Raw genomic sequence first — 57,671 nt, forward strand, 5'->3', positions numbered from 1 at the left:
GTGAGCCGCAGATTTGCAGAATTATTCTGCCAGTCTGCGGCTTTTTACGTTACGGATTAGTTTTTTACTTTTTCCTGTAACCTTTCTTAAAAATGGTCGTCATAATAATAACTAAATACCTGAAGCTTTCGTTTCAGGGCTAAGCTTTAAAATATAGTGAATCAGTTCTAAGCTACGGAATAACCGTTCTATGGAATTCTTTTGCCCGATTTTTTAAGAACAAACCAAAAAAAATGAAAAACTTATATCAGATTATACTATTAATAGGAAGCCTTTTTTCAACATTTACGGCGTCTGCTCAAAGTATACCAAAAGCAAATATTACAGGTGTGATTCTGGATGAAAATAAAAAGCCGGCCGATTATGTAACTGTCGTATTATTTAAATCTGCCGATTCAAGCGTGGTTAAAACAGCCTTTACAGATCAAACCGGAACTTTTGGCTTTTCAGTTTCTCAACGTGGAAATTACTTCTACAAAGCCAGCAGCATGGGTTACAAAACCCTGAAAAGTAAAACAATCAGTTTAACCGAACCTGACCAGAAGATCGATTTTGGCTCGAACCAGCTTACTCCAACCAGCCAAAACCTGAAAGAGGTGACTGTAGCAGTTACGAAACCATTAATAGAACGCAAAATGGATAAAGTAGTCATGAATGTATCGAATAGCTCCATTATGACAGGATCAACTGCGCTCGAGGTTTTACAGAAAGCACCAGGTGTATCGGTTGATCAGAATGACAATATTTCGATGCAGGGCAAACAGGGAGTATTGATTCAGCTTGATGGAAAGCAAACCTATATGAGCAGTGCCGACGTGGCGAACCTACTCCGCAATATGCAAAGTTCTGAAATCGAAACCATTGAATTAATCACCAATCCTTCTTCCAAATATGATGCCGCCGGAAACTCCGGGATTATCAATATCAAAACCAAAAAGAGCAAGAGCGGCGGAATCAACGGCAGCCTGAGTGCAACAGCGGGATATGGAAAGAATTTTCGCGGTAACACGGGCATAAATCTGAACCACCGCACTGAAAAACTAAATCTGTTTGGTAACTACAACTACGGAACAACAGAAAGGGAAAACCTCATCACGATTGACCGCGTTTCTAACGGAACACCCGACACTTATTTTATGCAAGCCGGTGATAGCCGCCGTAAACAGCAAAACAATAATTTTAAAGCCGGACTGGATTATTTCATTGATAAGAAAAATACCATCGGGCTGTTGGTAAATGGCTACTTTAATCACGGAAATGAAAAATCAGCCAATAATACTTTAATCGGTCCCTCTTTTAATCAGGTTGATTCTTCACTGGTTTCTAAAACTTTACAAACCAACAAATACAACAATCTTTCCTATAACCTCAATTATAAGTCGGTATTAGATACTGCTGGCTCTGAACTTTCTGCCGATTTAGATTACTCAAGGTACAGCGGCAATGATGGCTCTGATTATGAAAACGATTACCTCTTTGCAAACGGAACCAGAATGCGCCCTGTAAATTATATTAGAAACAATACGCCATCTAAAATTGATATCAAGGCTTTTAAAATAGATTATAATGTATCCTTAAGCAAAACAGTTAAGCTCGAAGCAGGCTTAAAAAGCAGCTGGGTAAAAACCGACAATGATTTACAGGCAGAAGAACTGGTTAATAATAACTGGCAAAACGATGTTCGCAGAAGCAACCGCTTTGTGTACGATGAAAATGTAAATGCCGCATATACCAATATCAACAAACAATTCAAAAACACCAGTATACAGCTCGGTTTAAGGATGGAACAAACCAATTCAAAAGGAAATCTGATCACAACTAATACAGTTGTTGATAGAAGCTATTGGGATTTTTTCCCTACCCTGTTTGTTCAACAAACACTTTCCAAAAACAATCAGCTTGGCTTTTCATACAGCAGGAGAATCGACAGGCCAAGTTACGATGCGCTTAACCCCTTTGTTTATTATTTAGACCAGTACACTTACAATAAGGGAAATCCGTTTTTGAAACCGCAATACACCAACAACCTCGAGCTGAGCTACACTTTTAAACAAAAATACATGCTTACCCTGGGCTACAGCAGAACAACCGACGTAATTACTGAAGTACTTTTACCTGATGCAGCACAAAAAGCATTGTTTCAAACCAATGAAAACTTAGCAAAGAATATCAGCTATAATGCAAATTTGAATGTACCGGTACAAGTAGCAAAATGGTGGCAGATGAATAATAATCTAAATGTGTTTTATCTGAGTTTCGAAGCACCTGATCTGGCAGGGAGTGCGCTAAAAACCGGAAAAATATCCTTCCAGTTTAAATCACAACAAACCTTTACTATTGTTAGCGGCTTTACCGCCGAACTAAACGGAAGCTATGAATCTCCTATTGATTATGGCACACTTAGCTTAAAGTCGCGCTACTATGTTGATGCGGGTTTAAGTAAATCGCTACTCATGAAAAAAGCCAGCTTAAAATTTGCCCTTTCAGATATCTTCAATATATCTGAAAACAATTTATCAAGCACCTACCCGGGCTTAAACTACTATGTGCATCAAAAAAACGAATCACGTATTGCACGTTTAAGCTTTACCTATCGTTTTGGGAAAAATGAGATTAAACCCGCCCGCCGACGTGCTACAGGTACAGAATCAGAGCAGGGAAGAATGAAAAATTAGTCAGTTTTGAAATTTATATTCCATCACATAGTCATCCATAATGAATCCCCCACCGATATCTATTTTTACCGATTCCTTTATGGTAAATCCGCCTTTTAAATAAAATTCCCTGGCTTTATTATGCTTATTTACATTGAGTTCCAGAGCCGATCCCCCGGCATCTTTAATCTGGTTAAAAACCTCATTGATCAGAATTTTACCCACCCCTTTGCCGTGGGCTGATGGCAGTACATAAAGCTTGTGGAGTTTATAAATTCTTGCGTCATGGTCAATGATCGAATAACCTGCAAATCCCAGTTCATTGGAACCCGCTTCAGCGATCAAAAAAGTGTGCCCGTCCATCAGCTGTTTCAGCAGTTCGCCTTTATTGTACATTTTCTCCAGCATGTAATCAATCTGCTGTTGACCAATGATATCCAGATAGGTCGATGGCCACGTTTCCGCAGCAATCGCCCTGATCAGTTCAACATCATCTTCTTTTGCTTTCCGAAGGGTAATCATAACGGCTCGCTGATATAAATGGGTTGACCAGAAAAAGTAAATTCTACAAAACCATCGTTCACCACTTCAAACACCTCATCTTCATTTTGCGTGAGGTTGGTAACTTCCAGATATCGGTTGCCATGAATCAAGAACTGACTGCCCGCCGGCTTCCATACTGAAAAACCCGTTTTTATCGGATAGTGTTTTGCCTTTTCAGTGAAAATAACCAGATTAATTTCTTCTTCGAAACCGGCATATTTTTCAAGGTCGAATTTTTTAGTGATGACATTTACTGCCGGATATTTCTCTCCAACCAAATGGTTCAGCGTAACCATAAAAGCGTCGGCAGGGCCTTGAATAATTTTAGTATCTTCCTGTACCTGCTGGTCAGATCCGTTGACCAGAACATCAACTTTTAATCCCAGGGAAAGAATTTTATCATAGTTTTCTCCGTTCACCAGAAGCGTCGGGCTCCACTCTAAAAGCTGCCCCAAAAACTCTTCATTAAAATTACCAAGCTCGTCGATGTATAAAGCCGGCTCCTGTTTTTCCTTTACAATGTGATGTGATGACATATTGCGAAGATAGAAATTAAAGTTTCAAGATGTATCGCCTGATCAGGATTTACACCCGGGAACTATAATTTCACTGCTTCATAAAATTCCTGGTAGGCACCAACAAAATCATCTGCACAATTGATCGCACCGGAAACCGCTATCCCAAATATTCCAGTTTGCAGCAATCCATCAACATCCGAAAGTTTAATCCCTCCTGCTGCCAGTACCGGAATCTGTAAATTTAGATCCTCCAGGTTATCCATCAGATTGGCATAACCTTCAAAGCCGATGAGCGGATCGTTGTTAGGTTTGCTTCCTGTGGTGGAAAAGGGACCATAAATAATATAATCAACCCCTTCATTTACCAGTCTCATCAAACCTTCAACAGTGCTGGCCGAGCCACCGAGGGTGATATCGCCCCCAACTAACCTGCGCAAGGCGATAAAATCAGCATCTAAATCCTCCATATGAAAACCCTGAATATCAGCTTTGCCATGGAGATGAACATGATCCGTGACGATTAATGTTGTTCCCCAGTCATCGCAAATTTCAGCAATGGCGTTGATGTCCTGCAATAATGCATCATCTGTTTTACTTAAACACCGGTATTGAATCCATTTGGCACCCGCTTCGCAGGCAAGCTGAACCTGTTCAACAGCTGTAAATTCTGGTAGATCATGAGTGATATACTGAAGCTTTTCGATGTATTTCATATCCTTTTAAAACAAAATCGTCATTACCACACACCGTTTGCACTGATGTATCAGAGTATGCTGTGTCGGGTAATGACGAAAGTAATCAAATTAAGCTTCCGGTTTTTTAAAACTTCACGTTTAAGCTAAGTAAAAAGTTACGCGTGGCTTGCGGATAATAATAGTTAAACCGTTCTAAAGTTCCACTGTATAAATAGGGGTAAGTGCCGCCATTGCTTTCATAAAGCGTGCTGAAAACATTATTGATCAGTAAACTCAAACCAACGTTTTTCATTCCTGCCAAAGGTGTATTGTAGCTTAACCTGATATCGTTTACGAAGAAACTCGAAAGTGTACGCGTCTCTGCCGAGGTATTATCAAGATATTGTTTACCGACATATTTACTTAAAAAAGCAACACTCGCTTTTGGCAAAACATTATAGTTGATTTCACTTGAAGCAATAATGGATGGAGAAAAAGCAATAGTAGTATTATGATAGTTGTTTACAACAGTTGCAGTGAATGCCGCCGGATCTTCATCATAAATATATTCTGCAAAATCTTTTATTTTATTCCTGCTCAGGGTTGCGGTAGCTGCCCATGAAAGGTTTTTAACAATCTGCCATTTCCCGTCAAACTCAATTCCCAGTCTGTAACTGTCGGGCACATTCTGGCGGGTTTGCCCGCCAACATCATTTAATTTCCCGGTGTTAATCAGCTGATCTTTATAAATCATAGCAAAACCATTGATTCCAAAACTTAATGTAGAAAACTGAGTGCGGTAACCTGCTTCAAAATCTGTCAGGTGTTCTGCCTTTGGCCTGCTGTTAATATTTGAATCTGTAAAATCCCTCCGGTTAGGCTCCTTGTTACCAAGAGCAACCGAAGCATACACATTACTGGTATTGCTGAAACTATAGGTCAAACCGGCTTTAGGGTTGAAAAAATTCAAAGTGGCATTCTGCTGTGCAGGCGTACCATTTGGATCGATTCCGAAATAGGAATAGTATACCCTCCTGTACTGTAAATCTGCAAAAAGGCTAAGCTGATCAATCTGATAGTTCGCCCGGCCAAAAATATTGAAATCGGTTTTGAAGGCATCATTGTCATCATAACGGTGACGAATTGAACCGCTGCCATCATAATTAGCATATTGCGCCCAAACAACCTCATCGAAGTGGCGCCCTTTATACTCGTTATATGCCCCACCCAAAACAAAGTTGAGGTTGCTTTTTGGCGTATAGTTCAGGGAATAAGTCACGCCATAAAAATCATTGTCCAACCAGAGTCTTCTTACCAGGTCAGATGTATTTTGCGTAACCCCACCAATTACCACTGCCGGGATGCCATATTTTGATAAGGCCTGATCCTCCTTGTATTCTTCATAATAACCCCGGCCGTAAGTATAATGTAAAGCGGCATTGGCTATCAGATTACTGGAAAGATTCCGGGTATAAAATAACTGGTAATGATCCTGCTGATAATTATCAGTTTGATTGTCATAAGTAAAGTCGTTGTGCGTGCGGTCAGTCTTTAAAGTCTCTTCACTTACCCCGTTCCATGCCTGATAGGTTTTCTCTGAACCGCTGAAAACGTTGGCACGAAGAATATCTTTTTTTCCATAGTAGGCACCTGAAACAAAGAATGATTTGAGATTGGAAGAGGCACGGTCTACATAGCCATCTGATTTAATCCTCGATAAACGCCCGTCGAAAGTAAATTTCTTGTCGATCAAACCTGTTCCCACGCTAACCGTGTTCTTCCAGGTATCGTATGAACCGTAAGTGTTATTTAGCTCAGCATAGGCTGAATCTCTCCTTGTGGTGGTTTGAATATTTAAACTTCCACCAAAAGCACCGGCGCCATTCGTTGATGTACCGACTCCCCGTTGAATCTGAATATTATCGACCGACGATGCAAGGTCAGGCAGGTTGATAAAAAAACTACCCTGACTTTCAGCATCATTAAGCGGGATACCATTAAGGGTAACATTGATTCGTGTAGCGTCGCTCCCGCGGATTCGCATTCCGGTATAGCCCACGCCTGCTCCGGCGTCTGATGTTACGACCACGGAAGGCGTCTGATTTAGTAAGTAGGGCAAATCCTGACCTAAATTATTCTTGGCCAGCTCTGCTTTGTCTAAATTACGAAAGGTAGTCGCCGAGTTTTTAGATGCCCTTGTTGCATTTACAACGACTTCATCTGCCAGGAAATTCTGAGCAACCAGACTAAAGTTCAGGCTTAAACTTTCATTTAGATTGATAGACTTTTCCTGACTTTTATAGCCAACATAGCTCACCACAACGGTATAACTCCCACTTTTCAGATTGCCGAGGGTATACTCACCATTAACATCACTCACCACGGCAGTTTTTTGATTTTTCAGCTTGATCGTTGCGCCAGGCAAAGCATGCTGGTTAACATCTGTGATTTTCCCGGTAACAGAATTTTGTGCCAATGCAATGAAAGGCAACATTGCAACTAGCGCTGCAAAAAGTAAATTTTTCAATGTTTTTGTTTTTAGTTAAACCCATCGGAAATAGGGGTACTCCCGATTTCAGTTAAACTTCCATAACTCCAATCCCTACGCCGGCATTACCCGGATCAGGTGCATCCAAAATAGAAACTTTCGCCTTCTACCTAAGAATGGGTATGATCTCAGCCCGTTTTTGTGTTATTTAAAACAAGGCACCCCTAATGATGAGGCAAATGTAGAGAAATATGTTAATGATTGTTAAAATATTATTTTTTTTGTGCCTTAGCGTTTAGCTTTCGGATAAAAACGCATCTACTGCCCTAACCGCGTGCTCAAAACGTAAATCCCCCAAACCACCGATCACTTCATAACGCGCATTCAATGCCTTTAACTCAGTATGCCAAACGCCCATAAAATATTCCCGCTTATCCGGAAAATCCCGCAAGGGGTCATCCTGCCAGGGCAAATCAATATCCATTAAAAGATAAAGATCGTATGGCCTTGCCGGCAGTGCATCCAGAACAAGCTGTGGTGTTTCACCCAGCATTTCATCACTCCAGATTTTTACGGTTACAAAAGTAGTATCGCAAATGATAAAGTCTTTCTCGCTAACCGTTAAAATGGCATCTTCCAGAGCTACCTGACCGTAATACATATTCACCTCATCCTGTAAAGTATACGGGCCAGTTAGGTTTTCGCAATAATAGCGGGCATACTCCGGTACCCATGAAACACGGTAATGATTGGCCAGCAACTGAGACATGGTAGATTTTCCGGTACTTTCCGGACCTACAATAGCAATTTTTTTAATTAACTTGTTCACAATGGATGTTTCGGCGATTTAGCCAAATGTAGAAGAAACCTTTTAAAAGAAAAAATCCGGTTGAGGAGGGCTCCTCTAACCGGATAATAAACCAAACAAACTATTTATGAAGAAATCCTCATGGCGGTTAACTACTCCGCAGAGGAAGCTTTAGATCGTTTTCTAAAGTATATACTAAACGCGTATATGTTCTCCTTATTACAACATTATTGCCAATATTTCCTCCATCACAACTTCGTGACTTAAATCTGACGGGCTGTGGCACATTTTCAATTTCTTTTTAACAGTTATTAACGTTTCTAATGGCTTTTTAATGCGGTGAGGTAAAACGATGTACCAATTTAAGTACGATTAGTAATTTTAGTGTTCATTTTTTAAAACTATTCATACAGGATTGCGTTATAGGATGTACATCCTAATAAAATAATCTAATGAAAAAGATATGTGCAATATTATCGATCCTGATTGTGATGGCACTCGGCGCTATAGCATTCACTAACGCAAAGCTCGGTGGCATTACCGGTAAAATAAGCCCTGTTGATGGTGCTGCAACTGTTACACTTGTAGGAGGAACAGATACCTTAAAAGCTGATCTGCTACAAGGTGCCTTTGGTTTTTCAAATCTAAAAGAAGGTGTTTATACCATCACCATTAAAGCAAATGCGCCTTACAAAGATACCACAATAGAAAAAGTGGCCGTTAAAGATAGTGCGACAACCGATATGGGCGAAATCAAATTACAACAATAAGCCTTTCTACACAAAATAATTTCACTTAGAGGGTCTTTCAGGCCCTCTTTTTTATTTTAAAAAAATAGTCCCTAAATACCTTTTAAAGGTGTATCTTTGCATCCCGACAGAACAGTTGGGATTTTCTTATTTTCAAGGCAAAAAACCTCCTTGCTTCTTCACCTATAACAGGTCAAAACTTTAGAATTTTAATTTTTGTATTAAGCTATCATGCCTAAAGACACTTCCATTCGCTCAGTATTAATTATCGGATCAGGACCAATTATTATTGGACAAGCCTGCGAATTTGATTACTCGGGTTCTCAAGCGGCCCTTTCTTTAAAAGAAGAAGGAATCACCGTTTCTATCATCAACTCAAATCCGGCCACCATCATGACGGATAAGGTCATCGGCGATCATGTTTATCTTCGCCCGCTAACCGTTGATTCGATTGAGACTATTTTACAGGAGCACATTGCCTCTTCAGATTTACCAAGAATTGATGCTGTATTGCCTACCATGGGTGGACAAACTGCGTTAAACCTTTGTGTAGAAGCTTCCGAGCGTGGTGTTTGGGAAAAATATGGTGTTAAGGTAGTTGGTGTAGATGTTGCTGCGATCGAAAAAACTGAAAACCGCGAGGCTTTCCGCCAGTTAATGGTTGATATCGGTGTAGGAGTAGCGCCATCTAAAATTGCGAACTCCTTTTTAGAAGGTAAAGAAGCCGCTCAGGAAATCGGTTTTCCATTAGTAATCCGTCCATCATACACATTAGGTGGTTCTGGTGGTGGTTTTGTCCATAGAAAGGAAGAATTTGATGCCGCACTTAAACGCGGTTTAGAGGCATCTCCAACTCACGAGGTTTTGGTAGAACAGGCTGTTTTGGGTTGGAAAGAATATGAATTGGAATTATTAAGAGATAGCAATGATAACGTGATTATAATTTGCTCGATCGAAAACTTTGATCCAATGGGTATTCATACCGGAGATTCAATTACGGTTGCCCCGGCAATGACATTATCTGATCGTTGTTATCAGGAAATGCGAAATCAAGCCATCAAAATGATGCGTGCCATTGGAACTTTTGCAGGCGGTTGTAATGTACAGTTTTCAGTAAATCCTGTAAACGATGATATTATCGCAATCGAAATTAACCCACGTGTTTCACGTTCATCTGCACTTGCAAGTAAAGCAACAGGTTACCCGATTGCCAAAATCGCTGCTAAGCTAGCCATCGGCTACAACCTGGATGAAATTGAAAACCAGATTACCAAAACTACATCAGCTTACTTCGAACCTACTTTAGATTACGTTATCGTAAAAGTTCCCCGCTGGAACTTCGACAAATTTAAAGGTGCAAACAAAGAACTTGGTTTGCAGATGAAATCTGTAGGTGAGGTAATGGCAATTGGCCGCACATTCATCGAAGCTTTACAGAAAGCCTGTCAGAGTCTTGAAATTGGCCGTGCAGGTCTGGGTGCAGATGGTCGTCAGGTGCGTAACATCGAAGAAATTATGGACGGTTTGGAGCATGCTTCATGGAATCGCCTGTTTTTAATCAAAGATGCGATGGCAATGGGTGTTCCATTAGAGTCGATCCGCAAAGTAACCAAAATAGATAAATGGTTCTTAAACCAGATTCAGGAGCTTGTTGCTTTAGAAACTGAGTTAAAAAGATATTCATTAAATAATATTCCGCGTGATTTCTTCTTCACGCTAAAACAAAAAGGCTTCTCCGACGTGCAGATTGCCTGGCTGTTAGGTAACGTAACAGAAGATGATGTATACGACCGCAGAAAAGAATTAGGCATCCGCAGGGTTTACAAAATGGTTGATACCTGTGCGGCTGAATTCCCTGCACAAACGCCATACTATTATTCAACCTTCGAAGAAGAAAATGAATCCATCGCGTCTGACCGTAAAAAGGTAATCGTGCTAGGTTCTGGCCCGAACCGTATTGGTCAGGGTATCGAGTTCGATTACTCTTGTGTACACGGCCTGCTGGCTGCCAAAGAAACAGGGTTTGAAGCCATCATGGTTAACTGTAACCCTGAAACGGTTTCTACCGATTTCAATATGGCAGATAAGCTTTACTTTGAGCCGGTATTCTGGGAGCATGTTCGCGAAATTATCGACCTGGAAAAACCTGAAGGTGTTATCGTTCAGTTAGGTGGACAAACCGCCCTTAAAATGGCTGAAAAGTTAACCGAAAAAGGGATCAAAATCATTGGTACATCTTTCGAAAACATGGATATCGCTGAAGATCGTGGCCGTTTCTCAGACTTGTTAAAAGAGCTGAACATTCCATATCCAAAATATGGCGTAGCAGAAAATGCCGAAGAAGCAATTGTGGTTGCGAACGAAGTGGGTTATCCGGTATTGGTTCGTCCGAGTTATGTATTGGGTGGCCAGGGCATGAGTATTGTCATCAACGATGAAGACCTTGAAAAAGCGGTAGTGAAGTTATTAGGTGATTTACCTGGAAACCGCGTATTAATTGATCACTTTTTAGACAGGGCTGAAGAAGCTGAGTCTGATTCCATCTCTGATGGTGATGATGTTCACATTGTAGGGATGATGGAACACATCGAGCCCGCAGGGATCCACTCAGGAGACTCCTTCGCAGTACTGCCAACCTTTAGCTTACCTGAAACGGTAACCAAAGCAATGGAAGAATATTCGATCAAAATCGCAAAAGCTTTAAATGTAAGAGGTTTATTGAACATTCAGTTCGCCATTAAAGATGAGAAGGTTTATGTAATCGAAGCCAATCCAAGGGCATCCCGTACAGTTCCTTTTATTGCAAAAGCTTACGATGTTCCTTATATCAATATCGCAGCTAAAATTATGTTAGGGGTGGCAAAATTGAAAGATTTCACCATCGAACGTAAATTGCAGGGATATGCAATTAAAGAACCTGTATTCTCTTATGAGAAATTCCCTGAGGTGACAAAGGAATTAGGCCCTGAGATGAAATCAACTGGTGAAGCGATCCGTTTCATCAAAGATCTTGAAGACCCTTACTTCCGTAAGCTTTATAAAGACAAATCGATGTATTTAAGCAAGTAATCTGCTTAAAGATAATCTACAAATAGTAAAGGCCGGTGCAAATGCACCGGCCTTCTTTGTGTAATATACTTTCTGATATTAAATCCGTTTAGCCTAATCTGCTAGGGCTTTAACTTAGGGATTCTTGTTGGCGTATCGGTGCCGTTCACAATAGTAGTTGCACTCTTGGCAATAGCCTTTATGGTTGACAAAATATTCTCTACATCTAAAGAACTGTATTCATCCTTAACTGTATGGTATAATTTGTCAATATCAATTTTATCGGTGCTGATGGTGTGGGCAGGAACACCTAAGGCAGCTAATGTCGCATTATCGCTTCTGTAAAATAAGTTTTGCTCAGGATAAGGATCCGGATGGAAAGTGAATTCTGTTCCGGCAAGATTCTTTTGTAATATTTGTCCGAAGTCAGATCTTTCATACCCTGTTATAAAGGCTGTATTCTTGCCAAATTTCGAATCTTTACCAATCATTTCGATGTTGAACATCGCTACAACTTCATCGGGATTCAATTTTTCTGAAAAATACTTGGCACCAAAGCCACCAATCTCCTCTGCAGTGAAAGCAACAAAAATCAGTGTACGTTCATTATTTTTTTGTGCCTTATAATATCTGGCAAGGGCAATCATCGCCGTAGTACCCGATGCATCATCGTCGGCGCCATTTGCAATGCTATCTCCCTCTACGCTTTTCAATACACCCAGGTGATCATAGTGACCGGAGAAAACCACCAGCTCTTTTGCTTTCGACTTACCGGGAATCATTCCGGCAACATTAAAAAGCGGCATTTTTTTGATGCCCGCAGTAAACTCTGCATTGAAAGCAGTGGCAGACGGTGTTCCTAAAACGAAAACCTGAACAGCCTGCTTGCCAGGCTCCATATCTTTTGCATCAACCGTTCCGGCCCTGTTAAAACGTCCCTTATACCGGTTAAAATATTCAGTAAACTTTTCATCTACCAGAATCAATTGGTTTTTAGTCGAGCCCATTACCGCCCGGAGCTGTTCAACAAAAGGCTTTTCCGGATCAAACCTGATCACAGCAGTATTTGACTGGTTTAACGTTACTTTCTCTGCATTTACACCGATAGCAAAAATCTTTTCGGCCGGTATTGCCTGACCATCAATTTTTACACTGCTGCTTTGTGGCGTAATCTGATACTTGTAAAAGGTCTGACGGAAAGTCTTCTCGCCCGTTAAAGGTTTTAAACCGATCTGCTGAAATTCCGATTCGATGAAAGTTGCAGCCTTATCTATGCCGGGTGTAAACGTAGCGCGTCCCTGCATGTCATCAGCACTTAAAGTTTTAATCAGGTGATCCGTATATGCTCTAGTGATGATTTTATCAATATTTTGCGCCCTCAGCTGCAAACCCGCCATCCCGACAAGCGTAAATAGGAATAATTTTTTCATTGTTGTATGTTATTTTGATTTTATTTGCGAGTTTAACCAATTATCCCTGAAACTTTGCATAGCCGGTGTTAATGTTCCTCCGGTTTTCTCTATCGGTACGATTTCCAGCCCCGGGTCTTCGGCAAAAGTTAGCCTGGTTGATTTTGATTCACCACGATAAAGATAAGTAACATCAACAATGTCGCCGGGTTTGGAGTCTGCTGAAGCAGCGTTCAGGCTTGCCAGATCTTTAATTTCTTTGCCTCCTATTGTTAGGATCACATCATCAGCATCCAGTCCTGCCTGGTAAGCAGGAGAGCCCACTAAACTTTGCGGCAAACTTACTTTCCCACCTTCAACGCTTACCCGACCAAAGCCCGTATAGGCTTTACCCGGATTTGCTTTGCGCAAAACGAAACCCGCATTTAACAATAATTTTGCATAGTCGTTTTTTTCCGTACCGTAAATGTACCTGCCGAAAAAGTCTTTCGCAAAAGCGGAACTTTTTGTTAATTCACCAAGCGTTTTTTCCAGGTCGGGTACCGTATAAGCGATTTCAGGTTTGCCGTATGCTTTCCAAAGCGCCCTCATGTAATCATCGAGCGTAAGTTTGAATTCCGAGCGCAACCGAAGATCAAGCGCTAAAGCAGTGGCAGCACCATAAGTATAATAAGAAAGAAATATGTTATTTTTATTGGTCTGGTCTATTGCAACTCCTGCGTCGGCGAAAACAGCATACCGGCTTGCCTGGATCGGAGAATAGCCGTTGGCGCCGGGTGAATTGAGCACTGCATTTACCATTCCGTTGAAAGCCTGAACCGCATTGTCTACCGTCTTTAAGCCCGATCGCGTTAATAACAAACCACCATAATACTGTGTAAAACCTTCAGCCAGCCAAAGCTCATCACTGATATTGGAGTGTTCAAAGTTGAAGGGCTCCAAAGTTTTCGGCCGCAAACGTTCTACATTCCAGCTATGGAAATATTCGTGAGAAAAGGTGCCCAGCAAATTGCTTTCGTAGCCTGCTATTTTAGGTGTTCGCTGAACAATTGATGTCGAATTGCGATGTTCCATACCGTCTCCGGCATTTGCCGGATACACGTCATCAAGAAAGTAATAATGGCCATAATCGTAAACAGGAAATTCACCCCATACCGCGTAATGTTCTGCAACCATTTTCTTCAGCATTTCTGCATATTGGTTAATGGTTTCCTGACTATCATCGGAATGAGTAATCAAATGAATGGTCTGCACTTTTCCATCCTTATTTTTAACGTCCCAGATCGCAGTCTTATAATCAGCAATTTCTGTGGGGCTATCCATAAAATACTGGAGGTTGGCCGCATAAAAAGTATTGTTGCCCATTGGTTTAAGCTGTGTGGCTACCTTCCAGTTTTGTTTTTCATCATAATTGAACTTGACCAGGCGCGCACGTGCATCCAAACCAAGCGGAAAGGCAAATGTGGCAGGGATATTCATATGTGCATGGGTTTCATCGAAACCGGCATAGGTGCCATCAATCCAATTGCCAAATAAAGTGTAAGTCACTTTGACCGTACTGCCATGATCAGGAATTTCATAAACGTCGCCAGCTGGCTGCTTCAAGGCCAGAACCTTACCGTTTGGGTCAAATGCCTTAAAGTTGTATACATTTTTCCCGAATTCGTGTGTGGCATATCGCCCCGGAGAGGAGCGGCTCATCCTCACTTTTAAAGGGCCTGCCGGCACCCTCGGTATCACCATAGTAATTTCAGCCTCGTGGTGGATGGCATTTGGAAAGGAGACGGTGTAACTAATTTCATCCTGAGCAAAGCAGGCGAATGACAGCACGCTGAATAAAGCGGTGCCTAAAAATTTCTTCATGGAACTAAAATTACAAATAAATCAGGATACATTTCCATCATCCGGCACTCCGCAATTGTCTTACGCTTATTCTTCATCCCGGTTATAGCGTTCCAGATCGCGATACGCCTTTCCTTTAATGATTTCTTTCTGTTTGGTTGACTCCGAGTCTACCCTCGTTCCGTGGATTTGATCGGCAACCTCAAAATGAAAATCCTTATCTTTTTTAGACAGGTAAACCGAAACCTCATCCCCATCAGATAGGGCAAAATCGTATGGTCCGCGGGTACTCATCAGCTTGACGAAAACCGGTAAACATTCGAAGAAAATAAACAACAGGCCGATAAAAGTAACCGCAGTAGCCGTATTGTTATCACTTGAGCCATCTACGTTAAACTTCAACTGACCCAGCGCCCAGTTGCGGTCCGCAAACCCCGCCACATCGGCAAGGCTGTCGAGCTGTTTTTTGGTATACAACTTTTCATTAAACAGGCCATCAAATTCCTTGCGATTATCAACAAAGTTCTCTGATTTGGCAATACTGGCTTTTAATGAATCGAGCTCCGTTTCGCGTTGCTTAATTTCTGCTTCCTTACGTTTGGCATAAGGTCCATAGCCCATTACGCCTGAGGTTTCAGTCGTTTTATTGCCGAATATCTCAAAGTTAAGTTTTTGTCTGTCAGCCTTTATTCCCTTTTCCAGGGAGTCGCGCGTGGCTTTCTGTTGGTTTAAACGCCCAAATTCAACTTGGTATTTGTTTTCAAAGGCCTTATTTAAAGTATCAATTTTTGCCCGCTGTCCGTTCAGATAGCTCACCTTCAGGCGTTCCTTAATTTCCTTATCAAAAATCTTGAGCTCAATTGGCCTGGAGATCACCATACCAATCATAATTGCCAGTAGAATACGTGGCGTAGCCTGCAAAAGCTGCTTATTGGTACTGGCACTTTTATTAATGCTCGATACAATGTAGCGGTCCATGTTAAATATAGCGGCACCCCATAAAAAGCCGAAAACAATGGCAAATATTACAGCCAGATCGTCGCCCTTAAAAACGAAATACATGGCATATCCACCCGAAAGGGCAGCAAATAAACCTGTAAAAAAGATGGTAGCGCCAATGCCGGTATATTTATTCTGCTCTGTAGGATACTTTTCCAGTGTAGGGATATGTGCGCCAGAACAAAACCAGAAAAAACGGTTAAGTTTGTCCATTTTAAGAATTTATAGTTAAACGCCTAAGCATTAAAGTTGTTACAGTTTAACGCGAAATTATATGTCTTTTTTTTGATCATTTCCGTAAACTTGATTTTCCTATATTTGCATAAACACAAAAGATCAAAATGAAAGAGATATCGGTACAAGAACTAAAAGAGAAAATCGACAATAAAGAAGATTTTCAATTAATCGATGTTCGTGAAACATTCGAATATGAAGTTTCTAACCTGGATGGAGAGAATATTCCATTAGGTGGAATTTTAATTGAGGCTGATAAAGTTTCAAAAGACAAACCCGTAATTATTCAGTGCCGTAGTGGTAAAAGAAGTGCTGCTGCTGTGATGCAATTAGAAGCACAGTATGGCTACGACAATTTATATAACTTAAAAGGTGGAATTTTGGCGTGGCAGGAGGCTTTTGATCCGAACATGCCAGTGTACTAACTTTGAAGGAGTGAATTTTGATTGAGTGAATGTAGAAATCCATTCACTCAATCAATCATTCAAAATTCAATCCATTCTCCACTCCACCATTCTAAATTCAATTAAAAGTTTTGGGTAAAAAATTCGCTTTAAATATCTTTTATAACCTCGCCATCATCCTTTCTGTGCTAGGGGTAGTCTGGTGTTATAACAATGCTAAATACCTTCCCGGAGGTTTTTTAATTGGTGTAGCCTGCTGTTTATTTTATTTTAAATATCAGCTTACCAAAGACATCAGGAAATCTTTTAAAGGAAAAGATCCGAAGTAATCCCTTCGAGCCCTAAACCGGGGCTGTCATTCAGAATATACTTACCATTCTCAAAAACAGGATTGGCAAAAGGGTTATTGATGGTTAACCAGGGCCCGTCCAAATCTGCCCAGTTACATAATGGCGCCAGCGCCGCAGCCGCCAGCGTTGCGCAGCTCGTTTCACTCATACAGCCAATCAACACTTTCATACCAAAGGAACGGGCTTTTAGTATCATTTGATTTCCCTCATACATCCCACAGCTTTTCATCAGCTTAATGTTAATCCCATGATAAGCACCTTTCAAGCGCTCCATATCGCCCAAACGCTGCACGGCCTCATCTGCGAGTAAGGGAACCGGACTGCGATGTGTAAGCCAGGCATTCCCATCCAGATCATTTTTATCCATAGGCTGCTCTATCAAAACCACTCCCTGATCATGCAACCAGTAAATCAGGTCTATCGCCTTGATGCGGTCGCTCCAGCCTTGATTTGCATCAACATATAAAGGTACATTGGTCATGCTCCTGATGGTTTGGATAATTTCACGGTCGTTATCCCTACCCAGCTTTACCTTTATTACTTTGAAGTCTGCAGCATCCTTCAGTTTTTCCCTGATCACTTCAGGCGTGTCTATGCCTATGGTATAGGAAGTAACAGGCATTTTTGCAAGGTCAGCACCGTAAATTTCATAACATGGTTTGCGCTGTATTTTTCCATTAATATCGTTCAGCGCAATATCTATGGCGGCTTTTATAGCTGGCTGGCCTGGCGCAACAGTGTCCAGATAACTGATGATCTCATCAAAATTGAAAGGATATTTAAAAGGGCTTAAATCCACATTGCCTATAAAGGCTGCAGCGCTTTCGTAGCTCTCGCCCATATATGGAACCATAGATGCTTCCCCATAACCAATTACATCTTCATATTGAATTTTCAGCAGTATTAAAGGCGTACTCGTTCTGGTAAACTTTGAAATTGAAAAAGGATGTTTTAGAATCAATTCAAAAGGCTTGCAACTAATTTTCATATCTGATCGTCTAATAATAAAATCAAGGTGGTGATAGCCTTGCAAAAGTACAGTTAAAACCAATCAATGAATGAATAAATTGCACTATATTCATCCCTTGAATAAATTCGCTCAGCCATGAAAACGATTTCAAAACTCCGGTACTTTCTTTATTTATGCTACATCATTTTAGCCGGGTGTACCACGGGTAAAAATGCTTTGCAAAAAGGAGATTATGATGCTTCTGTAGCCAAAGCCGTAAGCCGTTTACAAAATTCACCAAAAAATGCAGAAGCCCAGCAGGTTTTAAAAACTGCTTACGAGTTTGCCATTCAGGATCACCTTCGCAAAATAGATGAAGCTAAATTATCCAACGATTTATTCAGATGGGAGCAGATCATGTACGATTATCAAAAACTCAACCAGCTGGCCGATGATATCAATACCTGCCCCGCGTGCTTAATCATTGTACCCAATCCGGCGAAATATATAAAAGAAGTTGCGGATAGCAGGTACAATGCTGCGGCGGCAAGATATAGTTCGGGAACAGGCTTCCTGAATGAAAACACACGGTTATCGGCTAAAAAAGCTTATTATGAATTTGAAAAAGTCCAAAACCTGCAACCCAATTACAAAGATGTAAAAGCTAAATTGGATGAGGCCTATTGGGCGGCTGTAACGCGCGTGGTGGTGCAACCTATCCTGGTAAACAGAGGGCCTTATAAATTAAGTGCCGACTACTTCCAGCAGCAGATTGATGGTTTTATAGGCAACTATTCCAGAAACAAATTTGTGATTTTTTATTCCGAAGACCAGGCAACCGATCAGAAAATTGTTCCGGACCAGGTACTGAGCCTGAATTTCGACGATTTTGTTGTTGGCCAGACCTACGTGAAAGAAAGGGTTGAAAAAATCAAACGCGACAGTGTGGTGATTGGCGAAACACGCGAGCGTAAACCCATTTATGGAACAGTGAAAGCAACGCTGAGCATATTTGATAAAAATATCTCTTCCTCCGGATTATTGGATATGACCATCATGGATTGGCAGAGCAAAAAAGTTATCCGCCAGCAAAAGTTTCCGGGAACCTATGTATGGAGGGATAGCTGGGCCAGCTACAAAGGCGACGACCGTGCTTTAGATAAAAATCAGCTGGTACTCACCAGAAGAAAAGAATCCCTGCCGCCGCCACCAAATGTGTTGTTCCTGGAATTCACAAAGCCTATTTACAGTCAGCTGGTCGACCAGATAGGCTACTTCTACAACAATTATTAAAATCAGACAGCCTAGCAATCCCCGCAGCGTTTTGATCTCGCTGCAGGGATTCAAAATAGCTTAGGCTATCGCCACAATAATTCCTTCGGTAATCCCAGCGTTAAAATAAATCATGCTTAACCTGCCCTAAAAATATAATAGCTAATATTGTACCGATGAATACCGGCTTATACAATCCCTTCCAAAAGTTTGATTTTTTATACAAAAAATGCTTCTTAAGCGGCAGTACTTTTAACACTCCTGTGATTCAGGCACCGCTGATACCAAAATGGCTGCTGGAGCAATCTGGTTTAACCGGCGAAGAGCAGATTCAGTTTCTGGATGAAAGTATCCGTTCCTACAATACACTTGTGATTCCGGTGAATAGCGAAGTGAATGAGCAGTTTATCAACCCGCTGGAAGAAAAGATGGAGCAGGCCTTCGCTAAAGGTTATGCAGCGGTTGCTGCGTTGCCTGAGCGTGATCTTTTCAACTGGATCGGGAAATTTCTATATGGCTTTGTGTATATCGAAATGCATTCTGCCTTACGAAATGAAATGACAGCCGACGGACTAAACATGTCGCAATCTCTGATGATGAAATTTGCCAACCTGAATTTCATGCTGCAAAGCCTCTATACCAGTATCGAATTTGAGCAATTTACCCCCTGGTCTATCACAGTAGTAAAACTGGAAAATACAGAAACCCCTTTTAGCTTCCGCGATGAAATCAATACACTGACCTTTTCACTAAAGTTTAAAGATTTTGGTATTGTTGCCTGCCTGCAAGACAACGGAACCAATAAGCGTTATCATCATCAGATCATTGAAGAGATTGCAGGAAAAGCGCTTACCGCCGAACAGTTTGAGGAACTTACAGCCAGATTTTACTATTCAGCCTACCTCTTTAACCGGTTGCCCGAATATACCTTTATGCCGGTTGAAGGCACTACCTATATTGAGGCCATGCCGCTGCGAGGAAATATGAGCAAACCGCTGTTTGATGTCTGGCAACACAAAGTTTACGCTCAGGTGTTGGAAAACTTCTGGAAACCATGGGGCTATGTTAAGTTCGAGATCATTAAAGATCCCGAAAACCCGATGAGCTTTTTCGAAAACCCTTGCCTGCCTGCCGCAGGATAACTATCGCCCGTTCATTATGGCAGCAATAAAATTCTGCAAAATACCAGGCACAAAGATGATGGTAAATATCAATCCTGTTAATGCCCCAAAAAAGTGAGCATCATGATTGATACCGTCTCGTGAGTTGCGGGAGGCATAGGCACAATAAATCAGATAAAGAAAGCCGAAAACAACAGCAGGTATCCCTATCGGAATGAACATGATGTAGAGTTTAGTCATCGGACTAAATAGGACGAAGCTAAAAAGCACCGCACTGATGGCACCCGATGCGCCGAGGCTATTATAATTAAAGTTTTCCCTGTGTCTGAAAATCGTAGGCAAATCACTCAATATTAAAGAAAGAAAATATAACAGTCCGAATTGCCAGCTACCCAGCAACCTTTCCAGCGTAAAGGCAAAAGCCACAAAAGTGAACATGTTGAAGAAAAGGTGCATCCAGTCTTTATGAATCAGCCCACTGGTAATGATTGTCCATACATTGCGGCCTCTCGAAACCGTGAAAGGATGCAGCATAAACTTGCCATAAAGCGATTGATCGTAAAACGCGTATAAACTGGTTACTATAGTAAAAACAAAAATCAGTGAGGCTACAGGAGCAATATTGAAGTATTCCATGGGTTTATTTTAAATCGAGTTTCACATCTGTTAACAAACGTGCAACCGGATATCTGTTGTGTGTTTTTTCGTAATAATCAGAATTTTTATAGACAAAATCAAGCTGAGCAGCACCATTTCCGGCAAATTCTTTATCTGTGGATTTCTTTGCTTCCAACCGGGCTTTCAAACCGGGATTGCTTTGAAGTAACTGAGCCGCTGTATCTTCAAATACATAAGCAGAATAATGTTCTTTCTGATCCAGAATGGAATCGAAAAAGTTCCAGTTAAAAAACGAATCTGTTGCCCGGGGCTCCAGCGTTTCCACAATATAACGGTTGGTAGATTGGTTTACATAAACCACAAAATCACCGGCATAGTACTGCAGCCTTTGTAAAACAGGACTCAGCTTTATGCCCGAATGCAGATAATGCCCCTCATAGGGCCTGGAACCGGTTTTCAGGTCAATGATATAATAGCTTTCAACCGGAATTTTCGAATCTGATTTCAACTCAAACAACTTCACATCGTTGAGCTTCAACAGATCTATCACTTTATCCCAGGCCTTGGGAATAATGTAGGCAACAGGCTTTTGGATGGTGATACCCGGTTCAAATTTATTCCATTCCTTAATGCTTTTAGTATAGGGTTTCGTCCGGTCGTAATACAAACGATCTGCTCCGCTTACCGCACTGGGTTTTTGTCCGTCTTCGTACCCTTTAAAAGAAATATCATTAACCTCCGACTTGTTCAGTTTCCAGTCTAAAGGAAAGTCCTTTTGCCTCGCCACATCCTCATCGGCTTTCTGTTTATTGGCGATAATCAATCTGGAATCGCGTTCTACGATATCAATATAGCTTTGTAATAGTTTATAGGTTGCATCCACACGCAAATCGTAAGATTTCAACATGTGCGTTTCGGGCATAAATCCAATGGTGTTGTGCAGGGTCGTGTAGCCTGTCGAATATCGTGGCGACTCGATAAAACCAGTGATTCCTGTTTCAGGGGTTTCGCCAATCGAATTTACGTAGGGAATCATCGGGTAGCCCATCTTGTCCATTGCGGCATACAAACCGGGAACCAATGTCTCGGTAAGGTATCCGGAGAGAATGGGATTTAACTTATCTTTCTGCGTCGGGATGAGCGTCATTACATACTGATAGTCGGCACCATTACTGGTATGGGTATCCACAAATATTTCCGGCTGCCAGGTATTGAAAATGTGTTGAAATGTGGCGGAATTCTTTGAATCTGTTTTGATAAAATCCCTGTTGAGGTCTAAATTTTTACTATTGCCCCTGAACCCATATGCCACCGGACCATTCTGGTTTGCCCGTGATGTCGCGGTTCGGTTAAAACTGCCGTCGATATTATAAAGCGGGATAATACAGATCACTACATCCTTAGGCAGTTTGTCGGCTTTTAATAAATCCCTGGCCAGCATCATCGATGCATCTATGCCTTCAGGCTCTCCGGGATGAATCCCGTTATTGATCAGCAAAATGCTCTTTTTGCTTTTCCGGAGACTGGCCGGATCAAAAACCTGACTGTTCGATAGAACCAACAGGTGCAAAGGCTTCCCAAAATCAGTTGTGCCATAGCTTAATAGTTTTGCTTTTGGATAAGATTTAGCGAGTTGTTTATAATAGCTTATTGCTGCATCATAAGTGGCAGTTTCTGTTTTCCCACTCTTTTCAAATGGTGTTTCTTGCGACAAAGCGTGAAGCGTGCAGAGAATCAGGCCCAGCATGAAAATATTTCTCATGCGGTAAATATAAGAATTGAGTTTACGATTAAAGGGTTTTACGGTAGGCTTTAATTGTACCAAACATGTATCTGAACCCTATCGTATAAGCATTGAAGATATCAGGCGAGTAGTTCTTGAACTTATTGCTGGGGTCATCATAACCATCCAGTCCTTCTCCAAAAGTATAGTTTGCCTGGGCATTTATGTTAATGATATAGCGCTGGTAACCATAGCCATCCGTGATAAAATAATTGAAACCCACGTTAATGGGTACATGCAGATTAACACTTTTATCTTTACCAGGAAAGGTATAGCCCGGATCATTAGAAAAACTTGGCCTCTGCCTCACTACATCGGTTACTTTGTTGTTGATGAAGCCCACGCCTAAACCAAAATATAACCCTCTTAAATTATATAAAAACTCACTTTTATCGTAATACACATACTCGCCCATCATCACCTTGGCATTAAAGGTAACGCTGGTATATTTCGTAATAAACTGCCTGTTGTAAGGATCTGTATGAATGTCCCCGCCCTGAACCATTCCGTACTGACCATCCAGGCCAAGCGTAACATAGGGGGTTAAATTGTACTCAAATACACCATAAGTGGTATAGCCTATACTTCCTTCGTAAACGTCGGTATAGGATTTATTTATTCCGCCGCCAAATCCATATGAATATTTAAAATAGTTAGATTGCGCAAACGTGAAATTGGCAACGAAAATGAAGGTCACGGGTAGGAAAGACTTTTTCAAACGGCTTAATATCATATCGTTTTTTTAACAAAAATAATATGTTTATTCAATATCTATAACTTTTACCTTTGAATTATGAACAAATACACCAGTTTTAACAACTCTTTAGCGCAGCGTTTTATAAAATATGCGAAGATCGACACACAGTCTGATCCTCAATCGCCAACTTGTCCATCTACAGAAAAACAGAAAAATCTGGGGAGGGTTTTAGTTCAGGAATTACAGGAAATGGGCATATCTGATGCAGAAATGAACAATAACGGCTATGTATATGGTACAATTCCCGCTAACAGCGATAAAAAATTACCGGTTATATTTTTCTGCTCCCATATGGATACCTCTCCTGATTGCAGCGGGGAAAATGTTAAACCGATTATTCATGACAATTATCAAGGCCACGATATCATCCTTCCGGATGACAACAAAATTGTTCTAAAATTGTCTGAACATAAAGACCTGCAGTATCAAATCGGAAACGATATCATTACAGCAAGTGGCACCACATTACTGGGTGCAGACAATAAGGCTGGCCTGGCTGAGATTATGGAAGCGGCCAGGTTTTTCATGGAAAACCCGGAGGTAAAACATGGTACAATCAAGGTGCTTTTTACGCCCGATGAAGAAATTGGTCGCGGCGTAGATCAGGTAAATTTGCAGAAACTTGGTGCTGATTTTGGCTATACCATTGACGGCGAAACCTTAGGCTCAATTGAAGATGAAACCTTCTCTGCCGATGGCGCATCCCTGATCATCCATGGGGTAAGCACACACCCGGGCTTTGCCAAAGGAAAAATGGAAAGTGCCATTAAAATTATTTCTGAAGTCATAGATACACTCCCGAAAGATACCTTAAGCCCTGAAACCACCAGTCAAAAGGAAGGCTTTATCCACCCTGTGAGTATTTCGGGGCAAGTGGAGCAGGCTGAAGCACATTTCATTATCAGGGATTTTACAGATGAAAAACTGAGGGCCCATGGAGATCATCTCAAAAGCACGGTAGAAACAGTAATGGCAAATTATCCAGGCTCGACTTATGAGCTTAAGATTTCCCCGCAATACCGAAACATGAAACAAATACTGGATCAGTATCCCAAAATTGTGGAATACGGAGTGGAGGCAATTGAGCGGGCAGGTGTTATAGCCAAAAAACAAAGTATCCGCGGCGGAACCGATGGCTCAAGATTATCTTTTATGGGCTTGCCCTGCCCAAACATCTTCGCTGGCGAACATGCCTTTCACAGTAAACAGGAATGGGTAAGTGTACAGGATATGGAAAAAGCCGTGCAAACTATTATCAATATTGCCTGTATATGGGAAGAGCGTGGTGAGTTTTAAATGGAATTTGTTATTTTTAGCACCTCATGATCACCATCGAAAACGATTACTTAAGGGTAAATCTGGCTGCCAAAGGCGCCGAACTACAAGGCCTTTTTAGCAAGGAAACAAATATCGAATACCTGTGGAATGCCGATTCTAAATACTGGGGAAAACACAGTCCAGTATTATTCCCTATTGTGGGCTCTTTAAAGAACGACAGCTTTATTTATAATGGGAAAAACTATGCATTGCCAAGGCATGGTTTTGCCAGGGATCATGTTTTTGACGTTGAAAAAATAAACCAATCCGAAGCAGTCTTTACCTTATCCCAATCGGAAGATACTTTAAAGATTTATCCCTTTTACTTTGAGTTACAACTGAGATACCGGTTAATTGACCGGAAGCTCAATTTAACTTATGAAGTAATCAATAACGGGACCGATGAGCTATTATTTTCTCTTGGAGCCCACCCTGCATTTGGGGTACCTAATACACCTGACACGACCTATAGCGATTATTATCTAGCCTTTAACAGCGATGATAAGTTAACCTATTGGGAACTTAACGATGGCCTGGTAGCTGATACCACAAGCAACATCGAGCTCAACGGTCATAAACTTGAACTTAGGCATGAACTCTTTTATAATGATGCTTTGGTTTTTAAAACACTGCAAAGTAACTGCATCAGCTTGCTGAATAGTAAAAATGACTTTGGCTTACATTTCCATTTTGAGGATTTTCCTTTCTTTGGCATCTGGGCAGCAAAGGATGCACCATTTGTTTGTCTCGAACCATGGTGTGGGGTTGCCGACAGTGTGAATCACAATCAGGACCTCCGCCACAAGGAAGGTATTATCAAATTAGACCCCAATCAAAAATGGTTGCGCTTCTGGGAAGTCGAGTGTTTCTAAAGTTCATATCTTAATTCAACTGCTTAAAAATCCAGGGCAAAATTGAACCTGTTTTCCAAGAGGGGAACAGGTATTTCACGTTTGTTTTTACCCAGTGCTTACCCAGTGCTTACCCAGTGCTCACCCAGTGGTTACCCAGTCGTGCATTGTTTAAGCTTTGGGTAAGGAATGGGTAATCTCTTGTTGATTTATGGGGAAGTATAAAAGCAATGTGCCTCATGAAATAAACGCTGGTGCAAAGAAGAATTGTCAGCTCCAGGTGCATCTCAGTATTTGGATAGCGGAAAATAGTTGAAACGAAAAAATTAATTTCTAACATTCGGGGAAACCTGGCCAATGGGAAGGCAAATGAAATAAATCCGGAATGTAGCAGATGCGGGTAAAAACCTGAATAGAGATCTTATACTTTTGAAAAAAAGATCAGTCGCCTGTTGGGATATTTCGGTTTGGATATTTTTTTACAGAAAAGATAATCCCTGATCGGGTGGTGATGGAGTATAGTTTAAATTAGAATTACTGATACAAAGGCCAGGGTATTTTTACCTTTTACTTTGAATAAGAATATAAAACACTTACTTTTAGATCGTTATAATTGAATCAACGGGACGATTTAGATTAAAACAAAGAAGCCTTTCCAAAAGAAAGGCTTTTTATATAGTAAAACTTTTGAAATATCATCTTGACCCTGCTTGATTTTGGTTTGTAACAACAATACTCCATTCCTCAAATAATCTTTGCATTTTTTTTATCCTTGCCGTAAAGCCATAAAACGGCTCAACCTACTGATGAACACGATCTCCTATCGCACCAATGATACGAGGCAACACTTTGCCGTTCTTGATGGTTTACGTGGTGTAGCGGCCTTGTCTGTTGTCATCTTCCATTTTATGGAAATTATTTTTACCGACTGGACACAAAACTTCATTGGCCATGGTTTTCTGGGTGTAGATTTCTTTTTCTGTCTCTCGGGCTTTGTAATCGGGTACGCTTATGACAACAGAATGGAAAAGCTTGGAATAACAGAATTTTTCAAAGCGAGGGTCATCAGGCTGCATCCGCTGGTAGTTGTTGGATCAGTTTTAGGGCTTTTGACATTTTTATTTGATCCTTTTTCTACTGCAGCTTCAGGTTATGGCCTCGGCCGGATCATAATCCTTTTTATCAGTTCATTATTATTGATTCCTTTTCCTGTGATGGAAGACCGTGCATTTAATCTATTTGGATTAAACGCCCCGTCATGGTCTCTTTTCTGGGAGTATATTGCCAATATTTTATATGCTTTTATTCTTTGCCGCTTGTCCAGAAAATACCTGACCGGTCTGTTCATCATCGCAACAATAGTCCTGTTTTACGTAAGCTACACTACGGGCTCACTGATGGGTGGCTGGAGTGGTGCTACCTTCTGGGAAGGTGGAGCCAGAATTTTTTATTCTTTCCTGGCCGGGTTATTAGTATACCGTTCGTCATGGATCATCAAAAACAAACTGGGCTTTATTGTACCAGCCATCCTTTTATTCCTTGCCTTTATCATGCCGTTTATTTCAATCAGCTGGATTACGGAAACGCTGGTGGTGTTCCTTTACTTTCCGTTTCTGGTTGCACTTGGAGCAGGTACGGATGTATCGGAAGGTATAAAAAAATGCTGCAACCTGATTGGTAAAATTTCCTATCCGCTTTATATGACGCATTATGGAGCATTATGGATATTCGGAAATTATTACAATACCTATAAACCAAAAGGTAACGACCTGGTGCTGATTGTGGCTATTTCCGTAATCCTCCTGGCGCTAATCGCCTATCTGATGATGATATGGGTAGATCAACCACTCAGGAAATACCTGCAAAAAAGATGGTTATGTACTGAAACTAAGAATATTTAATTTTTTTAAAAAAATTAAAAACAATTCAAACCGGCTTGCGTTTAGTATATAGTTTGTTTGGTTTAGTTTTATCGGTGGATACTTATAAGACATTCATTTTAGCCTCATAGAGATATGGGGCTTTCTCATTTTTAAACATTTCTGTTTCCGCAAAATGGCCTGAAAATAAAAAGAGCAACCTATCCAGGATTGCTCAATTAACTAACTTATTATTCATAAAAAATGCTGTTGGGGAAGGAGTCGAACCTTCAAGGGGTAGTTAGCTACAGTTCAAAAAATTAATTTGTGGTCAACCCAATAAACTGCGTTTGTCCCATTATTCCCCACCACCGAGACAAGGAGGCGTGTCTGCCAATTTCACCACCCAACATTTCAAATTAACAGTTTACAATCAGTTTTCATTTAAAATTAAAACGTACATTGTCAACTGCAATGGCTGTAGGGGAAGGAATCGAACCTCCAAGGAGTGGTTAGCCATTGCTGGTATTCCCATTATTCTCCGCCACCGAGACAAGGAGGTGTGTCTGCCTGTTTCACCACCCTACAGTATGTTAAGCAAATCTGTTAAAGAACGTTCCCTTTTTGTTAATTGCTTGATACAAATGTAAAGGAACTATAAATACCTTGCAAATATTTTAAACATTTAATTTTATTTTTATAATATTGATAAATATTCGTAAATTCGCTTATCATAATTCAAAAATATGCTGAAAAAAGACAATTCCAATTTAGAAATTGACAACCTGGATATCGATATATTAAAGCAATTGATGCAGGATGCCACAAAACCCTATACAGAAATAGCAAAAGATTTGATTGTTTCGGGCGGTACAATACACGTTAGAATGAAGAAACTGCAGGAAATGGGTATCATTAAAGGTTCGCATTTGATTATTGACCCCCAAAAAGCAGGTTATGATATCTGCGCTTTCCTGGGTATCTACTTAGAAAAAGGGATTCAATATAAAGATGCTGTTGCCCAGTTAAACAAAATCAAAGAAGTGGTTGAGTTGCATTATACCACCGGATCATACAGCATGTTTGCTAAAATTATCTGTCGCGATACCAATCACCTTCGCCATGTACTCAATGAAGAGATTCAGGCGGTAAACGGAATTCAACGCACAGAAACCTTAATTTCTCTGGAAGAAAGCATTAAAAGGCAAATTGAGCTGGGCTAAATAAATCCTTAAGGAATTCACAAATGATGCTATGATGCCTACTTCAATAACTGATATGCAATTAATGCGGAGAAGTAGGCCATGGCTGTCATGTAAACGATCTGGATAACAGGCCATTTCCAACCTTTGGTCTCCCGGTATACAATGGCTACCGTACTCATGCATTGCATAGCAAAAGCATAAAACAACATCAGTGATATTCCTGTTGCGAACGTATACACCGGTAAGCCTGTTCCTGAGTGAACAGAGGCCGACATGCGCTCGCGGATGGTTGAGGTGTCTTCATCACCACCATCAACGCTATAAATGGTCGCCATGGTGCCTACAAAGGCTTCACGGGCAGCAAATGAGGTAATTAAACCAATCCCGATTTTCCAGTCGTAGCCCAAAGGGCGAATGGCAGGCTCGATCCACTGACCCAGTATACCTACATAGGAGTTTTCTAATTTTTCAGTAGCAATCAGAGTATTGATATGGTCTGTGTTCCTGGTGGTGTCGGCTAATGCACTTTCGTATTTCTTTTCAATATTTTCAAAACGGTTTCCGGGTCCGAAAGATGCCATCACCCAGAGGATAATGGATATCGCAATGATGACCTTACCAGCCTCGAAAACAAAAGTTTTCGACTTCTCGTACATGGTATAAAAAACGTTCTTCCAGCGTGGCATGCGGTAAACAGGAAGCTCCATAATAAAATAGGCACGCTCTTTGGTTTTAATGATGAACTTCATTATCCAGGCGACGAGAACTGCAGCAATTACGCCCACCAGATACATCACCATCAGGGCCAGCCCCTGCATGTTAAATATACCCCAAACGTTTTCAGAAGGAATAATTAATGAAATGATGAGGATATAAACAGGCAACCGCGCCGAACAGCTCACCAGTGGCGTTACCATGATGGTAATCATCCTGTCTTTCCAGTTTTCGATGTTACGGGCAGCCATAATGGAAGGTACTGCACAAGCTAAACCACCAATCATCGGAACAACCGACTTCCCGCTCAGGCCAACTTTACTCATGATTTTATCCATCATGAAGGTCACCCGAGCCATATAACCGGTATCTTCCAGGATGGAAATAAATGCAAACAATATGGCGATCTGGGGAATAAATACGAAGATTCCCCCTAACCCGGCGATCACTCCATCCAGAACTAAATCCGTTAGCATACCTGCAGGCAGATATTCGTGACCCAGATTGGTAATGTAACCAAAGCTGCTTTCTATCAGATCCATAGGATAGGATGACCAGGCAAAAATGGCGTTAAATATAACAAAGAGAATGAGTAAAAATATGGCAAAACCCCAGATTTTGTGGGTTAAAACACCATCCAGCTTATCACTGAATACAAACTTCTTGGCTGTTCCACTATCCGATACCACACCCGACAGTATGGAAGAAAGGTGTTTATAACGGGCTATGGTTTCTGCAGCCTGAATCTTTGAGGATTCAAAGTGATGCGACTGCTCAATATCCTCAATTTCCTGCTGTTCCTGATCCGTAAAGAATGTCAGATATTCATGCTGATGCAAAACCTGTAAGGCATAATAATCATTATCTGAATTCAGCTTTGATTTAATGGCGTTAATTGCAGCGGGTGCTAAGCTGCTTACATCAACATCCTGAAACTGGGTAGCAATTTTATTGGCGTTACAAATGGCTTGTTTCAAGGTATCCATGCCGGTGTTATTTCTGGCAGATATAGATACCACCTGAACGCCCAGCTTCCCGGCTAACTTATCCAGATCAACTTCTATGCCCTGTTTCTCTGCCAGGTCGATCATATTCAAGGCCAGTATCATCGGAATTCCAAGATCGGCAACCTGCGAGTATAACAGCATGTTGCGCTTCAGGTTTGATGCATCTACAACCAGGACAATAAGATCGGGGTGACTGCTGTTCTGTTCATCAGCCAATACCTGAAAAACGATACTTTCATCACTGCTTTTCGGATAGAGACTATAAGTTCCGGGTAAATCAATTATTTCAGCGTCCTTGCCATTAACAAGCTTCATATAGCCTGTCTTTTTATCGACAGTAATACCCGGGAAATTTCCTATTTTCTGATTTAACCCTGTTAAACGATTAAAAAGGGTAGACTTACCTGTATTGGGATTACCAACTAATGCGACTTTAATATCCAAACCAGCTTATTTATTGTATGATAATTACCTCAGCTTCGCTTTTACGTAAACAAAGCTGATAACCTGCCACACGAATCGCCATTGGATCACCAAGTGGAGCAAAACGTTCCACCTCCACAACTTCGCCAGGCAAACAACCCATTTCCATGAGTTTAACCGACATGTCAAGATCTGTGAAGGCCACTATTGTCCCTTTTTCCCCTACTTTTAGATGCGATAGTTTCATCTGATGCCTTTGATTTAATGAACATTTTAACAGCAGATCCGATACAGTTATCGGGTTCTGCTGATCCATGTGCTGATTGGGCGCAAGTTAGCCTTTCTTTAGATTTATTCCAAATAAGAGCACTCTTTCAGTAGCCAAATTTCGGTAAATTTTACTTAAAAAGGTTGATATCACCTATAATTTTCTAGTTTCTCGATCTGCCGCCGCCGAAGCCGCCACCACCAAATCCACGGTCTCTTCCCCCGCCTTCCTGATTGCCCCTGATCATATTCCGACCGCCCATTCTATTTAAGGAGTAAGTAAAAGAAAACATAAAGTAACGCTTTAAAACATTAAAACTTTCATCACGGATGGTATTGTTGTTTGCCGTTCGACTCACACCCTGATTTTCGTTTAATAAGTCGTTCACCGCAGCTTTGAAAGTACCCCGGTTTTTGAAAAGCTGTTTACTGATGAAAGAGTTAATGAGTGTGAAATGCGTATCAAAATCTGCTCCTCTTCCGGTATTCTGATTGTAATCGGCATCAACCGACCATCGGATGTCCCCCGGAAAAAGATAACTTACACTTACGTTGGGACTAAAAGTATAATATCGGGTATTGGAATTTGGCTGTACTGAGTAGGTTGCACGGTTTACAGATCCGTTCACACCTGCAGTTAAGTCGAGTTTCTCCAGATTGGAAACCAAACGGTAACCGTTAGTAACCGACCAGCTGTTGGTGATGTTCTTTAGCGAGTTCGTGAAATTCACATCCCGATCGTAATTTCCCCCAATATTAATGTGAAAGTTAAGTTTGTTTTCTTGCATAATGGGTAAGCTCAGGGAGGAGGTAATATTCCCTGAATAAACGCCGTTCACATTAACCGGAAGAATGGCCAGCTTACCCTGATCGTCGCCACTTTGAATCAGGCTGCTGCTGTTTGCAATACGGTTGGAGGTTTGTGTAAGGTTCAGGTTGACAAACAGGGACCGGTTTTTACCGGCGGTAAAAGTATTGTAGGCTACCCTAAGCGTGTTATTAAATTCAGGTTTCAGATCGGGATTACCAACGGGAATACTCTGTGTATTGGTGTTATTAGGAATAGGCTGCAACTGCTGTATGGTTGGCTGATTCGTAGTTCCCCTGTAATTGAATACCAGTCGTTTGCTATTGCTGAAATTATACCGGAACATGGCAGAAGGCGTGTAGTTGAATACATTTTGCCTGAGTACGTAACCCCGGCTGATATTGTTATTGGTCCGGTCGGTGTTCTGCACGGCTATACCCACATTCCAGTTATATTTTTTTTCGTTGGTGTTGAAGCTAAACCCGGCATTATTAGTCAATATGGTATTTTCATAGACGTTACTGTAAGTCTGATCAAGCAGATCATATTGTAGCGTAGCCGGATTGTAATTATAGGTGTAGCGATCGGAGGTATTGTGGTTATAACCATTCTGATAGTTGAACTCCAGACTTAAAGTTTTACTGATCGGTTCTGTATACACCAATCTGGTATTCTGGCTCAGTGATTCACTTTCCTGATCATTAAACTGATTGGTTATTTTTGGTGTGATGACATTACCACTGTCAATCCTGGTCTCCGGATTATTATTGTAATTTTCTGAATCATTATTATTGATGTTGGTACTCAGGTTTAGCGATAAAGTCCGGCCACGTCTCATGAATTTTTTACGCAGCAGGATATTATTGCTGATGGATGGGGCGGTACTATGATTCGTTAAGGTTTGTGAGCCGTCAATCATGTACCGCTTATAATCGCGGTTATAGCGGCTAATGTTCAGGCTTTCATTATTGGTATAGCTTAGGTTGGGTTGAATACGCAGAGAGGTTAAAGAATCCAGTTTGGTATCGACCATAAAATTTAAGCGGTGATTTAACCGATCAGAGGTATTCACTTGTTTGTTGTCGAAGATAGTGGTTACATTTCCCAGGAGATTTTGGGTAACACTGTTTCGTTCGATCAGATTATCTGATTTATTTACAAAGTAGCTAAAGTTAACCTCGGTTTGATCGGCATAAACATCCACAAAGTTAATTCCGCCAGCTTTGGTATCCGTGATACCGCCACGGCCTCCATTATTTCCACCATTGCCACCGCCGAGGCCGCCGCCAAAATTCTGTTTATTTACATTGTTAAATTGTGCGACTACACTGATTTTACGGTCCTGATTAAAACGATTCATGTTGGCATTAATATCATAGCGGTCATCTGAGCCATAACCCGCTGTCGAATTCCCGAAATAGCCATTCTTGCGGTCCTTCCTGGTGGTGATGTTGATGATTTTAGTACGCGAACCGTCATCAATCCCTGTAAATTGTGCCTGATCTGATAGCTCATCAATGATCTGGATTTTATCGATCATATCAGCAGGGAGATTTTTAGTGGCAAGCAAAGGGTCATTACTAAAAAATTCCTTCCCATCTACCCTCACTTTGGTAATGGTTTCCCCTTGTGCTTTTATTGCGCCCGCCTTATCCACCTCAACCCCCGGCAGCTTTTTCAATAAATCTTCTACTACAGCATTTTCAATAACTTTAAAAGAACTTGCATTAAATTCGAGTGTGTCTTTCTTGACCACAATAGGCGGTATTTCCGCTTTGATTTCGACTGTCTGTAAATCGATAGCTGCCCCTTCGAGCACCACATCCCCCAATTCAATATCAGTTTTATCAGCAGAAATAGTGAAATCCTTGGTGGTATTTTTTAATCCGAGAAAAGCAGCATACAGGCGATAAGTACCTGGCTTTAACCCTTTGTATATAAATTTTCCATCTTCACCAGTACTCATCGCACCAACGGTTACAGAATCTGAAAGATTCTTAATGGCAATTGATGCGTAATCAATTGGTTTTTTGTCTTTTGACTGAATGACCCGGCCGCTTACATTACCTGTTTTTTGAGCGTAGGCAAATGCAGAACATAAAATAAGTATAAGCGTAAAAATTCTCCTCATCTGGTTAGCTTGCTGATTATTATTAAAGACTCACAGAAGGTTTAAAAGTTTATTCGCTTTAGGTAACAAATGAAATACATAAATGTCATTCATACATTTATAAAAATCAAAAAAAAAGGTCCTGATTTGTATCAGGACCTTGAAGTATTTTTTTAGAGTTGCCTACATTCTTTGGCGCTGACCGCCGCCGTTGCCCATTCCAGGCATCTGCACGTCGCCACTCATGGTTTTTCCTCCAATACGCGTTAAAGAGTATGTAAATGAAAGCATATAGTAACGTTTCAATACATTGTAGTTCACATCAGAGATGGATGTGCCGGATGTTGTTCTGGTAATTCCTGTATTTTGATTTAATGCATCATTTACAGAGAATTTGAATGTTCCCCTGTTTTTGAAAAACTGACGGCTTAAATAAGGATTGATCAGCGTATACTCTCTGTTGAATAAATCGCCGCCACCCAGGTTACGGTAATATTCTACTGTTGTTGCAATCCTGAAATTTCCGGGCAGCACATAGCTGACATCAAAATTAGGATTAATAGTATAATATTCTGTATTAGCCGAAGATTGTGCAGAATAAGTAGAATGCGTAAAACTTCCTGTAATACCACCCGTTAAATCAAATTTATCAACATTGGTGACCAGTTTGTAACCATTTGAAATGGTATAACTGTTAGTGATATTTTTAACCGCAACAGTACTTCCAACCGGGATGATGAAGTTAACATTACGGGCATAATTTGCACCGCCGGTAATGTTAAGATTTAGTTTACGCTCTGGTAATAATGGCAACGACCAGGTAGCACTTCCATCACCTGAAAATACTCCGTCAACGTTCACGTAGCTTATGGCTTGCTTACCAAAATTCTTATCATTCTGGTCGGTAATTAATGATACGTTGTTACTGATATTGTTAGATGTCTGACTTAAATCTAATCTGGCAAAGAAAAAGCGGCCTTTTTCAATATTAAAATTATTGAAGTTTACCCTTAACCTGTTATTGAATGCTGGTTTTAAATTAGGGTTACCTGTATACACAGATTGTGTATTGGTATTATCAGGGATTGGCTGAATCTGATCAATTGTTGGTTGATTGGTAGACCCTCGGTAGTTGATGAATAATCGCTTACGGTTACTGAAATTATACCTGAACTGCGCAGATGGTGTAAGATTAATAAAGTTTTGGGTACGTACGTCTCCAGTAGTCAGGTTCGTGTTTACCCTGTTGGTTTGCTGTGCAGCCAAACCGATATTCCAGTTGTACTTCTTTTCAGTAGTAGTAAAACTGAACCCAGCGGCATTGGTTAGCGTACGGTTATTATAAATATTTGAATAGGTATTATCAACCAGATCATACTGTAAGGTAACCGGATTAAAATTGTATACATCTCTTTGCGAATCACTGTCTGAATAACCATTCTGATAGTTAAATTCAACACTCAGGGTTTTATTAATTGGTTCGGTATACACCACTCTGGTGGTGTTGTTTATCGCATGACTACTGGTGTTATTCAGCTGATCTGTTAAAGATTGTGTTTTGGTAGTACCTACAGTGGTAGTGTCAGAAATATAATTCAGGTTTCTTGCATCATTATCATTGATGCTCGTACTTAAGTTCAAAGAAAGGGTACGTCCACGGCGCTTAAAGCTTTTACGTAACAGTAGATTATTGGAAAACGCAGGTGTAGATGAACTGGTATTGTAACGTTGTAAACCATTGGTTAATGAGGTTACGTAATCACGATTATAGGTAGTTAAGCTGTTCGCATCTGTTTCGGTGTAGGTAAAATTAGGTTGGATTTTTATTGACAGAGAGGGGTCTATCTTTGTATCGACCATGAAGTTAAACCGGTGATTTGTTTTCTCTGTAGTCCTGTCCAAAACTTCATTCACCCTACGGGTCGTATTCCCAAATAAATCCTGATTGTTCGAGGTTTGCAATAAATCAGAAGTGGCATCATTAAAGAAATAACTCGCCTGGAATTGTGTTCCATCTTTGTAAGTATCGGCAAAGTTTAAGCCTGCAGCATTGGTTTTTGTTATTCCGCCGGTATTAGAAGTGCTGTTGTTGCTGTTTCCACCACGGCCACCGCCGCCGCCGCCGCCGCCACCGAAACCGTTTCCAACACCGCCACCTTGCCCGAAATTTTGTTTATTGATATTGTTAAACTGACCGATAAAACTGATTTGGCGGTCTTCATCGAACTTGTTTACGTTTAAACTGGCATCGTAACGGTCATCTGATCCGTAACCTACGGTACTGTTTCCAAAATAGCCGTGTTTCATGCCCGCTTTGGTAGTAATGTTTAAGATTTTATTTCGGGTTCCATCGTCAATTCCGGTAAATTGTGCCTGCTCAGAAAGCTCATCAATCACCTGGATCTTATCCACCATATCTGCCGGCAGGTTTTTAGTGGCCAGCAACGGGTCGTTACCAAAAAACTCCTTACCATCCACCTTTACTTTCGTAATGGTTTCACCCTGTGCTTTTACACTACCGTCTTTGGCGACTTCAACACCAGGTAGTTTTTGAAGCAAATCTTCCACCACAGCATTCTCACGTACTTTGATGGATTTGGCATCAAACTCCAGGGTATCTTTTTTCACAATGATGGGAATACTTGCTGTAACATTTACGGTACTCAGATCCACGCCATCATCGGCCATGGCAATTTCGCCTGCATTAACTGCGGCTTTGGCCACTTCTATATCTTTAGTAGCCGTTTTCAACCCAAGAAAGGCAGCATAAATCCGGTATTTTCCCGGAGCAATGGCCTTAAAACTAAATGTCCCGTCTGCAGCAGTCTGACCAGAGCCTACTACGCTGGAGTCTTTCAGACTCTTGATAGCAATGGTTGCGAAGTCGACCGGCTTCTTATCTTTCGCGTTGATTACCTTACCGCTAACCGAACCCGTATTTTGTGCATGGGCAAAGTAGCCGCAAAACATAAGAACAAGTAATACTGCTCTTTGAACGTTCTTTTTCATTAAAAAAAATTAGATATAATTACAAAACTATCCTATCAGACTAGGCGAACGCCCAAAGGTTTGTTAACGATTGTTAAAAGTAAGGTAACATTTTAAATACAGCAAAATACCTGTTACCAAAACCTGGCAGAATAATTGGAGAAAGCTTAGCGCTGGGATGGGTAATTTCTATAATACACTTTAGGGCAGTTACAGCTTTTCTTAAAAATACTGCAGCTGCTTAAGCAAACTACCATTAACAAGCCAAATAAACTAATCTTTACTTTCATTGAAATTTAATTTATGGAGCAGAACATAACTGAATACAGCCATGCATGCACCTAACATATCACAACCGAAATCCCACCATTCGGCTGACCTGTAGGTAAAAACCTTCCACTGTAACAACTCAATTCCACCGCCAATTATTGCATTAATGCAAAGAATTTTAAATATGGTGAGTGTGCGAAAAGCAAATGTATGCTGGTACCTGATTTTACCATAGAAGAGTAATACCGACAAAACAAAGAAAAAACCCAGGTGGGTCATTTTATCGAATCCCTCGAAAAAGAAACCCTCTCCTTCGGTATCGGGCATTCTCATATTACAAAGCACTAAAACAACTATGGTCCATAGTAGCGCCCATTTCTGTTGTTTTAGTGCTTTGAACAAAATCTTCTGATTAAGCGCCAACCAATTCCTGATAAGCTTCTGCAGAAAGTAAACCTTCTACCTCAGCTAAATCGCTCAATGAAACTTTAACCATCCATCCTTGTCCGTATGGATCAGAATTTACCAGTTCAGGGTTATCATTTAATTCAGCGTTGATTTCCAACACTGTTCCGGTTACGGGCATATATAAATCCGATACTGTTTTTACGGCTTCAACAGTTCCGAAAACTTCTTCTTTAGCCACTTCTGAACCTACTGAGTTGATGTCAACGTAAACAATATCACCCAATTCGCGTTGTGCGAAGTCTGTGATACCTATAAAAGCTTCATTACCTTCAACTTTAACCCACTCGTGGTCTTTAGTGTATTTCAATTCTGATGGAAAATTCATGTTTTTTAAATTAGTTTGTCAAAGTTAGCTAGGATTTTTGAGATTTACATCAGATCTCGTTTAAAAGCGCCCTAGTTTATCGTAAATCTTAAGCTGAAACCAAAATTACTGTAGGACGTATTAAAGGTTTGCGAGGTGTAAGGTTTGGTAATATTAGAATCATAGAATAACTTGATATTAAATTTCTGATTCAATACATAATCTACACTTGGCCTAACGGTAATATTCTTTGCTCCTGAAGAAACTTCAGCTTCCGTAACATCAGCACGGTATATCACAGTTTTATTATCACGGATGGCAACATCAAGTTTAAAGTCCATGTTGTTATCCATTTTCAGGGTTTTGAACCACCCAAAAGGGAAGCGGAATTTATTGGTTCTATATCCTAATCCCAATACCACATTATTCTCCGAAAGCTGAGCCAGCTGACTATTAGATAAGCTTAAGCCCAGTAAGCGCGAACGGTTTAGTTCGAATGAAGCGGTTAAGTTATTTTTAAAGCGGGTATCAACACCTACAAGTGGTGCAAAATATTCGGAGATGGTAACCTGGGCAAATTGATATTCAGGTAGGAAATTATTATTTACGTCTCTTGTACTGGAGAATCCTCCGATTTCCTGATACCTCAGTAATGAGCTATAGCTGTTAATATTATATGCCGACCGGTAACCATGTCGTATATCAACCGAAGAAACATTTTCTGCGATAAAAGGGATCCGGGTCAAACCACTGTAAGTAAGGTTCCAGTTTGGCAGTGGAATTCTTGGAAAGGCATTAAGCTTCGATTTAGAGGCATCTTTACCGGAATAGGCGGCAAGGAAGGCAGAGATCAATACATCCTGGCTTTCTTTGCTATACCCATCCGAATAACCACCGGTTACGCCGCTGGAATTTGGATTCTGTGCACCCAGTCTCCGGGATATCACAATTCTGTTGGCCATAAACTGATTGAACAGCTGAGAAACCACAGTCGCATTGTTTTCTTTGAAAGACGTACCAATGGCGATATAAGAAATGCTGTAGTCGCCACTGGTAATAGCACTCAGGTTTTGGAAAGAAGCTGAGCTGGCTACATACCTGAAATTACTGGAGTAGTTACGGTTCTGCGCTTTATTTGCCTTTAGCGTAATTCTTAAATCTTTAAAAGGCTCTATCTGCCCGGTTAACTGGAAGTCTTCACGCAGTGTGTTTACATATAACTGCGTTTGTAAAGTATCAGTGGTCAGCCATCCGCCGGCCAGGGCATTGGCACGGATATTCTGCTGACTGCCAAATACGAAACCCAAACCAGGTGCTCCGCTTACGTTATCCAGACCCAGATACTGGGTTTTTGGCAGGTACCCCGGCAGGTAAATTCCTTTTGTCTGCACATAGTTTCCACTTACATTTTTTAAACTGGTTAACAGGTTAATGAAGAAGTTTTTAACTTTCCCTTCTGTACTTTCATCACCTGCCTTTCTGATGAAGCCAAATTTATTATAAAGGCTGGTAAGCGTTAAGGTTGGATTAACCTGAACTGTTCTGGTGTTCTGAATGGTGTTACCTAAATTGATATTGGGATCCTCAAGCGTGGCTAGCGGTTCGGTTTGCCAGTTAAAGGTCGTACCATAACGTGTGGTGACCTTCACCCAGTTAAAGCCAGGGATTTTATCAATCGGTAGATTGTAGGTTACATTCAGATTGTGGGTATAATCAGTTGTGCGGCCTAATTTTTTTAGATTTTCCCAAACCGTATCTCTTTTTAATCCTTCCAGTCTGCCACTTGGCTCATCTATGATGGAATAATTAGTGGCATTGAAATCCAGCTGCATCGACCGGGTTAAATTCCAGGCAATACCATAGATGCGGCTCATGGTAAAGTTCTTGTTGAAGGTAGTGCCGTATCCTGTTTGATAAACACCAAGCGTATTATTAGGATCGTTGTTTCTTAAAGTATTTTCCGAGTACAAACGATCCACGTCAACTCTGAAATTGATAGCGCTTGGCAAAATGCTAAAGTTAAAATCCTTAAGCAAGGCCAGTGTGTTAGTTTTTATAATTTTTTCGAACGGCGCTATCGTTTTGGCTTCTCTTGAATAACTGTACTGAAGCGATGCCCTGTAGGTATTCTGTAGACTGCTCTCATTAATGAAATCGCGATGGTTATATTGCGTATAAGCATAGCTTGCGGCAAAATTTTCAATATCCCATAACTGTGCAGGCTTGCTGTTATTGGTACGCTCTTTCCTCACATTGGTAAAGTTAATACCCCTTCTCACCGTATAATCCTGAGCAAAGTTTAAAATGGAATCCTTCTTCGCCTTTGTGCCTGCCTTATCCAACGCATTTTTCAGTTCGATATCTGGAGTACGCGGATTGTACTGTGGCGTAGAAACCTGTTTCGAATAGTTCACGAACATTGGAATCTTAACCCCCGATTTCTGAGGCAAAAACTTTCCAAGCTCCACTGAGGATGAAACATCCAGCAGTACATTATCTGCCCGGTTGCGTTCACTCACTTTTGAGTCGATGGAACCGAAACCAATGGTCGATTTGCTGCCTGAGATATTTACATCGGCAAAATCAGCCAGCTTCAGGTTCAACCTGCCGGTTGCAGCCCAGCCCCCTTTTTCATCAAACTCAGTTAATCTTAACTCATTAAACCAAACCAGTACATTCTTTTCCAAACCATCATCATTCTCACTGATCTCCAGGTTCCGTAGCGGGTTTTTAACCCCGAGCATATATACCCTCACTTTACTCATATCCGGCTGCCCCTTTACCACAATGGTACGCATACCATCAGTGTAAGTAAAGGGAACATTAATAGGCCACGGCTGACCATTGCTTAACCGCGCATCATTACGCGCGAGTTTTGCATTCTGGAATAAGGTCAGGTCGATATCCATCCTATTGGCTTCAGGCCATATGGCATCAGGATCGCTGGTACCCGGAGCAGTGACCTGCAATGGCATCACATATTCGTAATAGTTATCGATGTTATCCGTTCCAATTCTAAGGAAAGCAGATACGTCATTTGTAGCCAGGGTTTGATTGTTCACCGCTTCTGCGTGGACATACATTTCCAGATGCTTGTAAGAACGGAAATCACTGTAAGCGGTTTTGAAAGCAGCCCGGCTGTAACCATCCTTTAAACTTTTTACTGTTACTGAGAGCGACTGCTCATTTAACCGGGTATCTCCACGGTAGTTGCTATAATCACGCTCCCTTAAAATTCCCGGAGGAGTGACGTAAGGTATTGGCGAACGTTTTCCGTTCTCTTCAATATTTACAGTAGAAACTTCTATCGTCGAATTGTCTGGAGTAAGCGCTGGTAGAGAAGGATCAGCAATCACCTGAGCTGCTTCATTTTTTGCGTTGAAAGCTCTCCACTCTCCGCGGATCAGCTGCATCTTCGCAAACCGCAAAACGGCAGTATCTGCGAAATTGGTCATGAACATTCGAAAGAAGCGAATGGATTTAAAATCTTCAATACTTCCTACTTTCTGCTGATAATCGCCAATTGGGATCCTGAACTGATACCAGGTGGCAGGTTGTGTATTTCCATTAGCCAGTTTCACCTGCGAGGTTACTTTATCTGTAATGAAGTTCTGGCCAATAACCAGATCGCCGGGACGCATCGATACTTTGTATTGAAAATACTCATCGCTCTGGGTCATGTTATTATCCCTGTTGATGTCTTCCCCATCCGGTAGTGATGTTGATGCCGAGTTATCCAGGCCTAATTCTTCCTGCGACTGCTGAGAAGTTTTAGAGTTTCCTTCCGTACCGTTGTATTTTTCATAGCGCTTTAAAATACCGGCATTGATCTGATCCAAAGCTGGCCCTCTGAAATACGTGTAGTTATCTGATGAAGGATCGGCGTCAATCGCTGTGGAAGCCGTAGAATTGAGCTGGGCTTTAATCTGTGTAATGGCTGAAGCAAATTTAGTTCTTTCGTCAGCATCAGACAGTCCGTCTAAACCGACATCCTGTGCTTTACGCGAATCAGCATTGTTATCAAAAGCCTGTACAACCGGTTGCAGTTTTGGAACACGGCCCCAGTTGGTTTCATCGAATTTTGTAGGATCATTACTGGCTGGCAAACCATTTTCCAAAGATTTGCGGCCGTCTTTAAGAATATCTTCCGAGATATTACCCAGGTTGAAGTATAAATCCCCTCCGGCAGAGTTGGGTTTATAAATAAAGGGATCGAGTACCCAGAATTCAATGAAACCAATGTTTAAGGCTTCAAAATCGTTGGTCTCAATTTTCCGCTGGAAACCGCCCCAATTGTTTTGAGGTTGCAATAAGCTACCATCAGCCCTGAAACCTGTAGTTCGGTAATTATAAGGTCCGCGAACAGTAGGATAGTAAGCTACATCTAGCGTGGTGATGTTCAAGGCTTGTCCGGTTGCGGTTTCTTTAAACGGGAATACTTCCTGCTCAATTACCTGCCTTACGTAGTGGTTCGAAAGCTCATTTCTGTTATTGCGGATATTTGAAGGCGTGGTAGAAGATGCCGAATTGTAAAAAGTCGGGTCAATATTATAAAAAGCAATCCTTGCCCTGTTATAGCCATAAGCTAAATTATCAACCAGTTGCGATTCAGAGAAAAGCTGTGGTGTTCCCGAAAGCTGCCAGGCAATGGCGCTCTTTAAGTCAATTACTGATCTGGATGATTCAAAATCATCTAAATAACTTACGCCGTTTTTACTGCCTGCAAAATTCAGTGCACGCGGATGCCCGGGAATCAGTTGCGCAAATTCCCCGTAAAAGTTTACACTGGATGGTGCTTTGGTAGAGATGAACGGAAGTTTATCTACCATTTTCGTTAAAAACCGCGATGGAGAGCTGTAATTGATATCCGCGCCCCAGATGGTATTTGAAATGGGCTCTTCACCGATATTAACTTTTTGGGTTAACGGTTTTTCGGTCAGGTTCATAATGGTACCACCCAGGTTTAATTTATTATTCACCTTGTAATCTAAACGCGTACCAAAAAGCGAGCGTTGTTGCAGACCAAATAATTCATTGTTTTCCGTAGTGATCCTGATCGCCTGTCCTGATATCAATAAAGCCTGGTTAATGATACTTACCCGGCCGCCCTGATAATCAACAGTAAAGTCTACACCTTCGGTAAGAGGCATAGTACCGGCGAAAACCTTTACCGACCCTTCAGGCACATTGATGGCATTCAAACTGAACTCAGAAGAAATATCAGACTGATAGTTTACTTTGATGACATATCGGTTTTGATTCTGGAAAAGCTGTTTAGCAATCGTTTGGGTTGAATCGTATAATGCAGTAAAGGCATACTTATCAATCAGGTTTTGCTCGCCTGGTAAAAAGCGGGCAGCAAGGTCCTTTCCAAAGGGCTCAATTACCGGAAATATAATTCTTCCGTTTGCTGGATCAATGGTGATGTAACCTGAATTGGTATTGGTAACCAGTGAAGCTGCCCCGGAACTGTTGGTAGAAAACAAACTGCTGGTTGCAGAATTATTGGCTGTGGAATAAGCACCGAACGCGTTATTTGAGGCCACAAAATCGAAAATACCATCTGATTTACGTTCATTCTGCTGGTTCAAACGATCAAACTCTGTCAAAGCAATCCATTGCCTGGAGGCGGTATTCTGACCTTCTGTCATTACCGGGTTTTCAACGCCGGTTTCGTTGTCTATACGGTAAATATCTAGTTTGAAATTCTGACTGCTGATCTGGTATCCACCGATATTATAAATATTTTTCATCATCAGGTCCCAGATCGGGAGGCTGATTTTGTTGGTCTCATTCTTTAATAACTTCGTGTATAAAACCTTCGGACTGGCCGCATCGAAAGAGATATCGGTAGAAAACTCTCCTACCTGATATTCTACCCCATTATAGGTATAGCGATAGGCTACAGCTAAAACTTCATCCGCATTTAATGGATTGTTTAATGAAACATAACCTAACTGAGGCTGAAAAGTAAATTCCCTATCTGTTAGCTTACGTGCATAAGTGAGTTTAGCAAAGTTGTCGGTACCACCATTGGCCTGAAAAAAAGAAATGACGTCATTTGAATTGGTTTGTCGGGCTCCGGCGGGCAATCTGGAAAGTAAGTTATTGGATTGCTGAGAGAAACCTGTAGCGGTTGTTCCTGCGGGAAGCGCTGATGTTCCTCCGGTGAACAAAGCCGTATTGTAAGGTTGATTTTCACCCAGGTCCATAAACCCGAGCACATCCCTTGAATCGGTAGTGCTACCCGATTTATTGGTGATCCATACCTCCACTTTAGTGATCTGAACCGGAGAGGTAATTACCGGTGCATTGGCCAGGTTTTTATTGTAGTTATTTCTGAAATATTGGGAAAGGAAATAATGTTTATTGGCTTCGTAACTGTCTACCTGTACAGTAGTGGTATTTTGTTGCGCACCATTGGAAATATTGAGCTCCCTCGACTGCGATTTCTGCTGGGTATAAACACTGGTTACGTTGAGTTTACCAAATTTCAACTGGGTTTTAACACCAAACAAGGCTTGTGTACCTGTAATTAAACTGGTGTTTAGCGGCAAGCTTACATTACCTGCTTCTATTTTCTGAATAATCTCATCCTTACCTCCGGTGTATTCAAGCTTGATCTGATTTTCAAAGTCGAACTGGGCTTCAGTATTGTAATTACTTTTAATTTTCAGTTTAGTCCCGATGTTCCCCACCAGATCCATCTGAATGCGCTGGTTGAAATCAAAGTTGGTTTGTACCCTTTGACGTTCGTTAAAAAGTGGGTTCTCATTTTTATTAATGCGCCCCAAAAACGTCAACTCAGCCTCACCACGGGGCTGTATATCAATTACAGTTCCACCAAATAGTTTTTCGAAAGATTTACTGTTGATCTGTATTTGCGGAATAATGCCTGTATTGCGGTAATCGCTCACCTCTGCATTGGAAATGCTTCGCCAGTTGCCACGTTTAATTTCACTGTTTACCAGACGCTGATATTCATCAATGGTTAAGTATTGAGTTTGCAATACATAGCTATCGCCTATCAGCTCTTTAACAACATAACGTTTGTTTTTAGCATCATATTCAACGATTCGTTTGAGGTTAGAAGGTAAGGGATTAAAGGGATTAGCAGAAGTTCCCAACCCTAATCGTTCCTTTTCCTGAAGGCCAAAGTTATTTTTTGATGCAACAGAATCTGTTTTGCCTGTTACCACCTGAGAGAAAGTGTTTTGAGAGGCAATTAAGAATAGTAAGATCAGAAAAAGAAATGTAAAAATTCTCTTCAAAGGCGTTAGATCTATAGTTTTTTTAAAGCTTGTTTAATTAGTTGCTCTACCGAAAGCGTTCCTTCTGTACCTTTTAAAATCTGGTCGATTGTTTTTTCAGCAGTTTGTTTGGCAAATCCGAGCATTACCAAAGCTGATAACGCTTCATCTTTAACAGTATTGTGTTGAGGCATAGAAATTAATGAATCTACTCCCTCTTTTTTTAATTTATCCTGCAATTCGAGCACGAGGCGTTGTGCAGTTTTAGCACCTAATCCTTTAATCCGCTGAATAAGTGGCAGATCAGCTTTCACAATTGCAGTTTGAATTTCTTCCGGCGTTATTGAAGATAAAATCATCCGTCCGGTATTTGGACCGATACCTGATACCGATATCAGGTGCAGGAATAAACGGCGTTCGCCTTCTTCGGCGAAGCCGTATAGTGTATGAGCGTCTTCCTTTACATATAGCCAGGTGTATAATTTACACCTTTCTGAATCGCCAAGAGCGCTGTAAGTATTTAATGAGATGTTTACATGGTAGCCTATACCTCCGGCTTCAATCACAACATATGCCGGATTTTTAAACGTCAATCTACCATCAATATAGGCGTACATGAATTATTATTTCTTAGTTGTTTTCCCAAATATACCTTTTCGCTTCGATGTTTCAATGTCCTCTTTGGCCTGAACATCTACCACTGCAATAGTAACCATATTTACAATCTCCCGCACCGAACTTCCTAACTGAACAATATGAACAGGTTTATTTAAACCCAGGAGAATCGGACCAACAGCTTCAGCTCCGCCAAGTTCCTGCAGCAGTTTGTAAGCAATATTTCCCGACTCTAAATTAGGGAATATCAGCGTATTAGCAGGTGCATCAGCCAGGGTACTGAAAGGGAAATTATCTTTCAACAGTTCATTGTTGATTGCAAAGTTCCCCTGCATCTCACCATCTACTACTACTTCAGGATGATTTTTATGAAGCAAGCGTACCGTTTCACGTACTTTTTCAGGTGTTATGCCATCATTTGATCCGAAGTTGGAATAGGATAACAAGGCAATTCGTGGTTTGATGTTGAACTGCTTTACTGATTTTTCAACAAGTAAAGTGATATCCACCAATTCCTCAGCAGTAGGATCTACGTTTACGGTTGTATCGCCAAAGAAAACAGGTCCCTTTTTGGTCATCATCATGTACATACCTGCCACACGTTTCACACCAGGCTCTACACCTATTACCTGAAGAGCTGGTTTGATCGTTGCACCGTAGTTTTTGGTCAATCCCGAAATCATGGCATCGGCTTCGCCGAATTCTACCATGGAAGCGCCATAGTAGTTGCGGTCTCTCAGCAATTTCACGGCATCACGCATAGAAGAAACCCCTTTACGCTGACGTTTTTTAAATAAAGCCTCCGCATATTGCTGGGTTTTATCCGGATTCTGCATCTGATCAATGATCTCTACGCCTTCCAGCTCTAACCCGTGCTCATTAATGATTGCCTGAATTTTATCTTTATTTCCAAGAAGAATTGGAATAGCAATGTTTTCATCTTTAACGATCTGTGCCGCTTTCAGGATTTTATAGGTATCGGCCTCTGCAAATACCACACGCTTAGGATCCATTTTTGCTTTGGTCGTAATGGCACGCATAATGGCATCATCTAATCCTAAACGTTTCCTTAGTTCCTCGTTATAAGCTTCCCAGTTGGTAATGACCTTTCTGGCCACGCCACTTTCGATTGCCGCTTTTGCCACAGCCGTAGAAACCTCGGTAATCAACCTGAAATCGACTGGTTTTGGAATGATATAATCTTTTCCAAACTTTAAGTTTCTGGCATTATAGGCCAGATTAACTGCTTCCGGTACTGATTTCTTTGCCAGTTCAGCGATTGCTTTTACTGCAGCAACTTTCATTTCCTCGTTTATGGTGGTAGCACGAACGTCTAATGCACCGCGAAAGATGTATGGGAAGCCCAAAACATTATTCACCTGGTTAGGGTAATCAGAACGGCCTGTAGCCATAATGATATCCTTACGGGTTTTAATTGCCAGATCATAAGAAATCTCAGGATCAGGATTAGCCATTGCAAATACAATCGGATTCTTGGCCATCCCCATCAGCATTTCGGCAGAGATGACGTTTGCAGCAGAAAGACCAATCAATACATCGGCACCTTTCAAGGCTTCACCAATAGTTGAAATATCCTTTCTGGTGGTTGCAAAGCCCATCCTGTTATCATCCAGATCAGTTCTTTTCACATCAATTAAACCATTGATATCGAACATGACCAGATTTTCTTTCTTTACCCCTAACGAAAGATACATTTTAGAACAGGAAACTGCAGCAGCACCGGCTCCACTTACCACAACCTTAATCTTATCAATTTTCTTTTTCTGAAGCTCGCAGGCGTTCAATAACGCTGCACCAGAGATTATGGCCGTACCATGCTGATCATCGTGCATTACAGGAATATTCATCTCCTGTTTTAAACGTGTTTCAATCTCAAAACATTCCGGAGCTTTGATATCCTCCAGGTTAATACCGCCAAAAGTTGGCTCCAGGGCTTTAACGATTTTAACAAAATCATCTACATTCTGGGTATCCAATTCCAAATCGAACACATCGATATCAGCAAATATCTTAAATAAAAGGCCTTTGCCTTCCATCACCGGTTTACCTGCTTCGGGGCCTATGTTTCCAAGACCTAAAACGGCAGATCCATTACTGATCACCGCAACAAGGTTTCCCTTGGCCGTGTATTTGTAAACATCTTCAGTATTGTTAGCTATTTTTAAACAAGGTTCTGCAACTCCAGGAGAGTATGCCAGTGTTAAATCCCTTTGCGATGTTGTAGGTTTAGTAGGTACTACTTGTATTTTTCCCGGACGACCTTGCGAATGGTAATCCAATGCATCTTGCTTTCTATTCGTATTACTCATTAAGTAACTTATTAGTGACGGTGCAAAGGTACAATTCTTTTTATGAGGCTTAAAATAAAAAGCCATTCAAAAAAGTTAAATAAGGAGCACAGCTTTAGCGGGATACGTTCTTCTCAGCTTGCATTATTTTATCCTTTACTGATTTTTAAAACCATCCCCGGCTGTAAAGCGGCTTTATTTAAGCCGTTATCCTTTTTGATACTCTGAACGGTTGCGCCTTCAAATTTTTCGGCAATTCCCGAAAGTGTATCACCGGTTTTAACCTTGTAACTTAAGAATGTTACCGGAACTTTTAATGGTCTTGAATACTTGGCAAAAACTTTCAGTTTTTGGCCGGGTACGATTGTTTTACTTTTCAACCCATTCCAAACCCTTAAATCCTGTACTTCCACGCCGTATTTATTGGCCACAGCGGTGAGGCTTTGTCCGGAAACCACTTTATGATAAATGACATTAACCGCGGTTGCCGACAGTTTCTTTTTGCGCAAATCCCGCACATCGTCGGTGTTGGCCTGCACAACTTTCATATCTACATCCACCTCAGTATTGTAAAGGACATCATAGATGCCTGCAAAGTCTGCATCACGAAGCTTAGGCATCACTATCCTTTTGGGTTCATCTTCCGTTCCGTTTACGATTCGTTTTTTATAGGAAGGATTAAGCGCATACATGGCTTCTTCCTCCACATTCAGCACTTTTGCAAGAGACGATAAAGATACAAAGCGCGAGGTTTGCACAGTATCCGTTTTCAGAAACAGATTACAGGCTTGAGCTGAAATCTGGTGGCGGCCAGAGTAATTCATCACATAAACTGCTGCGATGAATGCGGGAACATAATTCCGTGTTTCTTTAGGCAGATATTGCCTGATTTCCCAGAAATCGCTGGAGCCTGCTTTTGCCATGGCGCGGGTAACATTTCCTTTTCCACAGTTGTAGGCAGCAATGGCTAAAAGCCAGTCGCCAAGTTCTTCATAAGCATCTCTGAAATATGCAGCTGCTGCGTAGCTGGCCTGAATCGGATCTTTACGCTCATCAACAAAATTATCCATCTTCAATCCATAGGCCTTGCCTGTACCAAACATAAACTGCCAGATTCCTGTCGCGCCTACCCTGGAGATGGCGTGAGGATTCATCTGCGATTCTACAATAGTGAGGTACTTTATTTCCTGTGGGATATTGAAATCTTTTAGTGCTTTATCAAAAATCGGAAAGTAATAGTTTGAAAGGCCCATCATCTTACCAAACATATCCTTGCGTTTTGCATAGATATCGATATACTGCTGAACAAATTCGTTATAGGGAAGCGGAACGGTTTTCTTTATTGAATCAAGCCTGAGTTTATAAATATAATTCTGGCTCATCATTAACGGGTTTTCACTAACTAATGGAACCGCCGAAGTATCAGTATTGATGAAGATGTTGTTTTGTCCTTTAGGGAGACTGTCGAGTTTTAAAACCTGCTGCGCAGAAGAAACGGAAACTAATCCAAAGAAAGCACAAATAGAGGTAATGAGTAATTTTTTAATCATGGGCTATTGGTTTAATAAGCGACGCCATTCTAACGGATTAGAATCAAAAGATGCTGAGCCAGCATGGCGAAGCGTTACATAGCTCGAAAGGAGCTAATGCCTATTTTAAAAATGCCTGAGAAAAAGCCAGAAGCTTATCTTCCTCAAAATGTTTGGCTGTAAATTGAATACTTAACGGTAAACCTTCAGAATTATTGCCTAAAGGCAAAGCGATGGCCGGGTTACCACTTAAGGATGGCAGCACTGTAAAAATATCTGCCATGTACATTACCAGTGCATCCTGTACGTTATCGCCGATTTTAAAGGCAACTGTAGGAGCTACAGGGGATAAAATTAAATCGTAATCATTGAATAGCGCGTCTACTCTCTCCCGAATGAGTCTGCGTACCTGCTGTGCTTTCTGGTAGTAAGCATCATAGTAACCTGCGCTTAAAACAAAGGTTCCAAGTAAAATACGTTTCTTTACTTCTTCACCAAAACCTTCAGCCCGGGATCGTTTGTAAAGCTCGTTGAGTGAGATTGCATCCGTATTTCGGTGTCCGTAATGAACACCATCATAACGGGAAAGGTTAGATGAAGCCTCAGCCGTAGTTAAAATGTAATAGGCCGGAACAAGATAATCAAGCAAATCAAATGATACGTACTCCACTGTATGTCCTTTTGATTTCAGCTCATCTATTGATTTTAATATAGCTGATTTAATCTCGGGATCGAGGGCATCGCTTTCGATCGTTTCCTTTAAAACAGCAATTTTATGATTTTTAGTTTCGTTGATTGCTTCAGGATAATCTGGCACTTCTAAAGCTGAGACCGTCGAATCATGTTCATCAGCACCCGCGAGAACCTGCAAAAGTAAGGCAATATCCTCTACAGAGGAAGCTATTGGCCCTACCTGGTCAAAAGAAGATGCATAGGCAATTACACCATATCTGGAAATCCTTCCGTAAGTGGGTTTCAAGCCAATTTGCCCGCAGAATGCCGCCGGCTGTCTCACAGAGCCCCCGGTATCAGTTCCTAGTGCTGCCAGACAAAGATCTGCCTGTACAGCAACCGCCGAACCCCCTGATGAACCACCAGGGACCAGATCAGGATTGGCCGCATTTTTGGCCGGTCCGAAATAGGAAGTTTCATTAGAACCACCCATTGCGAATTCATCACAGTTCAGACGGCCGATAATTACGGCATCCTCTTGTAACAAACGCTCCACAACAGTAGAAGAATAAGGGGATACAAAACCTTCCAGCATCTTTGATGAGGCTGTAACAATGTGATCTTTATAACAGATATTATCTTTTATACCGATCACCATACCGGCAAGTTTGCCTGCGGTACCGTTTTCTATCTTCTGCTGAACCGCTTTTGCCTGAACTTCTGCCGAATAAAAAAACACCTCGTTGAATGCATTGAGGTGTTTATGGTCTTCAATCTGCTTAAAATAGTAAGCCAGTAGATCGGGTAAGTTTAAAGCCTTTTGCGAAATGAGTGTTTGAATCTCCTTTAGAGAACTGTATTTCTTCAAAACTAAAATCTATGAAATTAAACAGTTTTATCGCGGTTAGACGGATCTACCTGATCGCCATCAACACCATCTTTTCCGTCTTTAAATTCTTTAACACCCTTACCTAAGCCACGCATCAGTTCAGGAATTTTTTTACCACCAAACAATAACAATACCACTACCGCGATAATGATGATTTCAGGTGTTCCAAGCATTGCTGCTATTGTTGTATTTAACATATCTTATTGATTTAAACTTTTTCTTTTTCAGCGTCGGCTGTAGTATTCACCGGAGTGGTACCTGCAACTTTTTCATCAACCGGGGTTTCATCGGTTGGATGATGACGCTCATTATTGTTATTTGCAGCTGTTCTGTCTGCTTCTTCCTTATCAATATCCATAGCGTTTATATTTCTATGAATTTCTCTCTTGACACCATCAGATGCATCTTTGAATTCTCTGATCCCTTTTCCCAGTCCGCGGGCCAGTTCGGGCAATTTTTTACCTCCGAATAACAAAAGGACAACTACTAAAATGAGTACGATCTCCGATCCACCCATATTTAAAAACTCTAATAACGTGCCTTGATACATCACTAATCTATTTTATACAAATATAAACATTTTAAAACTGTGTTCTTTTATTTACTGATCCAAGCCTCTGGATTTAAAGGGGTGGAAACCCTTCTGATCTGGAAACTTAAGATCGCATCGTCTCCTGTATTTCCGATCACGCCAATGGTTTGTTTCGTTTCTACTTTATCATTAACGCTTACGCTAACGGACTTTAAGTTGGCGTAAACAGTAAAATATTCACCGTGACTTATCAATACAATGTAACGGCCGTACTGGTTGAAAACCGTAGTCACTTTACCATCAAAAACTGCCCTTACCGCACCCCCTTGAGCCATGGTAATGTAAACCCCTTCATTGTTAATTGATGCTTTATCAACCATATGCACACCAAAACGTTCGGTAATGGTTCCTGATGCACATGGCCATGGCAACCTGCCACGATTATTTTCAAAACCAGCGGAAAGCTTTGCATTCTCCGGCGTTGCCGTTAAGGCCTCACTGCTGGTCTTGGCTTTGGCCGTTGCAGCTGCCGGCGCAGTTGGCACAGGCCTGTTTTCGGCCCTGGCTTTATCAGCAGCGGCTTTGGCAGCGGCGGCTTCCCTTGCCGCAGCAAGCCTTGCTTCTTCTTCAGCTTTCTTCCTTGCTGCTTCCACAGCACGCCGGATAGCGGCAGCAATAGCCACATCCAACTGCTTTTGCTGCTTCCTGCGCTGGGCTATATCCTGCTGAAACTGCTTTTCCTGTTTGCTCAGTTTCCCCAATACTGCCGATTGCTCACTTTTATCTTTACCAAGCTTTTCTCTTTCCCGCTCCTGCTCTTTTAGCAAACTACTTTTTTCCCTCAGGGTTTTATCTAAAACCTGGATTTTACCATTTAGGTCTTTTTGGGTGGTTTCTATATAACCTGCCTGCTTTTTTCTGTACTGGCTAAACTGTTGCAGGTACTTGATGCGTTTATAAGCCTGGTTAAAATCTTTGGCCGCAAAAACAAACATCATTTTATCGTATGCATTCCGGTTCCTTTGGGCAAAACGAATCATGGCCGCATATTCTTTTTTCAGATCACCCAGCTGACCTTGTAGTGTATGTACGGTATTTGTGTTCTGAGAGATTTGGTTATCGAGGTTTTTAATTTCGGAGTTAATGGTTCCGATCTTTTCCTGACGTAAGCGAATCTGGGCATTGATGCCGTTGATCTGCTGTATGGTAAGTTTTTTACCATTTGCAGTCTTACTTAAATTCTTTTGAAGCTGTTCGATTTCGCGCTGTATAGCTTCCTTTTTTCTCCTTAACTGAGACTCGGATTGCTGCGCTTGTACAGAGAGTGCAAAGGCGCTTAAAAACAGTATAGATACAAGTTTGTGTAGCTTCATTAAGCCAAAAGTATAAAAATTTTATAGTAAAAAATATTAAAACTGAGATACTAAAGCGATATCAGGCTAACGCAGCACCATCTTCATTGATTCTTCATCGAAGGCCTGCAACAAAGCCTGATCATCCTTTTGCATTTATTCAACATACCATTGCAGGTCAGTCCCGCCGTTTTGCTATAACAGATACCGCTGTAAATAAGGAAGCGTGACGATGGCACCTTCATCAAAGAAGATTGCAGGCTATTTCACTAAAGTATAACTCTTTGGAACTTTAAACGGAAATTCGACAGGAACATTGCCATCAATTTTAACAAACTGCAAACTGATATTAATCTTTTTGGTTCCTGATAGCGTATTGATTTGAAGAGCACTAGGAAAAAGTGATTCATTTAATTTCTGATAATCTGTATAGCTTACTTTAAGCGCCTGTCCGTTTTTTGTATCGTTGAGATTGGTCTCTGCAACTTTAAAAAGTGTATTGAAGAGCAGGCGATAATCAAGATCCTGTTTCCTTCCTGAAACCAACCAGACACCATTTTCCTGTTTTACATCCGATTGCGCGGTTAAGAACTCACTTGCCGCATTCCCTGTTAAAATAGCCTGGAGTGTATTGAAATTTACCTGCTTATTGGTAAAGTTATAGATGTAACTGAAAGGCTTGCTGAGGTACTGGCTTTTGGCGCGGTTCATAATTTTAATACTATCAGGCGTGATTAAAGCTCTGGCAGGTTCATAAGCTCCCCCCAATGCTGTAATACTTACCCAAATAACTTCCTTATCTTTTATTCGGAAGTTCATGGTTACATCATTCGCATCACCTGCTATATCCAGACTTGCCTTAGCTTTCAGGGAAAGCGTATTGAACCTGAGTTGTTTATTGTTTAGCAGCGTTAATGCCTGGGTTTTTGAATTGTCGGTCTTAGTTTCAGTTGGAGTGGTAGGTGGTGCCACTACAATTTCTTTTTTAGGCTTACAGGCTGTAGCAAAAACAATCGACCCCAGTAATAGTGCGCTATTTATAGTATTTCTTTTCATTAATCTTTTTATTTAAAACTTCTGATGCGTTTCCCGCAGTTTTTGCTTTTATCCATTGTTCAACCGCAGCATCTTTTTCGCCTTTCATATAAAGGATATCGCCGTAATGCTCCAGATAAACACCGTTTTTGGCGCTATTGTTTTGTAGCGCTTTCTCAATCCAGGTTTTAGCAAGATCGTATTTCTGCTGTTTGAAAAGAATAAACGCATAGGTATCAGTAACCGACGAATTATCAGGCATGGCGTTCGCCGCTGTTTCGGCATACTTTGCAGCTTTCGCCAAATCATCATTCTTTAATGCCAGGTAATAAGCATAATTGTTCATGATCAGGTAATTATCGGGCTCAATTTCTATTGCCTTTTCAAATGCAACTCTGGCCTGCTGAAAATTATTCTGATTGATATAAATATCTCCCTGGAGGGCATAAACCTGCGCCTGGAGGCTTTTGTTGTCGACATCGAGTTGAAGCGCTGTTTTTAGATTGCTCAACGCCAACGGTAATTTGCCGGTTTTGAATAATGCATAGGCAGCGAAATAGTATAAACTTGCCTGATTGGGATATAAGGTGAGAGCTTCATCCGAAATTTTTACTGCATCTTCATAGTGCCCCAGCAAAGTTTGAATGTTGATGGTCTGCTCCCAGACAGCATAAACCTGGTCATTTAGTTTTAAGGCTGCCTGATACTGCTGTAAGGCATCTTTCAGTTTATTCTGCTGGTAAAGCACATCTCCAAATAACGCCAGTGCTTTGGCATCGCCAGGGTTTTTCTCGACTATGATCTTGCTTAAGGCTGTTACATTTGTTGCTACAACGGGCTGATTTAAATTTGGGAATAATGCTGCAATGATCTTAATCTTTTCAACCAATGGCATTTCATTGCTTTCAAATGCGAGTTTCAATGAAGCAAATGCAGCCTCATCGTTTTTTTGTTTTCTATAGATATCGGCAAGTGCGAGGTTGATCTCATAATTACCGGGCTCAAGCTGCCGGGCCTTTAAAAGCACTTTCGATGCTTCCTGCAGGTTATCCTTTTGCAATAGCAAGCCCGCAGCATACAGGTAGTTTTTCACATCGGCCTGATTTCCTTCAAGCAACTTTACAATGTCACTTTCGCTGGCACTTCCATTTCCCTGCAGTCTCCTTTGAGCAAGCTGTAATTCTCTGGATTGGCCAAATTTACTTTCAATTTGATTGTACACCCCTTTGGCATCCTCTACCTTATTGGAAAGGAACAGCGCATTTGCCTTATCGAAATAGTAGGCATCGTTTTCCGGATTAATACGGATCAGCTGGTTGAATGCCTCCACCAACGCAGGCATGTTGTTGTTTCGCTTGTATATCTCCACCAATAAACGATAATACCATTGGTTATTGCTATTTAAGCTTATGGCCTTTTTGATATTGATTTCTGCTTCCGTTAACTTTTCCATGCGGAGATTGGCATTGGCCAATTCGAAATACGCCGCATGGTTTTTAGGATCAATGCCAACTAACTTATTGAAATTTGTGGAGGCGTTACTATAGTTTTCAGACATTTTTTCCCGCAGCCCTGCAAAAAAAAGCTGCTTTACCATGTTGCTATCTCTATCTGCATTAGATACAACAGGCATTTGAGCGAAAGCTTTTCCACCAAAACTTAATATTGCAAGAAAAATGTACTTCTTCATGTTAATGATTTAAACAAACACTAGCGCTTCAATATTTTTAAAAGATCATTCCGTTCAAAATATGCAGCCCCGGCAACAAAGGCTATCAGCATGGCATTTCCAATATAAATATTTCTGTTGAAAACGAAAAATGATGAAAACACCAATATGATAGAGATAACCAGGTAAGTCAGGATTTTTTTGAGGTTATATGGAATAGGATAATATTTCTGCCCAAGGACATAAGAGATGATCATCATGGTGCCATAGGTAGCCATTGACACCCAGGCAGATCCCATATAACTAAACTTTGGAATAAGCAAAATATTAAAAACAACGGTAATCACCGCACCCACTAAAGAAATATACAAACCAAACCTGGTTTGATCTGAAAGCCTGTACCAGATGGAGAGATTCATATAAATACCTAAACAAACATAACCGACAAGCAGATATGGAACAGCCGGCAGGCCCACCCAATACTCTGCCAGGTGTTTTGCATCGCGACTGATAAAATACTTTAATATTTCAATATTTGCGGTAAGGGCAACAAATAATATGGAAAGTGCAATTACAAAATATTCAAGAATTTTGGCATAGGTAACCTTAGCATTTTCATTCTTTGCGTAACTGAAAAAGAACGGCTCTGCCCCCAGTCTGAAAGCCATATTAAAGATACTTAAAAAGATGGCCAGTTTACACACTGCGCCATAGATCCCTACCTGCGCTTCAGTTGTAAACCTATCTAAAAGAATTTTATCCAGATTTTCATTAATGATAAAGGAAAGGTTGGCCACCAACACGGGCCAGCTATAGGATAGCATTTTCTTAAATAAATCACCGTCAAATTTGAACTGGACTTTCAGGAACTCGGGTACAAGCAACAGAAAGGTAAAACCACTCGCAATCAGATTGGCAATGAAAACATAACCCACCCATTTATCACGGAACCAGGATTGAAAAAAAGATGTTCCGGGAAGATGATGTGAGATGACAAATGGAATTCCATAGATAAAAAATAAACTCAATAAAACATAGCTCAGGATATTAACGAACTTGATGATACTATATCTGAACGGTTTTCCGTCCGCTCTTATCCTGGCAAAAGGAATTACACAGATTGCATCTGAAAACAATAACCACAAGAAATATTGAACATACCTTTTTTGATCCTGATAGTGCGACATGTTATTATTTAAAAGCCATTTGGTAATGCTTTCCGTACAAACCAGTCCGGTTAGGAGAAATAATGTGGAAATGAAGGCAACTATGAGAAAAGAGTTATTGTAAACCTGCTGCTTTTTATCTTCGTGTTTATTCAGATACCTGAAAAAAGTAGTCTCCATCCCAAAAGCCAGTATGGCGTTAATCATCGATGCATAGGCGTACATCTTGGTGAACACACCTAACGCACTTGCGCCATAGCTCCTGGTGAAAATGGGAGTTAATATAAAATTGAGCAGCCTGGAGGCGATGGTACTGATTCCATATACCATGGTTTGCCCAATAAACTTCTTATATACAGACATCGTCTATTTAATTGTTTAACTGATGAATATTGAAAATTACCAAAGCAGATTTTTCTTAACTACCTCAAAATTTCGAAAGCTTTTAAGCTCACCATCGTTTATTTCCACTCCATCAACAACTGATTTTTCCGGACCTTCTTTGCACCAATCGATAAAGGCATCTAAAATAACCGGCTCGGCTTCAGCCTCGATATACACAGAACCATCCTTTTCATTTTTCACAAAACCTTTGATCCCCATTTGATCGGCTACAGCCTTTGTGCTCGCCCTGAAGAATACTCCCTGCACTTTACCGGTAACTTTAATATTGATGTGTTTCATTAAGGCTGTTTATTTTTTCTTGTAACTGATATGGTTACAAAGTTACTAATCAGGTTTTATAACATCAGGTCTATTATTTGAAAAACAGCGCTGATGGATTTAAATAAGTTTGAGCACTTCATCACGCTCAATAATGAAATCTTCCGATAACTGAACCA

42 protein-coding genes and 2 tRNA genes (1 of these 44 running past the window's edge) are annotated in these 57,671 nt (G+C 41.0%); 11 read left to right on the forward strand and 33 right to left on the reverse strand.

Annotation, left to right across the window (positions count from 1 at the left end):
- The first annotated feature begins 233 nt into the window (after positions 1 to 233).
- Positions 234 to 2,675, forward strand: coding sequence for a TonB-dependent receptor domain-containing protein (locus tag R2Q80_RS06010; protein WP_316798735.1), 2,442 nt, complete (start codon positions 234 to 236; stop codon positions 2,673 to 2,675).
- Here R2Q80_RS06010 and R2Q80_RS06015 read toward each other — a convergent pair whose 3' ends face one another.
- The 5 genes from R2Q80_RS06015 to R2Q80_RS06035 form a co-directional block, all read right to left on the reverse strand.
- On the reverse strand, positions 2,676 to 3,176 hold the full coding sequence (locus tag R2Q80_RS06015) for a GNAT family N-acetyltransferase (RefSeq protein ID WP_316798736.1): 501 nt from the start codon (positions 3,174 to 3,176) through the stop codon (positions 2,676 to 2,678).
- Positions 3,173 to 3,733: a thiamine pyrophosphokinase gene (locus R2Q80_RS06020; protein ID WP_316798737.1), complete on the reverse strand. Its 561-nt coding sequence runs from the start codon at positions 3,731 to 3,733 to the stop codon at positions 3,173 to 3,175. The genes R2Q80_RS06015 and R2Q80_RS06020 overlap by 4 nt, the downstream gene beginning before the upstream one ends.
- Positions 3,734 to 3,795: 62 nt before the next feature.
- Complete coding sequence (locus R2Q80_RS06025; protein WP_316798738.1) at positions 3,796 to 4,428, reverse strand: thiamine phosphate synthase; 633 nt, start codon at positions 4,426 to 4,428, stop codon at positions 3,796 to 3,798.
- Between the two features lie 106 nt (positions 4,429 to 4,534).
- Complete coding sequence (locus R2Q80_RS06030) at positions 4,535 to 6,883, reverse strand: TonB-dependent receptor (RefSeq protein WP_316799282.1); 2,349 nt, start codon at positions 6,881 to 6,883, stop codon at positions 4,535 to 4,537.
- A 289-nt stretch (positions 6,884 to 7,172) separates the two neighbouring features.
- A complete protein-coding gene (locus tag R2Q80_RS06035) occupies positions 7,173 to 7,706 on the reverse strand; it encodes an ATP-binding protein (RefSeq protein WP_316798739.1) in 534 nt (177 codons plus the stop codon).
- A 431-nt stretch (positions 7,707 to 8,137) separates the two neighbouring features.
- Between R2Q80_RS06035 and R2Q80_RS06040 the strand changes: the two genes are divergently transcribed.
- Together R2Q80_RS06040 and carB are read left to right on the forward strand one after the other, a co-directional pair.
- Positions 8,138 to 8,455 carry a carboxypeptidase regulatory-like domain-containing protein gene (locus R2Q80_RS06040; protein ID WP_316798740.1) on the forward strand — a complete coding sequence of 106 codons (318 nt, stop codon included), beginning with the start codon at positions 8,138 to 8,140 and terminating at the stop codon, positions 8,453 to 8,455.
- A 210-nt stretch (positions 8,456 to 8,665) separates the two neighbouring features.
- Entirely contained in the window at positions 8,666 to 11,503 is a 2,838-nt protein-coding gene (carB, locus tag R2Q80_RS06045) for a carbamoyl-phosphate synthase large subunit (RefSeq protein WP_316798741.1), read from the forward strand.
- A 101-nt stretch (positions 11,504 to 11,604) separates the two neighbouring features.
- On the opposite strand, the gene R2Q80_RS06050 is transcribed toward carB, so the two are convergent.
- The 3 genes from R2Q80_RS06050 to R2Q80_RS06060 form a co-directional block, all read right to left on the reverse strand.
- On the reverse strand, positions 11,605 to 12,912 hold the full coding sequence (locus R2Q80_RS06050) for a M20/M25/M40 family metallo-hydrolase (protein ID WP_316798742.1): 1,308 nt from the start codon (positions 12,910 to 12,912) through the stop codon (positions 11,605 to 11,607).
- Positions 12,913 to 12,921: 9 nt separating this feature from the next.
- A complete protein-coding gene (locus R2Q80_RS06055; RefSeq protein ID WP_316798743.1) occupies positions 12,922 to 14,754 on the reverse strand; it encodes a M61 family metallopeptidase in 1,833 nt (610 codons plus the stop codon).
- 66 nt (positions 14,755 to 14,820) lie between these two features.
- Entirely contained in the window at positions 14,821 to 15,945 is a 1,125-nt protein-coding gene (locus tag R2Q80_RS06060) for a DUF4407 domain-containing protein (RefSeq protein WP_316798744.1), read from the reverse strand.
- Between the two features lie 128 nt (positions 15,946 to 16,073).
- Here R2Q80_RS06060 and R2Q80_RS06065 point away from each other — a divergent pair, with 128 nt between their 5' ends.
- Both R2Q80_RS06065 and R2Q80_RS06070 read left to right on the forward strand, forming a co-directional pair.
- Positions 16,074 to 16,391, forward strand: a complete 318-nt coding sequence (locus tag R2Q80_RS06065) for a rhodanese-like domain-containing protein (RefSeq protein WP_047800145.1) — start codon at positions 16,074 to 16,076, stop codon at positions 16,389 to 16,391.
- A 110-nt stretch (positions 16,392 to 16,501) separates the two neighbouring features.
- Complete coding sequence (locus tag R2Q80_RS06070) at positions 16,502 to 16,699, forward strand: DUF6358 family protein (protein ID WP_047800144.1); 198 nt, start codon at positions 16,502 to 16,504, stop codon at positions 16,697 to 16,699.
- On the opposite strand, the gene R2Q80_RS06075 is transcribed toward R2Q80_RS06070, so the two are convergent.
- Complete coding sequence (locus tag R2Q80_RS06075; RefSeq protein ID WP_316798745.1) at positions 16,677 to 17,708, reverse strand: dipeptide epimerase; 1,032 nt, start codon at positions 17,706 to 17,708, stop codon at positions 16,677 to 16,679. The genes R2Q80_RS06070 and R2Q80_RS06075 overlap by 23 nt on opposite strands.
- Before the next feature lie 117 nt (positions 17,709 to 17,825).
- Between R2Q80_RS06075 and R2Q80_RS06080 the strand changes: the two genes are divergently transcribed.
- On the forward strand, positions 17,826 to 18,962 hold the full coding sequence (locus R2Q80_RS06080; RefSeq protein ID WP_316798746.1) for a hypothetical protein: 1,137 nt from the start codon (positions 17,826 to 17,828) through the stop codon (positions 18,960 to 18,962).
- Positions 18,963 to 19,117: 155 nt separating this feature from the next.
- Positions 19,118 to 20,083, forward strand: coding sequence for a hypothetical protein (locus R2Q80_RS06085; RefSeq protein ID WP_316798747.1), 966 nt, complete (start codon positions 19,118 to 19,120; stop codon positions 20,081 to 20,083).
- Here R2Q80_RS06085 and R2Q80_RS06090 read toward each other — a convergent pair whose 3' ends face one another.
- The 3 genes from R2Q80_RS06090 to R2Q80_RS06100 are packed head-to-tail and all read right to left on the reverse strand — an operon-like array spanning position 20,084 to position 23,196.
- Positions 20,084 to 20,698 carry a rhomboid family intramembrane serine protease gene (locus tag R2Q80_RS06090; RefSeq protein WP_316798748.1) on the reverse strand — a complete coding sequence of 205 codons (615 nt, stop codon included), beginning with the start codon at positions 20,696 to 20,698 and terminating at the stop codon, positions 20,084 to 20,086.
- Positions 20,699 to 20,702: 4 nt separating this feature from the next.
- A complete protein-coding gene (locus R2Q80_RS06095; protein ID WP_316798749.1) occupies positions 20,703 to 22,442 on the reverse strand; it encodes a M14 family metallopeptidase in 1,740 nt (579 codons plus the stop codon).
- A gap of 28 nt (positions 22,443 to 22,470) precedes the next feature.
- The gene (locus R2Q80_RS06100; protein ID WP_316798750.1) at positions 22,471 to 23,196 is read right to left on the reverse strand and encodes a hypothetical protein; all 726 of its coding nucleotides are present in this window, start codon (positions 23,194 to 23,196) and stop codon (positions 22,471 to 22,473) included.
- A gap of 60 nt (positions 23,197 to 23,256) precedes the next feature.
- Between R2Q80_RS06100 and pepT the strand changes: the two genes are divergently transcribed.
- The 3 genes from pepT to R2Q80_RS06115 all read left to right on the forward strand — a co-directional run bounded on the left by pepT (position 23,257) and on the right by R2Q80_RS06115 (position 27,289).
- Positions 23,257 to 24,516 carry a peptidase T gene (pepT, locus tag R2Q80_RS06105; RefSeq protein WP_316798751.1) on the forward strand — a complete coding sequence of 420 codons (1,260 nt, stop codon included), beginning with the start codon at positions 23,257 to 23,259 and terminating at the stop codon, positions 24,514 to 24,516.
- A gap of 26 nt (positions 24,517 to 24,542) precedes the next feature.
- Entirely contained in the window at positions 24,543 to 25,409 is an 867-nt protein-coding gene (locus R2Q80_RS06110; protein ID WP_316798752.1) for an aldose 1-epimerase family protein, read from the forward strand.
- Between the two features lie 785 nt (positions 25,410 to 26,194).
- Entirely contained in the window at positions 26,195 to 27,289 is a 1,095-nt protein-coding gene (locus R2Q80_RS06115) for an acyltransferase (protein ID WP_316798753.1), read from the forward strand.
- A gap of 225 nt (positions 27,290 to 27,514) precedes the next feature.
- Here R2Q80_RS06115 and R2Q80_RS06120 read toward each other — a convergent pair.
- Both R2Q80_RS06120 and R2Q80_RS06125 read right to left on the reverse strand, forming a co-directional pair.
- Positions 27,515 to 27,659: transfer RNA gene (locus R2Q80_RS06120), tRNA-Asp, on the reverse strand.
- Between the two features lie 63 nt (positions 27,660 to 27,722).
- Positions 27,723 to 27,835: transfer RNA gene (locus tag R2Q80_RS06125), tRNA-Asp, on the reverse strand.
- A 158-nt stretch (positions 27,836 to 27,993) separates the two neighbouring features.
- On the opposite strand from R2Q80_RS06125, the gene R2Q80_RS06130 reads away from it, so the two are divergent.
- Positions 27,994 to 28,470 carry an Lrp/AsnC ligand binding domain-containing protein gene (locus R2Q80_RS06130; protein WP_047800134.1) on the forward strand — a complete coding sequence of 159 codons (477 nt, stop codon included), beginning with the start codon at positions 27,994 to 27,996 and terminating at the stop codon, positions 28,468 to 28,470.
- Between the two features lie 38 nt (positions 28,471 to 28,508).
- On the opposite strand, the gene feoB is transcribed toward R2Q80_RS06130, so the two are convergent.
- The 19 genes from feoB to R2Q80_RS06225 all read right to left on the reverse strand — a co-directional run.
- The gene (gene feoB, locus R2Q80_RS06135; RefSeq protein ID WP_316798754.1) at positions 28,509 to 30,617 is read right to left on the reverse strand and encodes a ferrous iron transport protein B; all 2,109 of its coding nucleotides are present in this window, start codon (positions 30,615 to 30,617) and stop codon (positions 28,509 to 28,511) included.
- Positions 30,618 to 30,627: 10 nt separating this feature from the next.
- Positions 30,628 to 30,843, reverse strand: coding sequence for a ferrous iron transport protein A (locus R2Q80_RS06140; RefSeq protein ID WP_047800133.1), 216 nt, complete (start codon positions 30,841 to 30,843; stop codon positions 30,628 to 30,630).
- A gap of 184 nt (positions 30,844 to 31,027) precedes the next feature.
- Complete coding sequence (locus R2Q80_RS06145) at positions 31,028 to 33,802, reverse strand: TonB-dependent receptor (RefSeq protein WP_316798755.1); 2,775 nt, start codon at positions 33,800 to 33,802, stop codon at positions 31,028 to 31,030.
- A gap of 162 nt (positions 33,803 to 33,964) precedes the next feature.
- Positions 33,965 to 36,790, reverse strand: a complete 2,826-nt coding sequence (locus R2Q80_RS06150; RefSeq protein ID WP_316798756.1) for an outer membrane beta-barrel protein — start codon at positions 36,788 to 36,790, stop codon at positions 33,965 to 33,967.
- 252 nt (positions 36,791 to 37,042) lie between these two features.
- On the reverse strand, positions 37,043 to 37,441 hold the full coding sequence (locus tag R2Q80_RS06155) for a VanZ family protein (protein WP_316798757.1): 399 nt from the start codon (positions 37,439 to 37,441) through the stop codon (positions 37,043 to 37,045).
- Between the two features lie 10 nt (positions 37,442 to 37,451).
- Positions 37,452 to 37,832: a glycine cleavage system protein GcvH gene (gene gcvH, locus R2Q80_RS06160; protein ID WP_047800130.1), complete on the reverse strand. Its 381-nt coding sequence runs from the start codon at positions 37,830 to 37,832 to the stop codon at positions 37,452 to 37,454.
- Positions 37,833 to 37,903: 71 nt separating this feature from the next.
- Complete coding sequence (sprA, locus tag R2Q80_RS06165; RefSeq protein ID WP_316798758.1) at positions 37,904 to 45,082, reverse strand: cell surface protein SprA; 7,179 nt, start codon at positions 45,080 to 45,082, stop codon at positions 37,904 to 37,906.
- Between the two features lie 11 nt (positions 45,083 to 45,093).
- Entirely contained in the window at positions 45,094 to 45,678 is a 585-nt protein-coding gene (gene ruvA / locus R2Q80_RS06170; protein WP_316798759.1) for a Holliday junction branch migration protein RuvA, read from the reverse strand.
- A 6-nt stretch (positions 45,679 to 45,684) separates the two neighbouring features.
- The gene (locus R2Q80_RS06175) at positions 45,685 to 48,006 is read right to left on the reverse strand and encodes an NADP-dependent malic enzyme (protein WP_316798760.1); all 2,322 of its coding nucleotides are present in this window, start codon (positions 48,004 to 48,006) and stop codon (positions 45,685 to 45,687) included.
- A 128-nt stretch (positions 48,007 to 48,134) separates the two neighbouring features.
- Positions 48,135 to 49,535: a lytic transglycosylase domain-containing protein gene (locus R2Q80_RS06180; protein ID WP_316798761.1), complete on the reverse strand. Its 1,401-nt coding sequence runs from the start codon at positions 49,533 to 49,535 to the stop codon at positions 48,135 to 48,137.
- Between the two features lie 100 nt (positions 49,536 to 49,635).
- Entirely contained in the window at positions 49,636 to 51,054 is a 1,419-nt protein-coding gene (gene gatA / locus R2Q80_RS06185; RefSeq protein WP_316798762.1) for an Asp-tRNA(Asn)/Glu-tRNA(Gln) amidotransferase subunit GatA, read from the reverse strand.
- Positions 51,055 to 51,071: 17 nt separating this feature from the next.
- Positions 51,072 to 51,272, reverse strand: coding sequence for a twin-arginine translocase TatA/TatE family subunit (locus R2Q80_RS06190; RefSeq protein WP_029986031.1), 201 nt, complete (start codon positions 51,270 to 51,272; stop codon positions 51,072 to 51,074).
- An 11-nt stretch (positions 51,273 to 51,283) separates the two neighbouring features.
- Positions 51,284 to 51,625: a twin-arginine translocase TatA/TatE family subunit gene (locus R2Q80_RS06195; protein WP_316798763.1), complete on the reverse strand. Its 342-nt coding sequence runs from the start codon at positions 51,623 to 51,625 to the stop codon at positions 51,284 to 51,286.
- A gap of 47 nt (positions 51,626 to 51,672) precedes the next feature.
- Entirely contained in the window at positions 51,673 to 52,980 is a 1,308-nt protein-coding gene (locus R2Q80_RS06200) for a murein hydrolase activator EnvC family protein (RefSeq protein ID WP_316798764.1), read from the reverse strand.
- A 240-nt stretch (positions 52,981 to 53,220) separates the two neighbouring features.
- Complete coding sequence (locus tag R2Q80_RS06205) at positions 53,221 to 54,015, reverse strand: DUF4292 domain-containing protein (protein ID WP_316798765.1); 795 nt, start codon at positions 54,013 to 54,015, stop codon at positions 53,221 to 53,223.
- Entirely contained in the window at positions 53,993 to 55,684 is a 1,692-nt protein-coding gene (locus R2Q80_RS06210; RefSeq protein WP_316798766.1) for a tetratricopeptide repeat protein, read from the reverse strand. The genes R2Q80_RS06205 and R2Q80_RS06210 overlap by 23 nt, the downstream gene beginning before the upstream one ends.
- A gap of 20 nt (positions 55,685 to 55,704) precedes the next feature.
- Positions 55,705 to 57,192 (reverse strand): oligosaccharide flippase family protein, encoded by a 1,488-nt coding sequence (locus R2Q80_RS06215; protein WP_316798767.1) that lies wholly within the window; start codon positions 57,190 to 57,192, stop codon positions 55,705 to 55,707.
- Between the two features lie 36 nt (positions 57,193 to 57,228).
- The gene (locus tag R2Q80_RS06220; RefSeq protein ID WP_316798768.1) at positions 57,229 to 57,513 is read right to left on the reverse strand and encodes an acylphosphatase; all 285 of its coding nucleotides are present in this window, start codon (positions 57,511 to 57,513) and stop codon (positions 57,229 to 57,231) included.
- 99 nt (positions 57,514 to 57,612) lie between these two features.
- Positions 57,613 to 57,671 carry the end of an amidohydrolase family protein gene (locus R2Q80_RS06225; RefSeq protein ID WP_316798769.1) on the reverse strand. The gene runs 1,108 nt beyond the window's last position, so only the last 59 of its 1,167 coding nucleotides appear in the window; its start codon lies beyond the right edge, outside the window; the stop codon is at positions 57,613 to 57,615.

The sequence above is a fragment of the Pedobacter frigidisoli genome (genome assembly GCF_032678525.1).
GTDB lineage: Bacteria > Bacteroidota > Bacteroidia > Sphingobacteriales > Sphingobacteriaceae > Pedobacter > Pedobacter frigidisoli_A.

Excerpts from the sequence above, each read along its gene's own strand:
- R2Q80_RS06025 (WP_316798738.1), bottom strand. The coding sequence starts at position 4,428 with ATGAAATACATCGAAAAGCTTCAGTATATCACTCATGATCTACCAGAA.
- R2Q80_RS06085 (WP_316798747.1), top strand. The coding sequence starts at position 19,118 with ATGAATACCGGCTTATACAATCCCTTCCAAAAGTTTGATTTTTTATAC.
- R2Q80_RS06010 (WP_316798735.1), top strand. The coding sequence starts at position 234 with ATGAAAAACTTATATCAGATTATACTATTAATAGGAAGCCTTTTTTCA.
- R2Q80_RS06040 (WP_316798740.1), top strand. The coding sequence starts at position 8,138 with ATGAAAAAGATATGTGCAATATTATCGATCCTGATTGTGATGGCACTC.
- R2Q80_RS06015 (WP_316798736.1), bottom strand. The coding sequence starts at position 3,176 with ATGATTACCCTTCGGAAAGCAAAAGAAGATGATGTTGAACTGATCAGG.
- R2Q80_RS06175 (WP_316798760.1), bottom strand. The coding sequence starts at position 48,006 with ATGAGTAATACGAATAGAAAGCAAGATGCATTGGATTACCATTCGCAA.
- R2Q80_RS06065 (WP_047800145.1), top strand. The coding sequence starts at position 16,074 with ATGAAAGAGATATCGGTACAAGAACTAAAAGAGAAAATCGACAATAAA.
- R2Q80_RS06100 (WP_316798750.1), bottom strand. The coding sequence starts at position 23,196 with ATGATATTAAGCCGTTTGAAAAAGTCTTTCCTACCCGTGACCTTCATT.
- R2Q80_RS06075 (WP_316798745.1), bottom strand. The coding sequence starts at position 17,708 with ATGAAAATTAGTTGCAAGCCTTTTGAATTGATTCTAAAACATCCTTTT.
- R2Q80_RS06210 (WP_316798766.1), bottom strand. The coding sequence starts at position 55,684 with ATGAAGAAGTACATTTTTCTTGCAATATTAAGTTTTGGTGGAAAAGCT.
- R2Q80_RS06220 (WP_316798768.1), bottom strand. The coding sequence starts at position 57,513 with ATGAAACACATCAATATTAAAGTTACCGGTAAAGTGCAGGGAGTATTC.
- R2Q80_RS06115 (WP_316798753.1), top strand. The coding sequence starts at position 26,195 with ATGAACACGATCTCCTATCGCACCAATGATACGAGGCAACACTTTGCC.
- R2Q80_RS06020 (WP_316798737.1), bottom strand. The coding sequence starts at position 3,733 with ATGTCATCACATCACATTGTAAAGGAAAAACAGGAGCCGGCTTTATAC.
- carB (WP_316798741.1), top strand. The coding sequence starts at position 8,666 with ATGCCTAAAGACACTTCCATTCGCTCAGTATTAATTATCGGATCAGGA.
- R2Q80_RS06030 (WP_316799282.1), bottom strand. The coding sequence starts at position 6,883 with ATGTTGCCTTTCATTGCATTGGCACAAAATTCTGTTACCGGGAAAATC.
- R2Q80_RS06205 (WP_316798765.1), bottom strand. The coding sequence starts at position 54,015 with ATGAAAAGAAATACTATAAATAGCGCACTATTACTGGGGTCGATTGTT.
- R2Q80_RS06180 (WP_316798761.1), bottom strand. The coding sequence starts at position 49,535 with ATGATTAAAAAATTACTCATTACCTCTATTTGTGCTTTCTTTGGATTA.
- R2Q80_RS06095 (WP_316798749.1), bottom strand. The coding sequence starts at position 22,442 with ATGAGAAATATTTTCATGCTGGGCCTGATTCTCTGCACGCTTCACGCT.
- R2Q80_RS06110 (WP_316798752.1), top strand. The coding sequence starts at position 24,543 with ATGATCACCATCGAAAACGATTACTTAAGGGTAAATCTGGCTGCCAAA.
- R2Q80_RS06190 (WP_029986031.1), bottom strand. The coding sequence starts at position 51,272 with ATGTTAAATACAACAATAGCAGCAATGCTTGGAACACCTGAAATCATC.
- R2Q80_RS06060 (WP_316798744.1), bottom strand. The coding sequence starts at position 15,945 with ATGGACAAACTTAACCGTTTTTTCTGGTTTTGTTCTGGCGCACATATC.
- R2Q80_RS06200 (WP_316798764.1), bottom strand. The coding sequence starts at position 52,980 with ATGAAGCTACACAAACTTGTATCTATACTGTTTTTAAGCGCCTTTGCA.
- R2Q80_RS06145 (WP_316798755.1), bottom strand. The coding sequence starts at position 33,802 with ATGAGGAGAATTTTTACGCTTATACTTATTTTATGTTCTGCATTTGCC.
- R2Q80_RS06215 (WP_316798767.1), bottom strand. The coding sequence starts at position 57,192 with ATGTCTGTATATAAGAAGTTTATTGGGCAAACCATGGTATATGGAATC.
- R2Q80_RS06050 (WP_316798742.1), bottom strand. The coding sequence starts at position 12,912 with ATGAAAAAATTATTCCTATTTACGCTTGTCGGGATGGCGGGTTTGCAG.
- R2Q80_RS06055 (WP_316798743.1), bottom strand. The coding sequence starts at position 14,754 with ATGAAGAAATTTTTAGGCACCGCTTTATTCAGCGTGCTGTCATTCGCC.
- R2Q80_RS06195 (WP_316798763.1), bottom strand. The coding sequence starts at position 51,625 with ATGTATCAAGGCACGTTATTAGAGTTTTTAAATATGGGTGGATCGGAG.
- gcvH (WP_047800130.1), bottom strand. The coding sequence starts at position 37,832 with ATGAATTTTCCATCAGAATTGAAATACACTAAAGACCACGAGTGGGTT.
- R2Q80_RS06090 (WP_316798748.1), bottom strand. The coding sequence starts at position 20,698 with ATGGAATACTTCAATATTGCTCCTGTAGCCTCACTGATTTTTGTTTTT.
- ruvA (WP_316798759.1), bottom strand. The coding sequence starts at position 45,678 with ATGTACGCCTATATTGATGGTAGATTGACGTTTAAAAATCCGGCATAT.
- R2Q80_RS06150 (WP_316798756.1), bottom strand. The coding sequence starts at position 36,790 with ATGAAAAAGAACGTTCAAAGAGCAGTATTACTTGTTCTTATGTTTTGC.
- R2Q80_RS06130 (WP_047800134.1), top strand. The coding sequence starts at position 27,994 with ATGCTGAAAAAAGACAATTCCAATTTAGAAATTGACAACCTGGATATC.
- R2Q80_RS06140 (WP_047800133.1), bottom strand. The coding sequence starts at position 30,843 with ATGAAACTATCGCATCTAAAAGTAGGGGAAAAAGGGACAATAGTGGCC.
- pepT (WP_316798751.1), top strand. The coding sequence starts at position 23,257 with ATGAACAAATACACCAGTTTTAACAACTCTTTAGCGCAGCGTTTTATA.
- R2Q80_RS06080 (WP_316798746.1), top strand. The coding sequence starts at position 17,826 with ATGAAAACGATTTCAAAACTCCGGTACTTTCTTTATTTATGCTACATC.